This window comes from Paractinoplanes rishiriensis, from assembly GCF_016862375.1.
Classification (GTDB): domain Bacteria; phylum Actinomycetota; class Actinomycetes; order Mycobacteriales; family Micromonosporaceae; genus Actinoplanes; species Actinoplanes rishiriensis.
On sequence record NZ_BOMV01000106.1, the window covers coordinates 1 to 57,671 of the forward strand.

General features: G+C 67.8%; 45 protein-coding genes and 1 pseudogene (1 of these 46 running past the window's edge). 27 read left to right on the top strand and 19 right to left on the bottom strand.

The genetic code is table 11. The features are described 5' to 3' along the window. From Ari01nite_RS44815 to Ari01nite_RS44835, 5 genes are all read left to right on the top strand, one after another. Positions 1 to 1,332, top strand: a 1,332-nt coding sequence (locus tag Ari01nite_RS44815; protein ID WP_438872299.1) for a transketolase-like TK C-terminal-containing protein, incomplete at its 5' end; no start/stop codon positions are given. A gap of 178 nt (positions 1,333 to 1,510) precedes the next feature. Further along, positions 1,511 to 2,065 (top strand): cupin domain-containing protein, encoded by a 555-nt coding sequence (locus Ari01nite_RS50525; protein WP_239163554.1) that lies wholly within the window; start codon positions 1,511 to 1,513, stop codon positions 2,063 to 2,065. Continuing rightward, entirely contained in the window at positions 2,062 to 2,625 is a 564-nt protein-coding gene (locus Ari01nite_RS44825) for a hypothetical protein (protein WP_203790323.1), read from the top strand. Before Ari01nite_RS50525 ends, Ari01nite_RS44825 begins: the two co-directional genes overlap by 4 nt. Before the next feature lie 293 nt (positions 2,626 to 2,918). After that, complete coding sequence (locus Ari01nite_RS44830) at positions 2,919 to 3,743, top strand: universal stress protein (protein WP_203790324.1); 825 nt, start codon at positions 2,919 to 2,921, stop codon at positions 3,741 to 3,743. A 654-nt stretch (positions 3,744 to 4,397) separates the two neighbouring features. Beyond that, the gene (locus Ari01nite_RS44835) at positions 4,398 to 5,237 is read left to right on the top strand and encodes a universal stress protein (RefSeq protein WP_203790326.1); all 840 of its coding nucleotides are present in this window, start codon (positions 4,398 to 4,400) and stop codon (positions 5,235 to 5,237) included. 232 nt (positions 5,238 to 5,469) lie between these two features. On the opposite strand, the gene Ari01nite_RS44840 is transcribed toward Ari01nite_RS44835, so the two are convergent. Genes Ari01nite_RS44840 through Ari01nite_RS44855 form a run of 4 tightly spaced genes read right to left on the bottom strand, consistent with a single transcriptional unit; the run spans position 5,470 to position 11,241 of the window. Continuing rightward, a complete protein-coding gene (locus Ari01nite_RS44840) occupies positions 5,470 to 5,871 on the bottom strand; it encodes a hypothetical protein (RefSeq protein WP_203790327.1) in 402 nt (133 codons plus the stop codon). Continuing rightward, on the bottom strand, positions 5,868 to 8,003 hold the full coding sequence (locus tag Ari01nite_RS50530) for a site-specific integrase (RefSeq protein WP_239163555.1): 2,136 nt from the start codon (positions 8,001 to 8,003) through the stop codon (positions 5,868 to 5,870). The genes Ari01nite_RS44840 and Ari01nite_RS50530 overlap by 4 nt, the downstream gene beginning before the upstream one ends. Further along, complete coding sequence (locus tag Ari01nite_RS44850; RefSeq protein WP_203790328.1) at positions 8,000 to 9,742, bottom strand: hypothetical protein; 1,743 nt, start codon at positions 9,740 to 9,742, stop codon at positions 8,000 to 8,002. Before Ari01nite_RS44850 ends, Ari01nite_RS50530 begins: the two co-directional genes overlap by 4 nt. Then, positions 9,739 to 11,241, bottom strand: coding sequence for a site-specific integrase (locus Ari01nite_RS44855; protein ID WP_203790329.1), 1,503 nt, complete (start codon positions 11,239 to 11,241; stop codon positions 9,739 to 9,741). The genes Ari01nite_RS44850 and Ari01nite_RS44855 overlap by 4 nt, the downstream gene beginning before the upstream one ends. 14 nt (positions 11,242 to 11,255) lie before the next feature. Between Ari01nite_RS44855 and Ari01nite_RS44860 the strand changes: the two genes are divergently transcribed. From Ari01nite_RS44860 to Ari01nite_RS44895, 8 genes and pseudogenes are all read left to right on the top strand, one after another. Next, positions 11,256 to 11,585, top strand: a complete 330-nt coding sequence (locus tag Ari01nite_RS44860; RefSeq protein ID WP_203790330.1) for a methyltransferase domain-containing protein — start codon at positions 11,256 to 11,258, stop codon at positions 11,583 to 11,585. Positions 11,586 to 11,683: 98 nt separating this feature from the next. Next, positions 11,684 to 12,883, top strand: coding sequence for a tyrosine-type recombinase/integrase (locus Ari01nite_RS44865; protein WP_203790331.1), 1,200 nt, complete (start codon positions 11,684 to 11,686; stop codon positions 12,881 to 12,883). Further along, positions 12,880 to 15,345, top strand: a complete 2,466-nt coding sequence (locus Ari01nite_RS44870; RefSeq protein WP_203790332.1) for a tyrosine-type recombinase/integrase — start codon at positions 12,880 to 12,882, stop codon at positions 15,343 to 15,345. The genes Ari01nite_RS44865 and Ari01nite_RS44870 overlap by 4 nt, the downstream gene beginning before the upstream one ends. Continuing rightward, a complete protein-coding gene (locus tag Ari01nite_RS44875) occupies positions 15,342 to 15,893 on the top strand; it encodes a DUF6262 family protein (RefSeq protein WP_203790333.1) in 552 nt (183 codons plus the stop codon). Before Ari01nite_RS44870 ends, Ari01nite_RS44875 begins: the two co-directional genes overlap by 4 nt. 187 nt (positions 15,894 to 16,080) lie before the next feature. After that, the gene (locus Ari01nite_RS44880) at positions 16,081 to 16,329 is read left to right on the top strand and encodes a hypothetical protein (protein ID WP_203790334.1); all 249 of its coding nucleotides are present in this window, start codon (positions 16,081 to 16,083) and stop codon (positions 16,327 to 16,329) included. A gap of 889 nt (positions 16,330 to 17,218) precedes the next feature. Further along, positions 17,219 to 18,019 (top strand): hypothetical protein, encoded by an 801-nt coding sequence (locus tag Ari01nite_RS44885; RefSeq protein WP_203790336.1) that lies wholly within the window; start codon positions 17,219 to 17,221, stop codon positions 18,017 to 18,019. Positions 18,020 to 18,316: 297 nt separating this feature from the next. Beyond that, the gene (locus Ari01nite_RS44890) at positions 18,317 to 18,985 is read left to right on the top strand and encodes a class I SAM-dependent methyltransferase (protein WP_203790337.1); all 669 of its coding nucleotides are present in this window, start codon (positions 18,317 to 18,319) and stop codon (positions 18,983 to 18,985) included. Next, positions 18,982 to 19,603: pseudogene (locus tag Ari01nite_RS44895) on the top strand (AAA family ATPase). Before Ari01nite_RS44890 ends, Ari01nite_RS44895 begins: the two are co-directional and overlap by 4 nt. 164 nt (positions 19,604 to 19,767) lie before the next feature. Here Ari01nite_RS44895 and Ari01nite_RS44900 read toward each other — a convergent pair. Next, positions 19,768 to 20,118, bottom strand: coding sequence for an STAS domain-containing protein (locus tag Ari01nite_RS44900; RefSeq protein WP_203790338.1), 351 nt, complete (start codon positions 20,116 to 20,118; stop codon positions 19,768 to 19,770). A 174-nt stretch (positions 20,119 to 20,292) separates the two neighbouring features. On the opposite strand from Ari01nite_RS44900, the gene Ari01nite_RS44905 reads away from it, so the two are divergent. Both Ari01nite_RS44905 and Ari01nite_RS44910 read left to right on the top strand, forming a co-directional pair. Then, complete coding sequence (locus Ari01nite_RS44905; protein WP_203790339.1) at positions 20,293 to 20,850, top strand: GNAT family N-acetyltransferase; 558 nt, start codon at positions 20,293 to 20,295, stop codon at positions 20,848 to 20,850. Positions 20,851 to 20,891: 41 nt separating this feature from the next. Further along, a complete protein-coding gene (locus Ari01nite_RS44910; protein ID WP_203790340.1) occupies positions 20,892 to 21,944 on the top strand; it encodes a phosphotransferase enzyme family protein in 1,053 nt (350 codons plus the stop codon). 3 nt (positions 21,945 to 21,947) lie between these two features. Here the strand turns inward: Ari01nite_RS44910 and Ari01nite_RS44915 are convergent, their stop codons facing one another. Then, positions 21,948 to 23,342, bottom strand: a complete 1,395-nt coding sequence (locus Ari01nite_RS44915; RefSeq protein ID WP_203790341.1) for an NsdA family TPR-like regulatory protein — start codon at positions 23,340 to 23,342, stop codon at positions 21,948 to 21,950. Between the two features lie 175 nt (positions 23,343 to 23,517). On the opposite strand from Ari01nite_RS44915, the gene Ari01nite_RS44920 reads away from it, so the two are divergent. The 7 genes from Ari01nite_RS44920 (at position 23,518) to Ari01nite_RS44950 (ending at position 33,480) form a co-directional block, all read left to right on the top strand. Next, on the top strand, positions 23,518 to 24,912 hold the full coding sequence (locus Ari01nite_RS44920) for a B12-binding domain-containing radical SAM protein (RefSeq protein WP_203790343.1): 1,395 nt from the start codon (positions 23,518 to 23,520) through the stop codon (positions 24,910 to 24,912). A gap of 11 nt (positions 24,913 to 24,923) precedes the next feature. Further along, positions 24,924 to 26,033, top strand: a complete 1,110-nt coding sequence (locus tag Ari01nite_RS44925) for a radical SAM protein (protein WP_203790344.1) — start codon at positions 24,924 to 24,926, stop codon at positions 26,031 to 26,033. Next, positions 26,030 to 27,076 carry an aminotransferase class I/II-fold pyridoxal phosphate-dependent enzyme gene (locus tag Ari01nite_RS44930; RefSeq protein WP_203790345.1) on the top strand — a complete coding sequence of 349 codons (1,047 nt, stop codon included), beginning with the start codon at positions 26,030 to 26,032 and terminating at the stop codon, positions 27,074 to 27,076. Before Ari01nite_RS44925 ends, Ari01nite_RS44930 begins: the two co-directional genes overlap by 4 nt. After that, positions 27,073 to 28,059, top strand: coding sequence for a hypothetical protein (locus Ari01nite_RS44935; RefSeq protein ID WP_203790346.1), 987 nt, complete (start codon positions 27,073 to 27,075; stop codon positions 28,057 to 28,059). Before Ari01nite_RS44930 ends, Ari01nite_RS44935 begins: the two co-directional genes overlap by 4 nt. Further along, positions 28,056 to 28,937 carry a class I SAM-dependent methyltransferase gene (locus tag Ari01nite_RS44940; RefSeq protein WP_203790347.1) on the top strand — a complete coding sequence of 294 codons (882 nt, stop codon included), beginning with the start codon at positions 28,056 to 28,058 and terminating at the stop codon, positions 28,935 to 28,937. The genes Ari01nite_RS44935 and Ari01nite_RS44940 overlap by 4 nt, the downstream gene beginning before the upstream one ends. A 98-nt stretch (positions 28,938 to 29,035) precedes the next feature. Beyond that, positions 29,036 to 30,445 (top strand): amidophosphoribosyltransferase, encoded by a 1,410-nt coding sequence (gene purF / locus Ari01nite_RS44945; protein WP_239163557.1) that lies wholly within the window; start codon positions 29,036 to 29,038, stop codon positions 30,443 to 30,445. Positions 30,446 to 31,596: 1,151 nt separating this feature from the next. Then, on the top strand, positions 31,597 to 33,480 hold the full coding sequence (locus Ari01nite_RS44950; protein WP_203790348.1) for a hypothetical protein: 1,884 nt from the start codon (positions 31,597 to 31,599) through the stop codon (positions 33,478 to 33,480). Between the two features lie 162 nt (positions 33,481 to 33,642). On the opposite strand, the gene Ari01nite_RS44955 is transcribed toward Ari01nite_RS44950, so the two are convergent. From Ari01nite_RS44955 to Ari01nite_RS44985, 7 genes are all read right to left on the bottom strand, one after another. Then, positions 33,643 to 35,160 carry a hypothetical protein gene (locus Ari01nite_RS44955; RefSeq protein WP_203790349.1) on the bottom strand — a complete coding sequence of 506 codons (1,518 nt, stop codon included), beginning with the start codon at positions 35,158 to 35,160 and terminating at the stop codon, positions 33,643 to 33,645. Next, positions 35,076 to 35,633 (bottom strand): ATP-binding protein, encoded by a 558-nt coding sequence (locus tag Ari01nite_RS44960; RefSeq protein ID WP_203790350.1) that lies wholly within the window; start codon positions 35,631 to 35,633, stop codon positions 35,076 to 35,078. The genes Ari01nite_RS44955 and Ari01nite_RS44960 overlap by 85 nt, the downstream gene beginning before the upstream one ends. 1,270 nt (positions 35,634 to 36,903) lie before the next feature. Then, positions 36,904 to 37,257: a hypothetical protein gene (locus tag Ari01nite_RS44965; protein ID WP_203790352.1), complete on the bottom strand. Its 354-nt coding sequence runs from the start codon at positions 37,255 to 37,257 to the stop codon at positions 36,904 to 36,906. Positions 37,258 to 37,424: 167 nt separating this feature from the next. Beyond that, positions 37,425 to 43,607, bottom strand: a complete 6,183-nt coding sequence (locus Ari01nite_RS44970) for an RHS repeat-associated core domain-containing protein (protein WP_203790354.1) — start codon at positions 43,605 to 43,607, stop codon at positions 37,425 to 37,427. Between the two features lie 186 nt (positions 43,608 to 43,793). Continuing rightward, on the bottom strand, positions 43,794 to 44,099 hold the full coding sequence (locus tag Ari01nite_RS44975) for a hypothetical protein (RefSeq protein ID WP_203790356.1): 306 nt from the start codon (positions 44,097 to 44,099) through the stop codon (positions 43,794 to 43,796). A gap of 207 nt (positions 44,100 to 44,306) precedes the next feature. Next, positions 44,307 to 44,693 (bottom strand): hypothetical protein, encoded by a 387-nt coding sequence (locus tag Ari01nite_RS44980; protein WP_203790358.1) that lies wholly within the window; start codon positions 44,691 to 44,693, stop codon positions 44,307 to 44,309. 92 nt (positions 44,694 to 44,785) lie between these two features. Beyond that, on the bottom strand, positions 44,786 to 46,183 hold the full coding sequence (locus tag Ari01nite_RS44985) for a UDP-N-acetylmuramoyl-tripeptide--D-alanyl-D-alanine ligase (protein ID WP_203790360.1): 1,398 nt from the start codon (positions 46,181 to 46,183) through the stop codon (positions 44,786 to 44,788). A gap of 420 nt (positions 46,184 to 46,603) precedes the next feature. On the opposite strand from Ari01nite_RS44985, the gene Ari01nite_RS44990 reads away from it, so the two are divergent. After that, positions 46,604 to 47,281, top strand: a complete 678-nt coding sequence (locus Ari01nite_RS44990; protein WP_203790362.1) for a GNAT family N-acetyltransferase — start codon at positions 46,604 to 46,606, stop codon at positions 47,279 to 47,281. A gap of 645 nt (positions 47,282 to 47,926) precedes the next feature. After that, on the top strand, positions 47,927 to 50,590 hold the full coding sequence (locus Ari01nite_RS44995; protein ID WP_203790364.1) for a PHP domain-containing protein: 2,664 nt from the start codon (positions 47,927 to 47,929) through the stop codon (positions 50,588 to 50,590). A gap of 109 nt (positions 50,591 to 50,699) precedes the next feature. On the opposite strand, the gene Ari01nite_RS45000 is transcribed toward Ari01nite_RS44995, so the two are convergent. The 3 genes from Ari01nite_RS45000 to Ari01nite_RS45010 all read right to left on the bottom strand — a co-directional run bounded on the left by Ari01nite_RS45000 (position 50,700) and on the right by Ari01nite_RS45010 (position 53,241). After that, positions 50,700 to 51,995: a putative endonuclease domain-containing protein gene (locus Ari01nite_RS45000; RefSeq protein ID WP_203790366.1), complete on the bottom strand. Its 1,296-nt coding sequence runs from the start codon at positions 51,993 to 51,995 to the stop codon at positions 50,700 to 50,702. 133 nt (positions 51,996 to 52,128) lie between these two features. Next, the gene (locus Ari01nite_RS45005; protein WP_203790367.1) at positions 52,129 to 52,725 is read right to left on the bottom strand and encodes a hypothetical protein; all 597 of its coding nucleotides are present in this window, start codon (positions 52,723 to 52,725) and stop codon (positions 52,129 to 52,131) included. Positions 52,726 to 52,833: 108 nt separating this feature from the next. Next, on the bottom strand, positions 52,834 to 53,241 hold the full coding sequence (locus Ari01nite_RS45010) for a hypothetical protein (protein WP_203790369.1): 408 nt from the start codon (positions 53,239 to 53,241) through the stop codon (positions 52,834 to 52,836). Between the two features lie 92 nt (positions 53,242 to 53,333). On the opposite strand from Ari01nite_RS45010, the gene Ari01nite_RS45015 reads away from it, so the two are divergent. Continuing rightward, on the top strand, positions 53,334 to 53,564 hold the full coding sequence (locus Ari01nite_RS45015; RefSeq protein ID WP_203790371.1) for a hypothetical protein: 231 nt from the start codon (positions 53,334 to 53,336) through the stop codon (positions 53,562 to 53,564). A 9-nt stretch (positions 53,565 to 53,573) separates the two neighbouring features. On the opposite strand, the gene Ari01nite_RS45020 is transcribed toward Ari01nite_RS45015, so the two are convergent. Both Ari01nite_RS45020 and Ari01nite_RS45025 read right to left on the bottom strand, forming a co-directional pair. Further along, positions 53,574 to 54,548 (bottom strand): putative endonuclease domain-containing protein, encoded by a 975-nt coding sequence (locus Ari01nite_RS45020; protein ID WP_203790373.1) that lies wholly within the window; start codon positions 54,546 to 54,548, stop codon positions 53,574 to 53,576. Positions 54,549 to 54,920: 372 nt separating this feature from the next. Then, a complete protein-coding gene (locus Ari01nite_RS45025; RefSeq protein WP_203790375.1) occupies positions 54,921 to 55,217 on the bottom strand; it encodes a hypothetical protein in 297 nt (98 codons plus the stop codon). A gap of 249 nt (positions 55,218 to 55,466) precedes the next feature. On the opposite strand from Ari01nite_RS45025, the gene Ari01nite_RS45030 reads away from it, so the two are divergent. Further along, positions 55,467 to 56,477 (top strand): ATP-dependent DNA ligase, encoded by a 1,011-nt coding sequence (locus Ari01nite_RS45030; RefSeq protein ID WP_239163559.1) that lies wholly within the window; start codon positions 55,467 to 55,469, stop codon positions 56,475 to 56,477. A 722-nt stretch (positions 56,478 to 57,199) separates the two neighbouring features. Here Ari01nite_RS45030 and Ari01nite_RS45035 read toward each other — a convergent pair. Continuing rightward, positions 57,200 to 57,508: an NUDIX hydrolase gene (locus tag Ari01nite_RS45035; protein ID WP_203790376.1), complete on the bottom strand. Its 309-nt coding sequence runs from the start codon at positions 57,506 to 57,508 to the stop codon at positions 57,200 to 57,202. A gap of 146 nt (positions 57,509 to 57,654) precedes the next feature. Between Ari01nite_RS45035 and Ari01nite_RS45040 the strand changes: the two genes are divergently transcribed. Next, positions 57,655 to 57,671, top strand: partial view of an IS4 family transposase gene (locus Ari01nite_RS45040; RefSeq protein WP_239163560.1) — the 5' portion only. Its footprint extends 1,312 nt past the window's final position; the window shows 17 of its 1,329 coding nt (coding positions 1-17); it begins with the start codon at positions 57,655 to 57,657; its stop codon lies beyond the right edge, outside the window.

The following is a 57,671-nucleotide window of genomic DNA, read 5'->3' on the forward strand; positions in this document are numbered from 1 at the left end:
AAGTCCGACGAGATGCAGTACATGCTCCAGCGCCGCAACGAGCTCGGCGGCTTCGTGCCGAGTCGGGTCGTACGGAGCCGGCAGCTCAGCCTGCCCGGCGATGCCGCCTATGCAAGCGTTAAGCGCGGGTCGGGCGCTCAGCCGGTGGCCACCACTATGGCGTTGGTCCGCCTGATCAAGGACCTGATCAAGGATCCCGGAATCGGTCACCGGCTGGTGCCGATCATTCCCGATGAAGCCCGTACGTTCGGGCTGGACGCGTTGTTCCCTACCAAGAAGATCTACTCGCCGCACGGCCAGACCTACACGTCGGTCGACCGGGAGCTGTTCCTGTCGTACAAGGAGGCTAGAGACGGCCAGATCCTGCACGAGGGGATCACCGAGGCCGGAGCGACAGCCTCCTGGACTGCGGCCGGCACCTCGTACGCCACCCACGACGAGCCGATGATCCCGCTGTACATCTTCTACTCGATGTTCGGCTTCCAGCGCACCGGCGATGGACTTTGGGCGGCCGCGGACCAGATGGCCCGGGGGTTCCTGCTCGGTGCCACGGCCGGCCGCACCACGCTCAACGGCGAGGGTCTGCAGCATCAGGACGGCCATTCCCTGTTGCTCGCCGCCACCAACCCCGCCTGCCTGGCCTACGACGCGGCCTACGCCTACGAACTTGGGCACATCATCCGTGACGGTCTACGCCGGATGTATGGCGAACCGCAGGAGAACATCTTCTACTACCTGACCCTCTACAACGAGCCGATCCTGCAGCCGGCCGAACCGGACGACGTCGACATCGCCGGCATCGTGGCCGGCATGCATCGCCTCGGCGGCGCCGGCAACACCAACGGTCCGGCGGCTCACATCCTGGCATCGGGTATCGCCGTCCCGGCGGCGCTGGCCGCGCAACGCCTGCTACACGATGACTGGGGCGTGCACACCGACGTCTGGTCCGTCACGTCCTGGACCGAGCTGCGCCGCGAGGCCCTCGATGTCGAACGCTGGAATGTGCAGCATCCGGACGAGCCCGCCCGCATTGCGTACGTCACTCGTCGCCTGCAGGAACACGCCGCGCCGGTGCTGGCCGTGTCTGACTGGATGCGGGCGGTACCGGACCAGATCGCCCGGTTCGTGCCAGGCCGGTGGGCGTCACTGGGTACCGACGGCTTCGGCAGGAGCGACACCCGCACAGCGCTGCGCCGGCATTACGGGACCGACGAGACGTCGATCGCCCTGCGCGTGATCCAGGAGTTGGCGGCGACCGGGCTGCTGGACGGGGCCACGCTCGGCAAGGCACAAGCGGCGTACGACGGCGTGACCCTGGCCAGCACGGGATGACAGGAGCCGGACAATGTGCATTTCGCAGGCGGGCGACGCCGGCTTACAGTCCGCTGATTCCCGGCAAATGGCGGGTGCTCGCCGGAGCGATCACCGCCGATCTCGATCCTGGCGGCCAGGCATCTGCCGGCCGGGCGGCACTGGGAACGACATCAGGCCTCCAGGAACGCCGGAACTGGTGGGCATCCGAGCGAGCGACGGGCGCCAGGTCGGCCTGCGGCAGTGCCCGTTCCTCGATGTCGCGGTCAGTCGCTCGGGCGTGACGGGTCCGGTCCACTTGGGTTCGATGGAGGAAGCGGTGCAGGCGCAGGGCTCGCCGATCACGGTCGAGCGACCCGACCTTTGTCGAACCAGGCTTGTCTTTGGCTTATCTCGGCTCGGAAGGAGCATCGTGATGGATGTTGTGTCGTTGTCCGCCTTGGCGGCTGAGCAGGTTGCCGCGGCTCATGCCTCGTCGACGGGCCGGTGCGCGCGCACGATCCACGGCCGGCAGACGCATGCCCTGCGCCAGACGGTACTCGCGCTGGTGGCGGGCCGAACGCTCGGCGAGCACGAAAGCCCCGGTGAGGCAACCCTGCAGGTGCTGGCCGGGCGGGTGCGTCTGAGCGCCGGCGGCGAATCCTGGGAAGCGGCCACCGGCGACTATCTGGACATCCCGCCGGCTCGCCATGACCTTGCCGCCATCGAAGACTGCGCGGTGCTGCTGAGCGTTGTCTCGACGGCCCGGGGATGACCGGGTCGTCCGGACCGGCCGGGTTGGACGGCGCGGCGCACAACGGGAACGCGGCCTCGCGGCTCGGGCCGCTGCACGATCTACGTCCGGGACCGGCAGCCGTGCTGACCGCGACAGGCATCTGTTGCGTCGTGATCGGTGGCCTGGTCGCCGCGGTCACCGGGCCACTCGAATTGGCCCACGGCAGCTGGCTCGCGGCCTATCTGGTGCTGGTCGGTGGCGTGGCCCAGTGGGCCATGGGGCAGGCCCGGTCGCGGCGACCCGATGTGCTGCAGCCACGCCGCAGTTGGGCACAGATCGGATGCTGGAACGTGGGCAACCTCCTGGTGATCGCCGCGACCCTGACCGGTGCGCCCTGGGCGGTTGATCTCGGCTCGATCCTTCTGGTCATCGCGCTGGTGCTCGCGTGGCATGCCGCGCGACCAGGTACCGGTACGTCAGCTCGCTTGGCTACCGCCTGGGCGTCATTGCTCGTCGACCGTGCCTACCGGATGCTGCTACTCGTGCTGGCGGTGAGCGTCCCGGTCGGCATGGTGCTGTCCCACTCACGGCACTCCTGAGCAGCGTCGAGTACTGCTGACCGCCATCCGTTGGTGCCAACCGTCAAACCGACGCTTTGGGGGCAAGCAGCCTGCGGGATACGACGCGACAACCGGCACCGCCACGCGCTTGTTGCTGGCGCCCGGCAAGGTAGCAGGCCGAACAATGACCGCTGCGGCACCTGTCCGACCTTCGACCCGCGGGGCGACAGTAGATACAGCCCGTGCGTGACCTGATCCCGGAAGCCCGACTGTCGGCGTCGTCTTCCGGAATGCGCGGACAGCACCGAGCAACCTTCCGAAAGAGGTACGCGATGAACACCCCTGTGGCTGTCGGCTTTGACGGATCGGCCGCCGCCGACAAGGCCGTGCGGCACGGCGCCCGCCAAGCCGCGCTGCGTGGTAGCGAGCTGCGAATCGTGCACGCGTTCGGCTGGTCAGTTCTGCTGGCCCCGATGTACCCGCCGGACTTGGACGTCGACCGCGGCCCGCGGGAAGCGCTGCTCGACTTGCTTGGCCGGACTGCGGCTACCGTGCGCAACGAATTCCCGGATCTTGCGGTGACCACCCGGCTAGTCGACGGCTCACCGACTGCGGTACTGATCGATGCCTCACGTGAGGCGCAGCTGCTGGTGGTCGGCCACCGCGGCACCGGCGGATTCGCCGGTCTGCTCGCCGGGTCCACCGCCACACAGCTCGCCGGTCACGCAGCCTGCCCGGTCACCGTGGCACGAGACGCGAACACCGCCGATGACGCGGCGATCGTTCTCGGCATGGACGGCTCGCCACACGCGCTGGCTGCGGCCGACGTCGCGTTCGCCGAAGCCCGTCGACAGGACGCTGAACTGGTGATCATCTCCCATGGCCAGACACTGACAGAAGCCGAGCCGGATTCGGTCACGGCGCGAATCGAACAGCTTGCCCAACACTACGGCGACATCAAATACCGGCGCGAGGCCGCCGACGGCGCCACGCCCGCAGCCGCCTTGATCGACGCCGCGAACCGGCTGCACGCAGGCATGATCGTTGTCGGTTCCCGCGGCCATAGCGGCTTCCGCGGCCTGATCATGGGCTCCACCTCGCGTGCCCTTGTCGACCACGCGAGCTGCTCCGTCACGGTCGTGCCGTCCCCCGCATAGCCGGTGCAACGCGCCACCGGATCGACCCGAGCCGCGGTAGTGACCGATGTCGACACGTACCACGCCGCCGATCGGCGCACGGAGAAGCAACACGACCGCGAGACGCTGGGCTGGGGCCGTGCACCAACTGCACCATACGTTCGTCCGGTACGCGTTTCCCGACCCGGCTCAGCCCGCGGATTCCGGACGTTCCGGAGATCTCGCCCGAGTGCGGATGGCCGCGGCGCGGCACGCCGTTGACGACACCCCAGCGGCCCTGCGACGCATCGCGTCCGGGCACCTACACCATGTGCCAGCAGTACGGGTGCATGATCGAGACCGACCGCGTACGAGACCTACCCAGCACCCGTTGGGGCCAGCGTCTGCCAGGCATAACCCCAATCCCAGGTGCTTCTCTTCGCAGAGAACGGAGGAACAACAGTGGGAACTGACAAACCTCCCACGGGCGCCGAAGCGGTCGTCGTGACGACAGGACCGACACTACGCAAGCCGCCGCCCCACGACCCGCAGGCCGATGACGGCGACATCGTCGAAATCTGGGGGCGGGACTCCTTTCCCGCCAGCGACCCGCCTGCGAACTGGTGACCCCGGCTCCGAGTCCTGTCTGGCAGGACGCGAGACCGTCGAGCCATCTGTCGCCGTGAAGGAGTTCCAATGACCACAGGACAGATCGTCGTCGGCGTCAACGGATCGGCGAGCAGCAGCGCAGCTGTCCGCTGGGCAGTCACCGAGGCCCAACTGCGCCGCGTGGACCTGCACGTCGTCGTCGCGTATCAGTGGCGGATACCAGGCAGAAGCTTCACCTCCCGCAGTGAACTGGTGCATACGGCCGGCGAGCAGGTCACGGCGATTCTGGACGCCGCCGTAAGCCAGGCGCGCTCCATAGCCGCGGACATCCGCGTCTGGAGCTCCGCGGTGGTTGGCGAGCCGGTGCCGGTGCTGCTCGAGGCTGCCGCCCGCGCGGACCTGCTGGTCGTCGGGGGCCGCGGTCGCGGCGAGCGCGGCCGCATGCTCAGCGTCGTAACCAGCCAGGCCGCCGCGTACGCGCCGTGCCCGGTCGCCGTGGTGCGCCCCCACGACCGCGAGGACAAGAACATGATCGTGGTCGGGCTCGACGACACACCAGACGCATCGACAACCGCCGGTGCCGCGTTTGAGGAGGCGGCGCTGCGGCCGTCCTCAACACTGCTCGCGGTCACCGCTGTCACCATGCTGCCCGGCAGCGATCTGCGGACCATCAGGCGCGCACGACGGCACGACCTGATAGAACTGCTGGCACCGTGGCGAGAGAAATTCCCCGAGATACCCGTCGCCGTCGACGTAGTCCGCGCCGACGCCGGCGCTGTGCTGGTGGAGAAATCGCGGCGGGCCAGCCTACTCGTGGTCGGCGCCGGGGCCCGGACACACTTCGACGCGATGCGGCTAGGGCCGATCCGGCTGCACCTGCTACACCACGCCGACTGTCCCGTACTGATCGCTCAAACCCCTGACTGATCCAACAGCAGCACGCTCACCGCGCGGCCCGGCTGCAACCGCACATCGCACCTGCGAGCCACCCGCCGATGCCGCCATTGTGAGCCAGCGCCAACCGGCTACGGCGAACGCCGAGATGCAGGCCGCAGGTCGTTCCCTGCTGGGAAACGGCTAGCCGCTGAGTCGTTCGCGTTACGGACCCCGCGGATCTGTTGACTGGTGAGGACGTTGGGCCAGTGCCGCCCTCGCACAGTCAGCCGATCGGCCGAACGACCGCGGTTGAGACAGATCGCAGCTGGTCGCGGAACTGGGCGTTCTCGCTGGCGAGCACGTTCATGATGCGAGCGAGCATATTGTTGTCGTCTCGCAGAGTCTTGAGGCGCTCGTTGGCTTCGGCCAGCCGGCATTTGGTCGTTTCGAGTTCTTGTCGGAGTCGGCGCTCGCTGTCGGGAACTTGGCCCCGGGCGCGCACTTGGGCGTAGAACAAGTCTTTGAGGTCGGTGTGGCGATGCGTGAGAACGTGCCTTTTGACGCCGGCTTCCTCGGCGAGGGCGACAACGGTCAGCGCTCCGCTCGAGCGCAGTGGGCTCCCGGTCAGGAGCCGGGAGGCTGCGGCCTTGATCGCGTCGCGTTCGGCGGTGGGCTCAGTCTTCATGAAGTTGTCCTGTCGTTGATCCGGTCATCGAGATGCTGCTGGGCTTGGGCAGTGAGTGCTTCGGCTTCGGCGTTGAGCCGGTCGGCCAGCGGGGTCGGCACGGCACCCGCTTGCGCTTGTAGCCGGCCGGCGTGCTGAAGCATGCGAACGGCGTGGTGGTCGGTGCGGGCAATGTTGGCACAGAGGGGCTGGCAGCGGTCCAGGCTAGGGTTCTCGGCCTTGGCGCGGCCGGGGTGGCAGAGCGCTTTGTCGCGGGCGTAGTTGCAGAGCAGGAAGGCCCGTTGGTTCTCGAAGACGGTGAGCCCGGGGTCGTCGAGCAGGGCTCGGGCTTGGCGGTGGGTGGTGATGATGCCGCCGAAGCGGTGGTGTGCGCGGGCTGCCGCGTCGATGAGCCGCCGGGCGGCCGGCCCGGAGATTCCTTCGTTGTAGCCGATCGCCTCGTTCAGGTCGCTGAGGCGTTCGGCAATCTCGCGGGCGGTCTCGACATCGATGAGCTTATCGATGCCGTCGCGGGAGCGGTTGGAGTACCCCTCGCTGACGATCGTCCGCAGGTGGCCGTACTGGACGGCCAGGGCGGCCAGGCCACCGGGGCGTCGGGCGATGTGCCAGGCCAAGGTGCGACGGAACCGTGAGATCCCGGTCCCGCCGGATGGGTCGGGCGGGATTGCCTCGGCGGGCCGACCGTTCGTCTGCGCGTACTCGTTGACCCAGGTGATGAGCTTTTCGATGCGGTGGGCGGCGGTCGTGTGGGTCAGTGATCGTCCGGGATTCGGGGTGCGGGTCGAGTGGGGGGTGTCGCGTTCGAACAGCAGGTCGCCGTCGCCCACGATGCGCTCCATGACGCGGATGGCGCGGACAACCGGCGGGATGGCGACCCATGGGGTGTCGCGGTCCCGTCCGGCCGACAGGTGGACGCCGTCGTCGTCCCGGGCGTTCTTGAACACCTTGCCGTTGATCAGGTAGCGGCGCGGGCCGGCGTCGGATGTCGTGTCGTCGGGTTCAGGGCAGCATCCGGAGCGCAGGGCGAGGACCTCGGCCGGTCTCATGCCGGTCAGGTAGGCGATGACCACGAAGCATGCCGCGATCAGGTGCCGGTGGAGGGCGTCGATGGCGTAGAAGTCGAACCCCGGCTGCCATGGCGTGCCGGCGATCGTCGCGGTCGCCGGGGTGGTCAGCCAGCACGGTCCAGGGTTGGCTGCCGCGGCGGCGACCCAGTGTGGGCGTTTGAGGACAATCCTCGCCTGGCCCACCAGGGTTCCGGTGACGCTGGCGAGGAACAGCGCGGGGTGCGTCTGTTCGTGCCCGCCGTTGCGGCTGCGGGACGGGACGGGGTGTCCCCGCTGCTGGAGGTTCTCGAGGAACGCTTCGATCCTCGCGAACGCGTTGGGGCCGGCGTCGGCTTCGGTCCTGGCGTTGGTGGCGTGGCGCAGCTGCTGCTGTTCGGTGAAGGCGGTGAGGATGTCGTCGGCGAAGTCCTCGACGAAACGCAGAGCCCAAGTCAGCAGGGGGCCGATGGTGTCCGGGCTGATGGCGTCGGTGGCGTTCTCGCCGCCGGCGGATCCGGCCGGCAGATAGGCGTCGATGCCGTCGGTAAGCCAAGGCGGCGCGGCGAGCTGGTGCTCGGCAGGTAGGTGCAGGGTGGAGTAGTAGTGGAGTCGGCTCAGCGCGACCAGCGCGCCCTTGACGGTGTCGCGGGCCAGCCCGCGCTGAATGTTCTGGCGGACGTATTCGGTCATGTCGGCGGCCCGCACGTCGGGCAGAGCCTGGATGCCGCGTTGGTCGGCCCAGGTCGCGAGGTTCCGCCAGGCGGCGATGGTGTGGAAGGCGAGCGCGATGCTGGGTTTGGTCACCATCAGGTTGTTGTGTCGGGCGACCAGGGCATCCGGCAGCGACTGGCGGAACATGATCCAGGCGGCTGCGCGCATGCTGTCCCGGAACCGGGGTGGGACGCGATTCCAGATGATGTTCTGGCTGGCGACCGACGGGTTCTGCGACATCGGCGCGATCGGCCACTGCGGGTCACCGAAGCGCGGGATCAGGTGCCGCTGGGCCAGTGGGACGCTCTCGGGGTCGATCACCGGCGTGTCGGGGTGCGGCAGTTCCTGGGTGAGCTGGTGCGTGGCGGTGCTCACGCCTGCCATTCCTTCGTCATGAGGTTTTCGATGATCTGCCGGTCGTCGTCGGTCGCCGCGGTCAGGGCGTCGTCCCACTCGGCCGCGGTGAAATCCGGGGCTTGCTTGATGCTGGTCAGCCGCTGGTGGTGTACGTCCCAGTCCTGTGCCCATTGCTCGGCTGGCAGGACGGCGCGGAGGTCGTCCAGCGATCGGTGCAGGAGCGCCAGGCGGGGCAGGTGGCGTGGGGTGATTACGGCGTTGGGGCAGATGAAGCAGAGCAGGAACGAGGCGCGGCATCCGGTGCCGTGCTCGCTGAACGGGCTGTGGTGGTAGTCCCCGCAGGTGACCGTCGCGGTGTCGGCCGCGGGGTCCGTCGCGGCGCGGCGCAGCGCCGCACGGAACTGGACGCGGGCGAACTCGACCGCGTCGTTGACGCCGGCCTCGATCGCGTCCCGGGTCTCCTGTTTGGTGCGTGGATCGGGCAGCACATAGACGCGGTCACGGGTGTCGCGCCTGTGCTGCATCAGGTCGGGCTGGTTGGCCACCACGAACGTCTTGCGCAGTCGCCGCAGGTTCACCTCGATGCTGCCCTGGCCGAACGGCACCCGCCGATCGTCCCCGCGGGTCCTGCTGCCAGCGAGCTGCTCGAGGGTGGCCGCGAACTGGAGGCTCACTGACGCGGCCGGGTTGTCTCGGGTGTGCCAGACGATCAGCCGGCTGCTCGGGGTGCCGGCCAGCTCCAGCGCTGCCCGCCCGGGGCCGGTCGCCTCCACCGCCTCGCCGATCAGGCGGCCCGGCGAACGGGCTCCCCAGTCGGTGAGGTTGCGGCTCTCGTATCGATGCGGGGCGCGGCGGCGCCGCTTGTGCAGCTCGACGCGGTAGACCACCGGGCCGTCGGTCTCTGCGGACACGATCTGCGGGATGTCGAGCTCGGCGATCGAGCCCGCATTCCAGCCGTAGGTGCACAGCATCAGCGTCAGCAGCGCCCTGGCCTCGGCGGGCGTCAAGAACAGCCTGGCCCACGTGGTCTCAGCCCGAGACCCGCCCAGCACGACCGCGTCGGCATACCGGATCCGCTCCTGGCCATTGCGCGCCGTATAGGTCGGTGGTCGGCCTGTTCGGGCGATGTGATCCAGCAGCGCACCCAGGCGCCACTGCGGGCTCGACTCTTCGATCGCGCCGGTTCGCCACCGCTGCAGATGCTCGACGTTGGCGCGGATCCGCAGCAGGCCGGTACGGAACGTTCGCGCGGCGTGCCGTTTGATCGCGTCGAACTCCTGCGTGGTGTACGCGGTCTCGGTCACCGTCTCCGCGGGGAGTCGCCGCATGATCAGGTCTCGGGTGCCCTGTGGAAGTCGTGGATGCCCGCGGAGGAACCCGGCCGTGAACTTCAACAGTCGGCCCTGGCGTTCGCCGGTGGTCAGCCGCCACGCTGCCCACATCGCCGGCGTGATGTCGGGCAGGTCCTCCGGTGGGGGCTGCTGCTCAGCCAAGAACTGGGCGAACTGGCGCAGCATGTCGAACGCCCAGCGGCTGCTGTTCACCGACCGCCACGTTCCGCCCGGCCCCGCGAACTGCGCGAACCGCTCGGCCACGCTGCGGGCCATCGCCGGGCGCAACCGCAGCGCCGCGAGGTCGTACTCGACACGGCGCTGGTCGCTCTCATCGAGATGGCTGACCACGAGCCCGGACGGGTCAAGGAGCTGCGGCCTCCGGGCAGAGGCGTCCGGTCGCACCGCCGGCCGTCCGCGGCTCACGACGCGAGCTCCGTGTCCAGCACCCGGCCGGAAAGCCGGGCCAGCTGTGCCAGCGCTTCGGTGGTGTCCTCCGCTGGCTCCTCGAGTAGCAGGGACCTGATCTGCAGGTCGGCCACGGGAGCGGCGTATATGTTGCGGGTGGTCTCCTCGCTGGCGTGCCCGAGTAGGTCTCGGACCAGTCCCCAGACGTCGCCGTAGAGTTCACGCATTGCCCGGCGTTCCTCCGGGCTCAGACCGAACCGGCGGTCCAGAGCGTGCTGGAGCACCACCAGCATATGCAGGGAAAAACTGTGCCTGGCCATATGCGGTGTGAACCACGGCGGCTGCGCCACCCGACCGGCCAGCACCACCTGGCAGCGCTGCGACGCGGCGCGATAGACCGCCTCCCAGGAGTGCGGCCGAAACGGAGTTCCGTCCTCGGCCAGCCACAACCACAACGGCTCCAGCCCGTCCTTTCCGAGGACGTACAAGCGCAACCGGTCCTCGACACCGATCATGTCGAGGCTGCGTTGCACCGTCTGCCCGTCGTTGTCGAGCCAGTGCAGCGTCGTCCCACGCCACCCGGACCTGCGCACGACCAGTCGACGATCCGACATAGCCTTGTATCTGCCGGCGGTCTGGGCGCGGCGGACCGCCGCCCGGCGGGTCGTGCCGATGTACGCGTCGATGGCCCCGACAGCGTCGGCGGAGACGTAGAAGGTCCTCGCTCTTCTCGACTTGGTGACCTCGCGACCCAGCTGGCCGCGGGCGTACCGATGGGTCGCCTCGACGAGTGTCGGGACCTCGATCGTCAGCAACGAGGCACCCTCGGCGCGGCGCAGCCCGGAACTGAACAGCAGGTCGGCGTACGCGGCGTTGCGATCATCGTTGCGGCCATGCCACGACGGATCGCGCCGTGAATCGGCCGCGTAGCCACGCAGTCCCACATCGCGCCACAGCCGGTAGGCCCGCGGCGTGAGCCACTTGACGTTGCTGGAGCGCACCTCGCGCGCCCGACCCGCCGGCACCGAGACTGGCTCGCCTCCCCGTGTCACCCGGACCCGCTCGGTCACCGGGCTCTTCAATATTGCCCTGTCGGCGACCGCCCATCTGTAGAGCCTGTTCAACGCTGCCAGCTCACGGTTCCACTTGCTACCGCTGATCACCCGCGAGTTGCGTGGCGACCAGCGACGCCAGTGCTGGAAGTCCCATACGTCGTCTTCGCAGGCCTCGCTCCAGTTCTTGCCCCGCGACCACAGGAAGTCGAAGAACACGCAGCAGTCCGTCGCGTAGCTTCTGCGCGTCTCGGCCGCCAGCCACGCGAAGCTGCTGCGCGTCAGATACCGCGTCAGCCGAGGATCGATCCGGTAGTCCGGATCGGTGAAGAACAGTGATCCCGCTTCGATGCCGAGTGCCTGCTCGCGGCCCGCGAGCCCGTCCCACCCTGCCACTTTCGTGAGCCGCGACGGGACAACGAGCGGCGTACCTGTCACCCTGTGTATCTGCCAGTGCCTGTTCATGGAGGCCCTTCTACATGCAACGCACGGTCACGCAACACGTAGATCAAATAGGGAAGTGGTTGCAGGCGTACATGCTCGAAGCCGCCCGGTTGCGGCTGGGGTCACGGGTGCTGGAGATCGGTTCGGGCGGGTACAACGCGGCACTGCTCACCGAGGTCGTCGGTCCGACCGGCACGGTGGTCAGCGTCGACATCGACGAGGATGTCGTGGACAACGCCCGTCGGGCTTTGGCACAGGCCGGGTATCCGCAGGTCCGTGTAGAGCATGCGGACGGCGACAACGGGTACGCCGACGGTGGTCGGTACGACGCGGTGATCGTCACCGTCGAGACCAGCGTTCTCTAGGGTTCCAGCTCTGTTGTAGGACGTTGCGTGGGAGCGCATCTTTGCTGGTAGCGCAACACTTCTCTCGGCCTGTAGTGCATGTGGCTCGATATGATCTCATGATCATCTTTGAGCTGTGGAGGATCTTGAGGGTGCGTGCGTTTCGAGTCCAGATGCCCGGCGGTGCCGCCTACTGGACGGTGCTTGATGACGAGCTGGTCGTGGTACGGGAGGCCGACGAGTACCTGCGGCAGGTGAGATTCGGCGAGGACAATGCGGAGCTGACCTCGAAGGCTTACGCCGGAGCCATCGCGCTGTATCTGGCATGGTGCCGGCGAACGGGGCGAGACTGGAGGACCGCCGCAGGCTTCATGGGCATGTTCGTGACGTGGCTCAGGCACGTGCCGCGGAAGCTGGGGACCTCTGGTGGTGCGGAGGTGCTGGTGGGTCCCGGTGAGAAGTCTGTCCGGGGAGCGAGCCGCATCAACGTGGTGCTGGCCGGGGTTCGGGGTTTCCTTCTGCACGGCGTCGGCTCTGGTGCTGTCGCGGCGGACGTCGTGCCCGTGCTCTTCGACGTTTCGGAGAACCGGGACCTGCCCGTCGAGGCGCGGCCGGAAGACGGGACGATGTTTCACCGGCTCAAGGCCCGGCATCGTATGAAGGTGCCCAAGCATCAGGTGGACCGGGCGAGCGACGAGGAGATCGTCGCGTTGTTGCGGGCATGCCGCTCGGCCCGGGACCGACTGATCGTGCTGCTGATGGCCCGAGCCGGGCTTCGACGCAGTGAGGTTGTGGGGTTGCGCCGTGAGGACATCCACTTTCTTGTCGACTCGTCGCCACTGGGCTGCTTGATCGACCGCTCGCACCTGCACGTCGTGCGTCGGCAGAATGTCAACGGAGCCTGGGCGAAATCGATCCACAGCAAGCCGGTGCCGGTCGACTCGCTCGCGGTGCGGGCGTACGATCAGTACGTCTTCGAGCGGGCCACGGTCGAGCGGGCTGCGGACAGTGACTTCCTGATCGTCAATCTGTTCCGTGAGCCGATCGGCGCCCCGATGCCTCCCGGTGCGGTCAACGATCTTCTGGCTCGGCTGGAGAAACGGGCCGGGCTGGCACGGCATGTGACGCCGCATATGTGTCGACATGCCTACGGGAGCAACCTCGTGGACGCTGGCGCGACCTTGGACGAGGTGCAGGAGCTCCTGCGGCACGCACAGGCGTCGTCATCATTGGTCTATTTGCACCCGTCGACGCAGCGGCTTCGCGCGGCCGTCGAGCGGGTGCCGTCTCCCCGCCTGTCCGAGGAAGGTCAGCGATGACCACGCAGTTGGCCGTCATGCCGGGGGCTGACTCGCCGATGCCGAACGCAGCGCACCAGTTCGCGCGGCTGCTGGACCCTGCGTTTCTGGCCGACGCCGGGTGGGATGCAGAACAACTACTGCTTCGTCCTCCGGCGGAGCATCCCCAGTTGGGTCGGCGGCCGTGCGTGGTCAGCGAGTGCGGGGCGCCGTCCTCACGCGCGGGACAGCTGTGCACACCCTGCTCCGTGCGGCACCGAGCCAGCGGTCTGGCGATGGAGGAGTTCACGGCCATTCCGCACAGGCACCGCCGTGCCGGAGTGGGGCGATGCGTGGTTGCTGACTGCCCTCGCCCGTGGAAGACCTCGGGCGATCCGCTCTGCAACACCCACAGCAACCAGCGCGCGTACTCGCTGCGGATACCGCTCGAGGAGTTCGTCCAGCATCCCCGTGTGGCCGCGCTGCCGTCCTTCGGGCCATGCCTGGTCGCGTCCTGCCTGCGGGACGCGATGGGCGCCTACGGGTACTGCCAGGCGCACGCTACCCGCTTTCGGCTGGTCCGCGCCGGGTCAGGCTTCGACGAGCAGCGGTGGCGGGCCACCGAACCGTCGGTCGCCGAGGCGAACATGGTCAGCTTCCGTGGACTGGCGCCGCTCGTGATCCCCGAGCTTTTGTTCGGTCTCCAGCAGCGCGTTCGAAGCGGAGCTCGGACCAAGCAGGACGAACTCAAGCAGGTCTGTGACGGTCTGCGCGCCGACCAGGTCTGGTCCGTGCTCGACTACACAGGGTCGTGGCCGGCCAGTCCGTCGCGGACGCTGTTTGACCATTTCGTCAAGCACATCCGCCGTGCGCGGCTGAGTCCGGAGCGCGAGGTCGCAAAGGATGTGTGGGACATGTTCGTGTTCGGACATGGCGGGCGGCTGGATTTCCGGGGCCTCTCCCAGCCGTGGCTGCGGGCTGCAACGAAGCGGTGGGCGGCCGACGACATCCCGCACCGCCGCGGCAGCAACGTGACTGGTGTCGTTCAGGCGAAGATTCGGCAGCTGGAGCGGGTGTCGGAGAGCCTTCGGGCGCACCGCGACGACAGCGGGGCGCACCCGGCTGCTCTGGGCCGTATCGATATCGAGCACCATCTGCACCGATTGGCGTTCCTGAACAGCCAAGGCGAGCTGAGCGACTTCAGCCGAATCAGGGCCTGCCGAGAGCTGAAGTGGGTGCTGCAGCAGATGCGCTCGCTCGGTCTGACCCGCCCCGGACAACCTCTGACCGGACTACCGGAGCAGTTCGCCCTGACCAGCCGCGACATGCCCGATGAGCTGCAGGGCGACGAGGCCGGACGCGACCTACCGGCCGACGTCATGGGGACACTGTGCTCGAGCCTGGAGATCGTTGGCGCGATGCGCCCGGAGGCGCGCACTGCGATCGAACTGATCATCGACACCGGACGCCGACCCGATGAGATCTGCGAACTGCCCTGGGACTGCCTGAGCCGCGACCCCGGTGGCAAGCACGTGCTGACCTACCACAACTCCAAGAACCACCGTCAGCGTCGCCTACCGATCCCCGACGCCACCGCCGCTCTGATCGCCGAACAGCAGACGACCGTGCGCATGAAGTTCTCCGACACGCCGCTGGCGAAGCTCAAGCTCCTGCCCAGCCCACGGTCCAACCCGTACGGGCGCAAGGCGATCTCATCAAGCGCGCTGGGCGACCTGCACCGCGAATGGGTCGCCGCACTGCCTGCGATCCAGACGGTGACCACCGTCGTCATTGACGGCGAACGCACCACGCAGACCGTGGAGTTCGACAAGACCAGAATTTTTCTCTACGCGTATCGGCACACCTACGCCCAGCGTCACGCAGACGCCGGGGTCGGCATCGACGTGCTCTGCGAGCTAATGGATCATGAAAATATGGACACGACTCGCGGCTACTACCAAGTCGGCCACGAGCGGCGACGAGAGGCGGTCGACAAGGTCGCTCGTATGCAGTTCGACCGACACGGCAATCGTATCTGGCGCGAGACCGAACAGATCCTAGACTCCGAACGCCTGCGCCACGGCCTCGGGGAGGTCGCGGTCCCCTACGGACGATGCAGCGAGCCGACCAACGTCCAAGCTGGCGGCGGCCACTGCCCGATCCGCTTCCGCTGTCTGGGCTGCGAGCACTTCAGCAGCGACATCTCCTACCTTCCGGACCTGGAGGCATACCTCGCCGACCTGCTGCGCAACCGCGAAAGGATCGCTTCGATGACCACCGCGGACGAATGGGCGAAAGTCGAGGCCATGCCCTCGCAGAAGGAAATCGACCGGGTCCGCCGCCTGATTCGCAGCATCAAACAGGACCTGGCCTCCTTAACTGAAGTGGAGCACACCCAGATCCGGGACGCGATCACAGTCGTGCGCCGGACCCGGCAGGTCGTGCTCGGCATTCCGGGCATCCGGCGACCGCTGCCCGACCTGCGACCGGAGCGATCCGCATGAGCACCTCTAACAACCGCAGCGCAGCGATGGCAGCCGGAAGACGAGCGGATTCCCAGCGGCGCCGCCAGCGCGTCGCCAAAGCCCTCCAGACCACCATCGCCAGTGGCACCGAGATCAGCATCTCGGCAATCGCCCGGACGGCCGGCGTCGACCGCTCGTTCCTCTACCGTCCGCAGCACCGCGACCTGCTCGAAGCCGTCCAGGCCGCGGCCGTCGAACCACGGGGCGGCGTCGGGCCGTCGGTAAGCCGGGCCTCGCTCCAAGCCGATCTTGCCAACACCCAGAACCGGTGCAAACGCCTGGCCGACCAGGTCTCTCTGTTGGAGAAGCGGCTGTCCGAAGCGATCGGAGAGGAGATCTGGAGCCGATCAGGGCTGGGCTCGGCCGTTGACGTTGATGACCTCCGCCGGCAGATCGTCAAGTTGCAGGAGACCAACGCGGACTTGCGGTTGAAGATGGAAGATGTCGAGGAGGAGTTGGCTGCGGCCCGGGCTACCAACCGTGAACTCATAACGCAGCTCAACGCCACGAGCCGAGCGCCCAGGTGAGTACCTGAAGTTGCCGAAAGCGCCCAGCAGTCACCGCAGCGGTGTCCAGATTGCCCGCTGTGAGCGCGTAGCGCGTATCTCGCCGAGGTCCTCATAGCTCGATTTTTCCTTCCTTGAAGCCTTTGCCACATTCGTTGCATGCCGGTGGCGGGTGGCGATCGACTCTCTGAGCCGCACAGAATCGGGCATGGGACGCGTCATCCTTTTGCTCACCGGTGTTGCCGCGGCCGCCGCCGCGACTGTCTTCCTAGTCGTCGGGCCGACCGACGGCGACAAGCTCGCCAGCATTCTCGCGGCGGTCGTCGCCGTTCTCGGGCTTGGCCTGACCGTCTACCAACTCGCAGCCGGCGGTCGCTCTCAGCCCACGTCGGCGGGGAGCAAATACAACGTGCATGTGACCCGTTCGTGGTTCGTCAGAGTCGGCGATGGGGAGTAGGCCGGTGGCGGCGCGTGGATACGTCCCGTTCGTCGTGCTGGCGCCGCTCGCCGTCTCCGTGACGGTTTGGGCCGCGACCGACTCGACGTGGCGGGCGTATGTTGTGCCGGTGCTTGCGGTGGCCGGTCTCGTCGCCGCATGGCCGGGCGGCGGCCGCCGGGAGCGGGTGGCCTTTGTCCTGTCATTCGTCGGCTTGGTGGCGGTCTGGCTCGGGGCGGGCGCGCCCGGACTCCGGCGTGCCGTGGTGGTGGCCGTCGGGGCGGTCCTGGCGGCGAGCGTCGTCTGGTGTGTGGACCGAGTCGAGCGGACGACGTCGGACCGCCTGAACGCCGCGCACCACGAGCAGATGCGGCGCCTCACGGCGGAGCATCGAGACCTCGTGGCCGGGCTGCGCCGAGAGCACCGGGCGACGATCATCGAGCTCGAGCGAAGCCTGCGGGCAGCGACCGCGCGACCGACGGCCGGGGACGCGCCGGCCGTCTCGGCGGGTAGGCGGAGCGAGCCGTCCGGCGACGCGGCGACCGACTCTGATTCTCGGCGGCCACAACTCTGGACAGGATTCCCAACTCCCAGAGGACGGTCGATGGGCAGGGCACCCGAGGCTCGCGGAGAGGAAAGCGGATTGCGCTCTCCTAGCGCCGCCCGGCCGAGCCGTCGTGCCTCTAACGGGTTCGACAGCGGAGCCCCGGCGCACCGGCGTGGGGACCGGGACGTGTCTCTCCCGACGGACCGCGAGGAGGGGCCGCATCGTCCCCGACGCCGCCCCGGCAACGTCGGCCTCGCGGCGGCGATCCGTCGCTCGTCAACTCCGCGAAGCGGACGTCGTTACACCCGCGACACGGCGGAGGGCGATAGGCACCCGGTCATCCGGATCGTCCGGTCGCGGGGTGTGCTGATCGGTGACCACGGCAAGCAGGTCAACGAATACACCATCCGCATGCGCCTACCGGAGCTGAGTTTCGCCCAAGTCTTGCGGCTGACGCGGGTCCGCTACGCGCTGAAGCTGCTAGCGCGGATGCCGCGGGACGCCGATGCCCGGGCTCGCGCCGTTAAGGCGATCCGGCTGCACGCGGTAAGCCGGGGACCGGCCCTACGTTACCGGGTGCCGCACGCCAAGGTCCGTTTCATCCGCGCCCGATCATCGGAACCAGGGCACATCGTCATCGATCGCAGCAGCCGGGTCGTCATAGGCGATCGCCGCCGCCAGCACAATCGCTTCACGCTGCGTGCTGACCGGGTGGAGGCGGACGTCGGTGCCCTGCTTCGCGATTGCCGTGCCATTGCGGAGGCGCTGGTCGACGCAGTGGTCAGTGGCCGCACCGGCCGTCTGGAACGAAGCGTGCAGGCACGTTTCGGCCACATGATGCGCGCAGCCCCCGACGATCGGCTGTCGGTACGCGTCGCACCGTCCGAATCTCGATCCATCGAGATCAGTGAGGCACGCGGCGCCGTGTCGGGCGTCGACGTCGAGGTCCAAGAGAAGGTTCACCCGAGGATCGGCCGCACAAGAAGGTTTCGCGTGCCGAGCCTGGACGAGGTCGCGCGATCCGACGGCAGAGAGGACAGACGGCCCGGCTCCGGCGGCCGAGCCGAGGATATGCGTAACGACCGCTGGTTGGACGAATCGCTCGAGCCGCGGGGCCGGACAGACCCAACCCTCGGCCGAGGGCTGGACGACTTCGGGATGTAGCAACGCCCACCGGCTCGCTCGCCGAAGGAACACTGGCGCTCCATCGCCGTGGCACAACTGCACGTCGAAGTCGACAGGTTGGCGGTGCGCACTCGAAGCCATCCCCCGGCAAAAATGGCTAGCGCCTGCCACCATGATCAGCGGACACTTGCAGCACACCTGTTGCGTTCGATAGGCTCGACCACGAAGCCACTTGAGCTGCGGGAATGCGGAAGCCGACGTCCCATAGTCGAGCGAGAGCCCAAGAGAACCTGGGACATCCCGCCGGCCTGGACCCAGCAGCTCGCCCCCGGTGGTGTGCTGGTCGTGCCGTTGCGGATGCGCGGCAACACCCGCTGCCTCACCCTGCAGCGCGAGGATGATCATCTTGTCGCGGTGTCGCTGCAATGTGGCTTCGTGGAGATGCAGGGGCACGGGCGTGATCCAGTGCGCCGGGTGCCGGTGCGCGGCGACGATGCCGTCCTGGTCCTGGACGATCCGACGACCGAGGTCGACGCCGACGCGCTGTCGGCGGCGCTCGATGGGCCGCGGGTGGAGGTGTGGTCGCCGATCACCATGGCCATGGACGATTCGTTCGAAGGGTTGCACCTGTTCCTGGCCAGCCAGCCGCGCCCGTACGGGGTCCTCAACGTCAATCGGGAAGCCACCGGCGGGCTCCTGGATCCGCAGGACAGGTTCTTCTGCCCGACCCTGCTCACCGGCGATAGCCTCGCCTATCTGAGCATCCGCCAGCACGGCACGGCGTGGCAGCTCGGGGCACACGGCTTCGGCCCCGACGCCACCACGCTGGTCCACGACCTGATCGACCTGGTCGGTGCCTGGAGGCAAAGGGATCGCTGCGGTGATCGCCCGGAGATCACGGTGTACCCGGCCGGCACCGAGCTGGCGGACACCGAGCTGCTTCGCCTGCTTGTGCCCCGTCGCCACAGGTTGACCGTGATCACCTGGCCCGAGGTCGCCCGATGACCGCCACTACATTGGTCGTGATCCGCGGCAACTCCGGCAGCGGAAAATCGAGCGCGGCGCGGGAAGTGCGGCGACGTTACGGCCGCGGTTGTGCCCTGCGAACAGGACTATCTACGCCGGGTCGTGCTGCGCGAGCACGGCAGCAACAGCATGCCGACGGTTGCGCCGGGCTTCATCATGACGGCGGCGCGGGCAGCGCTGGAGGCCGGCTATCACGTGGTGCTGGAAGGGATCCTGCACACCGGCCAGTACGGCGGGCCGCTGCGTGATTTGATCGCCGAGCACGCGGGCCTGTCGTTCACGTACTGGCTGGACGTGTCGTTCGACGAGACCGTGCGCCGCCACCGGAGGCGGCCGGAGCCGATCCCGGTGACCGCCGAGGACATGCGTGCCTGGTATACCCCGCTCGATTTGCTCGGCGTAGCCGGAGAGCAGGTCATCGACGAGGCTTCGGGTTTCGAGGACACCGTGTCGACGATCCTGCATCACAGCCGCCTGGCCGAGGCCGCCGCGCTGACACCGTGCCCGCGACTGTGCTTGCGCTGCGCCGAGAAGCGTTCGCCAGGGACCGCCCCGGCAGGCGGTGCCGCCCCCGAGAACGCAGGGCGGGCAGGATGAGCGCTGGCTGACGCGACATCGTCGCGCTGGCCTGCCTGCCGAGCGACGAGGAATGCGCAGATCGGGAAGAGGTGGCCGGGCCATCAAGCTTGCTGCAGTCGCGATCCCGTCCGTGCGGCTGGTGTGGTCCGCGCTCGGCTGCGCTGTCGTGTTGACCGCGAGGGTTAGGCCACGGTGGTGCCGGGATGGGAAGTTGGGCCGCTGCCGGCGGCCGGCGTGGGCGGTTGGAGCCCGAAGGTGGCGGCGAGGCCGACGAGACTGATCACTTTGCGGACCACGGGCGCTGCCCGGGTAACGGTGAGCCGGCCTTCTTGGGCTTGGCGCGCTTCGTGCAGGCTGGTCACCGCTTCGCAGCAGAAGAATGTCGCATCTCCCAGATCAACCTCGATACTGTGCCGGCCGTGCGCGACAGCGTCCTCGAGGGCGCGGCGGAAGGCGAGGACGCCGACTTGGTCGATGTCACCGCTGACCACGATCCGGCAGACGTCCGCAGCCGGCTCCACCACGACGTCCACCGGAACCGGTTCTGTGTTCATCTCATCACCTGCGGTGACGATACGGTTTGTCGCTGGTCGACCCCAACATCTTCAAGGATGGTTCCGAGCTCCGACCGGACGACCCCGTTGCGGGTGGTACCTGATCGGGGTCCGCCGTGACGACGAACGCTCGGGCGGTCGTAGAGGCGCTCGTTGTCGGGCGCGCTGAACGGTTTACCGCTCAAGCCGTGTCTGGTCTGGGACGCTCGACAGGTGACGGTTTGGTTGGATCCGCCGTTGGTCGGCGAGCGGGTTGTGGTTCGGCAGCCGGCGGTGGGTGACGAGGCGGGCCTGGTGGAGATGGCCACGGACGAGCGTGTGCGCCGTTTCCTCGGCGGCGCGGCGGATCCGGTCGCTGCGGCGGCGAAAGCCTCGGCGCGGGTCGCCGGCGGGGTGTGGGGCCAGTTCGTTGTTGTGCACCGTGGTAGCGGTGATCTGATCGGTAGCGGTGATCTTGCTCGTAAGCGGGGACCGTGGGAGGTGTCGTATCAGTTGCGGCATCGGTACTGGGGCCGCGGGCTGGCGGCTGAGGCGGTCGCGCTGGTCCGCGGATGGTTCTTCGCGCATACCGAGCACGATCTGCTGATCGCGACGACGCAGCAGGCCAACGACCGGTCACGGCGGCTGCTGGAGCGACTCGGCGCGGTCAACGTCGGCGCTTTCGAGCAGTACGGCCTGGTGCAGCAGCGTTACGAGTTCTACCGGTCGTGACCAGAGCGCTGGCCGGCGGTGTCGTGGGTAGAGTGCCTGCGGTGGGCGTCACGCAGTTGACGAAACAGGCACTGGTGGATGCGTACGGTCTGCATGTTCTGGAGTTGCGGCGGATCCACGCCGGTCTGGCAACGATCAACATGGTCGCCACCGTGGCGGGTGGGGACCGGTTGTTCGTCAAGGTGTACCGGCGGGGCGCGGATCTGGACGCTGCCCGCGCGGCGATCGAGTTGACCCGGTACGCGAACGCGGGTGGTGTCCCGACAGCTCTGCCGCTGTGCGACGCTCGGGGTGCGACGGTGCACGCCGGCTTGGGGTTTGGGCTGTCGGCGTGGACGTTCGTCGACGGGGACTGCGGGGACACCGTTGGGCTCGACGCGGCCCGGATGAGGTCGCTGGGGGAGGTGCTCGGGCACCTGCATGATCGGCTGGCCACCTATCGGCGGGCGGAGCCTGGCGTGAGGTGGTGCGATCTCGTCCGGTCCCGTGCCTCGATCACGGCGATGATCGACCAGGTGCTGCAGGCACCGCATCTGGATCGGGCGACCCGGGTGTGGGGTGCGGGAGTCTTGCGGTGGCGGTTGGCGAGGCTGCCGCAGGTGGACGAGATCGTGGCGGGGCTGCCGGAGCCGGCGGTGCAGGTGGTCCATGGGGATCTGCACCCCGGCAACGTCATTTTCCGGGGGGAGCGGGTGGCGGCTCTGATCGACTTCGAGCCGCCTGCGGTTCGTCAGGTGCTGTGGGAGATCGCCCGGGCAGCGTGTTCGCAGTACGCGGTCCTGCATGACGGTCGCTGGCCGCAACGGTTGGGTTGCCTGTTGCGGGCCTATCGCAGCTGCAATAGTCGCGTGCCGGCCGGTGTGCTGGCCGCGGTGCCGTGGCTGGCCCGGTGTGTGATGACCGCGTCGGTCACCCCTTTCGACGACCTCGTCGAGGGGCGGGCTGCGCATCTGGCAGCCGGGGACCCGCTGTCGGTGCCGGCGCTGGTGCGATACGCGCATGCCAGGCAGGAGGCGGTGGCGCGGTTGTGGGAGTACTCGGACGACGACGACCAAGCGCTGCGGCAGGTGCTCGGCTGCCGGGCTTCGCGCTGAAGCTTAGGGCAGGGCCGCGCGCAGTTCGCGCAGCACCGCGCGGGCGGCCGGTGATCGGCGGGCGGCGGGCACGAGTGCGTCGGCGACCCTGGTGAGCAGGGCGATGCTGCGCGTCGAGCTGACCGCGGGCAGGCGGGTCAGCGCCAGCCGGGTGGAGGCGAGGGCATGGTCGAGGTCGTCGGCGGCGAGGTGGGCCAGGGTGAGCCACGCGCCGTGCCGTAGAGCGGAACGTTGCGGTGTGGCGGTTGGCGGGGTGTGGGCGCGGGCGTGCAGCAGCTGGGTGGCCTGGCGCAGCAGCCGGGGTTGTTGCCGGGGCAGCTGGTGGGCGAGTACGACCAGGCCGCGCCCGGTGATCGCGTCGAGTTCCACCCGGTCGATGTAGGAAGCCCACGGCGGTGAAGGCCGGTCGGCGGGCAGGTCGAGCAGTTCGAGGGTGTGTTCGCGCATCCGGGAGAAGCCGGTGAGGTCCCCGGCGGCGGCGTAGGCGAGGCTGCTGCGGGTGGCCACCAGCGACCTGACCACCGGTGCGGTGTCACGGGCGGCTTGCTGTGCGGCGGAGGCGAGTTGCAGGGCGTCGAGGGGATAGCCGCGGTCGGCGGCCTGATTGGACATCAGGGCGAGGATGCTGGCGGTCAGCGCCGCGTCGCCGGCGGCGTGCGCCGCGCGCAGGGCGGTCAGGTACCAGTGCTGGGCGTGACCGTCGTCGGCGGCGTCGAAGGCCATGAAGCCGCTGGTCTGGGCGAGCTGCGCCAGATCGGCGGCCAGCCGGACCCCGGTGCCGGCGTCGTAGGAACTGCGGCGCAGCAGCCGCGCCACGGTGCCGAATTGGTCGGCGACGTAGCCGCGGGCGGCGCCGCCCTGCTGGTCGTCGAGGTGCTGCGCCTGGGCGACGATCCCGTCGATCATGGCGAGCAGTGGTGGGGTGACGCGACCGGATTCGTCGGTGAGCGAGCGCAGGGTGGGGGTGGGGTGGTCGAGGGCGGCCCAGGCGGGGCCGGTGATCGCAGCGCCGGCCGCGGCGAGGACGGTGCGGCGTGTGGGCACGGGTTCCCCCAGAAGGCTGAGCAGGCCGTTCTGGTCCCAGGGTAGATCGTTGCCGTGGTCGGCGCGTAGCGGCGGCCGGGCCCGGGTGCGGGGCCGCGCCCACACCTGCTCATAGGCGATCTCGGCGCCGAGGGCACCGGCCAGGACCTGCACGACCAGGTCGGGTACCTCACCGTGCGGGAGTTCGCCGCGGCTGATCCACCGGTAGGGCGTCTTCTCGTGGACCCGGCGGTCGGCGCCGCTGCGGGCCAGGGCCGCGTTGACCCGCCGGGCCAGGGTCTCCGGCCGCCAGCCGGCCTGCCGCAACAGGTCGGCAAGACCGTGGTTCGCGGGCGGCGGCTGGTCCCCGGCCACGGCGCTTCTCCTTCTCGCGGTGTCGGCTCGGCGCGGTGTGTCCAGGGCCGACGGTAGCGGTTCACGGACTGCGGTGGCGTGAACCGCACCATCCGCACCAACGCCGGGCCGGCACGCACCAGCAGCACCACCGCGGCCCCTGCCACCATCCGGTGTGCTGCGCCAGGGTCGGAGGATGCGCGTGACAGCACAGAACCCGGTAGTCACGGACGTGTGGTTCTTCCAACCCCGGACGCTGGCCAAGGCCAACTACGCCAACAGCGGTGGCCGGGAGCAGACGTGGACGCCGTGGTGGGCGTGCTACCTCGCGCCGGCCGCGACAGCTGCGGGGCTGCGGACCCATCTGATCGACGCGCGCACCGACCCCGCCTGGCAGCAACAGGTCGCCCGGCTCGGACCGGGCGACGTGCTGGCGGTGACCACGATGACCGGGGCGGCGCTGCGCGACGCGCTCGCCGCCTCGCAGATGGCCCGGGCAGCGGGCAGCTACGTGGTCTGGGGTGGCCCGCACGCCACGCTGTTCCCCACGCAGTGCCTGGCCGAGTCACCGGCGAACGCGGTCGTGCCCGGGTTCGGCCACGCCGGTTTCGCCCTGTTGATGCGACGGCTGACCGGCACCGCCGAGCCGGTCACCGCCGGCCCGGCCGCCGCCCTCGGCCCGCGGATCCTGACCGAGGGCGGCGACCCGGTGCCGCTGCAGGCCAGTCGCACTGCCCGGCCGGCGTCCGGCGCTCTGGTCGCCGCGGACGATCCGCTGCCCAGCCTCGGCCTGATCAGGTGTTGGGAGAACTACGTCAACCCGGACGTGGCGATCGCCGACCGGACGGTCAACTACGTCACCTCGGAAGGCTGCCTGCGCCGGTGCACGTTCTGCTCCGAGCCGCAGACCTCCGGTCACGCCTGGTACGTGCGGCCGGTCACCGCCGCGGTGGACACCATCGCCGAAATGGTGAACCTGTGCGGGGCGACCGGGATCAAGCTGCACGACCCGAACTTCTTCCACGACCTCGACCGCGCCGGCGAGTTCGGCCGCCGCCTCGCGCAGACGGTGGGGGTGCCGTGGGCGGCCAGCCTGCACCCGGCCGACCTGCAAGCCATGACCGACGAGCAGCTGCACGCCGCCGCGGCGGCCGGGCTGTGCCGGGTCCTGGTCGGGTTGGAAACCCCCGTCCCCGAGCTGATCAAGCTGTCGAACAAGCGGTACGACCCGGCCGGGATCCCGGCGATGGCGCGGCGGCTGACCGCCGCCGGCATCCGCGGCATGTTCACCTTCATCGTGGGCTGGCCTGGCGCCGATCCCGGCCACTACCAGCAGACCATCGACTGCGCGTTCGCCATCCGCGACCTCGACCCCCGCCACCAATGCAAGATCCACTTTTTGGAGCCGTGGCCCGGCACCCCGATCTCCACGCTGCTGCAACGCCACGGGTACGGGCCGATGCCGACCACCCTCGCCGGCTGGGCCGACGTCGACTACTACCAGGCCCAGATCGCCGGGCTGCACGACCCGGCCTACACGCAGATCGTGCGCGACGCCAACCGTGCCCTGTCCCCGTACGTCGACGCCTGAAGGCCTTGATCATGAGCACAGCTTCGCTTTCCCACCGGGCCGCCGATCCGCGGCCGGACGAAACGCTGCGGTTCCTGCGCGCCTCGGTCACCGCGGTGTGCAACCTCAACTGTGTCTACTGCCCCAAGGACGCCGGCATGGAAAACCACGTCCCGGCTGGTCTGCGCGGTCAGCGGCTGCCGACCGCGGCGTACCTGCGGGCGATGGCGGCGATCGCGCAGACTGGGGTGGTCGGCGGGATCGCCTTCACCGGCGGCGAACCGACCCTCAACCCCGACCTGCCGATGCTGGTGGCGGCGGCCCGCGGCTGGTACCGGCGGGTGGAGCTGACCACCAACGGCCGCATGCTGCCCGAGCGGCTGCCGGAGATCGCCGAGCACCTGGACGTGATCAAGGTGTCTTTGGACGCCGCCGACCGGGGCCTGTCGCATGCGATCATGCGCGGCCAGCGCGCCGATCACGACCGGGCCTTGGACGCGATCCGGCTCGCCCTGCGGGCCGGGCTGACCGTCGGCGTCAACGTCGTGGTCATGCGCCGCAACCTGCCGCAGATCGCCGCCGTCATCCGCACCGTCGCCGATCTGCACGCCGAGGCCGACACCGGCACCGCGTACGTGTCGCTGCTCGACCTGTACTACACGCCGTCGACAAGGCGGCTTTGGTTGCAGGAGTTCGTGCCCCTGGACGCGCTCGCCGGCCGGCTGGCCGACGAACTCGGCGACGGCGTCGAGCAGCACCGCAAGGGGTGCGTGATCCGCTGGTTCAGCTACGGCGGCGTGCAGATACGTGTCAAGGACAGCCACGAGAGCACCTACCGCGGCGAACGCTGCCGCACCTGCACCCGGTATTGCCAGGAAGGCTTCTACGGCCTGAAACTGTCGGTCGAGGGCTGGCTGACGCCGTGTCCCACTGGGGCCGAACACCTCGGCGTGCACCTGGCTGCCGGCCTCGACGACGCTGGCCTAGCGGAACGGATTGCGCCGCTGGCCAAGGAGCTGACCGCCACCACCGCGACCCCGGACTCGTTCCAGCGGTTCCTGACCAGCAACGACATCACCCTCGACGAGTCCGGCCGGCGAACGCTGTTGCCGTTGACCGTGCTACCGGGGATCGCCTCATGATCGCTGTGTCCACCCGTCACGCCCCGGGTCCGTCGCCGGCTGCCGTGGAAGCCGTCCGCGCCGTCGGCGACCTCGGCGCGGCGCCCGCCCCGGACGCCGGGCCGCTGCGCCAGGCCATCGCCGCCCACTACGGCATCCCCGAGGCCGCGGTCCGGGTCGGCGGCGGTACTGCAGCCCTGCTGCACGGCTGCATCGCCCGGCAGGCCACCTCCACCGACCGGCAGACCAGCTCAGACGACCGGCAGGCCAACGTAGGCGATCGGGAGGCCACGTTAGGCCGGTTGATCTGTTCCACGCCGTCCTGGCCGCCGTACGCGCAGATCGCCACCGCGTACGGCATGCGGCCGCACCAGATACCGCTGGCTGGCTACGACCACAACCTGCCCGCCATCGCCGGCGCCGCCGGCCCGGGCACCCGGCTGGTGATGCTCGACAGCCCGCACCACCTCACCGGCACGACCGTCGACCTCGACCTGGCCCGGGAATTGGCCGCCGACCTGCCGCCGGGCGCGGCGGTCGTCTACGACAACGTCTACGGCGAGTACCAGGACGACCACCTCGACGCCGGTATCCGCGACACCATCGCGTCCGGCGCGCGGGTGCTGATCTGCCGCACCTTCTCCAAAGCACACCAGCTGTTCGGCCTGCGCGTCGGCTACCTGCTCGCGCACCCGCAGGTCATGGCCGGCTTCGGGCCGCTGGTGCTGCGCTACGACGTCAACCAGATCGCCCAGGCCGCAGCCCTGGCCAGCCTCGCCGACCCCGGCCACCTGGCCGGCAACCGGCTCATCGTGCACCGCAACCGTCGCCTGGTCACCGCCCTGCTTGACGCCGCCGGCATCGCCTGTGCGCCCAGCCAGGGCCACGGCGTCTTCTTCGTCCCGGAAGACTGCGCGCGGGCCGCCGACCTGCTGCGAGCGGCCGGCGCCACCGTGCGCACACCGGACGATCACGGCGTCGACGGCCATCTGCATCTGCGGGTCGACGACCTGCCCACCGACGCGCTGTGCGACACCGTCATCCACCTGCTGGAGCTCTCGTGATCCCCACTGTCAACGTCCTCTACATCCGCGGCGTCGTCACCGCCCTCGCCCGGTTCGCCCCCCTGCTGGTAGAGCACACCGGGTGGCGATACCGGCTGGTCGCCAACGGCTGCACCCCCGACGAAGTCGCCCTGCTCCAGCACATCGCCGCCACCAGCGACCGGCTCACCGTCCACGACCTGCACGCCCCTGAGGTCCTGCCGCACGGCACGGCCCTGTGCCGGCTCGCCGACACCTTCACCGGCGAACCGTTCTTCGCCTTCATGGACTCCGACATCGCCGTGACCGGCGACATCACCGCCACCCTCGGCCCCGCACTCGAGACCCACGAGGCAGTCTTCACCGGCACCCCGATCTGGGCGCTGCCGCACGACCTCATCCTCACCGACGCCCACACCGAGGTCTGCGGACCACACCACTACAGCGGCGACGGCCTGCTGCTCGGCAACTCCTACATGGCGATCTACCACCGGGCCGCCTTCGACGCCGTCGCCCGCCACTGCGAGGCCACCGTCGACAAGTACACCCGGGCCGGCCTCGACGGCCTCGACCCCGGCTTCCGCGCCTTCCTCACCGAGCATCACCTCGTCCGCAAGGACTACACCCCACCGAAGATCCTCACCCTCGGCTTCGCCTACACCGGCCGACCCACCACCGCCATCGACTGCCCCGACCTGCACCACATCGGCGGGTTCTCCCTGGCCACCTACCAGCAACAGGTCACCGACGGCACCACCCGAGCGACCCCGGCGGCGGCCGCGGAGATCCTCGGCTTCACCGACGCCCGCGACCACATGGACCGCAAACTCGCCGTCTGCCAGCGCGTCACCCGCTCGTTCGCCGCCATCGACGCCACCGGCCAGCCCTGCCGCGAGATCACCCTGCCCGGCCAGGTCGAGCACCGGGTCCGGCTCCTGGAAGAGCTCTACGCCACCCACGCCCCCGTCGTCGCCCGCCCGCTGAACAAGGTCCAGCAGCCATGACCACGCCCAGCATCCCCGCCCCCAGCACCCCCGCACCTGGCCTCTCCACCGGCGGCCGCGACTGGTGGGACGACAGTGCCGACGCCTACGACCAGCACACCCGCCGCTACGACACCCACAAACGCATCGCCGGCATGCTCACCTTGCTTGCCCCGCACCCGCCCGCAGCGGTACTCGACTTCGGCTGCGGACCCGGCAACTCCACCCGCCTGCTGCGCCGTGCCATGCCCGACGCGACGATCAGTGGCCTCGACTCCTCCCCGGCGATGATCAAACTCGCCCGGCGGAACACCAGCGACCCGACCATCGCCTACCACTGCGGCGATCCCACCACCGGCCACCCGCCCGCCCCGCTCGGCCGCGGCTGCTACGACCTGGTCGTAGCCGCGAACTCCCTGTTCCACGTCGCCGACAAACCGGCCCTGCTACGCGGGCTGCTGCCCCTGCTCGCCCCCGACGCCACCATAGTGTTCAGCCTCTACGACACCGTGTTCCAGCCCAACCACGTCCTGCGCTGGCCCCTGCACCGGCAGCACGACGACCTGCTCATGACCATGCTGATCGAGCGGCTCCGCAGCCACGGACACACCATCAGCGCGCGCGACGAAGACCGCGAGATCCTCACCGAGACCACCCTCACCGACCTGTTCACCACGGCCGGTTTCACCCTGCGATGCCAGGCCCTGCTGCGGCTGCACCGCACCGCCGCGGAACGGCTGTCGTTCTTCTCCATCCCGGCCACCGCCGCCGAAGTGTTCCCCGGCATCCCCACCAGCCAGGTCCAGACCGCCGCCGCCAGCCTGCTGCCCGTCACCCGCGAGCTACCCGACCAGGAACGCAGTGTCTTCGCCTTCACCGCCACCCGGAGCGACCAATGATCAATAACAGACCACCGGTGGGACGAACGGCGGGCAACCACCCGGACGTGGGACCGCGCAGCTCGCCTCCCAGTACGGCTGACCGTATAGTCGGCGCAGTGGCAGATGGCAGTGACAGCCCCAAAGAAGCCTGCGGTGTCTTCGGTGTCCGCGACCAGCACCAACCCGTGGCCCACCTGACCTATCTCGGACTCTACGCCTTGCAACACCGCGGCCAGGAATCCGCCGGCATCGCCGTCAGCGACGGCACCAAGGTCACCGTCGACAAAGACATGGGCCTGGTCTCCACGATCTTCAGCTCCCACCGGCTGCAGGCGCTGCCCGGCACCATGGCCATCGGCCACGTCCGCTACGCCACCACCGGCGCCAGCGCCTGGAACAACGCGCAACCCATCTCCCGCTACGCCGGCGGCGTCTACTTCGCCCTCGGCCACAACGGCAACCTCGTCAACACCCGCGAACTGACCGCGCACACCGGCGAGGGCGAAGCGGGCAGCGACAGCGACGTCGTCGCCGCCCTGCTCGCCCAACACATGACCCACCACAACAGCGACCTGGCCGACGCGACGCTGCACGTGCTGCCCCGGCTACACGGCGCCTACTCGTTCGTGATCATGGACGAGGCCCGGCTCATCGGCGCCCGCGACCCCCACGGATTCCGGCCCCTGTTCCTGGGCTCGCTCGACACCGGCGGCTGGGTCCTGGCCTCCGAAACCCCAGCCCTCGACGTCGTCGGCGCCCGCACCGTCCGCGAAATCGACCCGGGCGAAATGGTGATCATCGATGATGACGGCGTCCGCAGCGTCCAATTCGCCACTGGGCAGCCGCGCGCCCTGTGCTCCTTCGAGTTCGTCTACATCGCCCGCCCCGACGGGCACCTCGCCGGCATCGGCGTGCACGCCGCCCGCCGCCGCATGGGCATCGCGCTCGCCCAGCAGGCACCCGCCGACGCCGACATGGTCATGCCCATCCCGGACTCGTCCATCCCCGGCGCGCAAGGCTACGCGCAGGCCGCCGGGATCGCGTACGGCGACGGCCTGATCAAAAACCGCTACATCGGCCGCACCTTCATCGCCCCCAGCCAGCAACTGCGCGACAGCGCCGTACGGCTGAAATTCAACGCGATCGGCGACAACGTCACCGGCAAACGCCTGGTCGTCGTCGAAGACTCCATCGTGCGGGCTACAACCCTGCGCGCCACCATGCGCCTGCTCCGCGACGCCGGTGCCGCCGAGATCCACCTACGGGTGCTGTCCCCGCCTTACCGGTGGCCCTGCTACTACGGCCTCGACACCCACGACCGCCACACCCTCGTCGCCGCCACCATGACCGTCGACGAGATCCGCGACCACCTCGGTGCCGACTCCCTCGCCTACCTCGACATCGACACGATGCTCACCGCCATCACCACCGACCAGAGCGGCTTCTGCACCGCCTGCCTCACCGGCGACTACCCCACTCCCATTCCCGGCGCGAGTGAAGCCCGGATTGGCACGGGCACCCGATAAATTGCACGGATCTGCAGACGAAGCTCGATGACGACCGGTCAGTTCCCGGCCACAGCAGCATGGGCACCGTCCCGCCGGTCGCTTCCTACGACCCCCACGAGCGGATCTGGAATCCCCCGATGCCCCTGCTGTTCCAATGGCAGTATGGAGGCCAGCTCAGGACGATCACCAGCAGCGCACTCCGCAAGGCCATCAACGAGAACCTGCTGGCGGCCGGCATCGCCGACACGGCCGGGCACCCCCTGCGCGGCATGAGCCCGGCTAGCTGGGGGTGGATTTGGCTGCTCAGCATGGCCGCGCACGTCGAACAGCAAGTCCACGCCGCTGATCCCGCGTTCGCTGTGCGCCGTGACCCACGACTTCGCCGCCGGCTACTGCGCTGCGGCCACGTACATTTTGACCCTCCGTGCTCAGCTGATCCAATAACCACCGGAAGTCAATCTGGAGCCGTCGCTGCGGCGCCCGACCGGCAGGCAACAAGAGGAAGGTGACACGTGCAGCAGATTCCGACCGGCGGCGCTGGAGCAACCGGCGTGAACCAGGTCCGTTGCCGTGCCATCGTCCAGCTGATCAGTCAGGTCGGCGTCCACCGTGGAGCAGACCGGCCATGACGGACACCATCCGGTACCTCAGCGACCCGGCGTTCGCGAACACCGGTTTCGTTATCACCAGTTGTCAAGCACTTTCCCCTGGTCAGGGGATTTTCGTCGTGTTAGACACGTACGGCGCGTGTCCCAGTGCCGACCAGCGGTCGCGTCGTCGGGCGGAGTGTCCTCGACCCCGTTGTTGACGGGTATCGGGCGTACCTGTTCTGGTACAGCTGCTCTGGCGAAGCACGTTTCGCTCTTACGATGAGTAGTCGGTCGACGTTGGTTACCGCGCGGATCGCGCAGTCAGTACGTTCACCTGTGCATGTGTGCGCATCGATGGCGGTGTTGCGTCGGCTTGCACACCACTGGCCACGGCAGCTACAAGGCGCATCGCGCGGTGCAACGGCCGGTGCTGCCGACCACTCGTTCGTGTTATGGCGCAGCGTAAATGCAGCTGGTGCTGATAGACCATGAGCGCGCCGAGGGCGTGGTGGTCTTTGCCAAGAGCGCCATTGGCTCGGGGTGTTGAGGCCAGGTCGTAGTTGTTGAGGAGATCCGTTCATGTCCAGAGGCAGCGATGGTGAGTGGTTCTTCGGAGACGACGTGTTCCGCGAGTTGGGCCAGTGCCTCACGTCGCCTGAGGTCTTCTGGAGCCAGGATCGACAGATTGACATCGTGTTGGCCTTGGACGAGTTGGCCGCGTGGTGTGCGGACTCCCGACGCTACGACGAGAGGTTGCACAAGTCGGGCTGGGCGTCGGCGGTCAGGGATTTCAGAACCGCCTACGAGGCGCTCGGGCCGAAACTCACGTCTGTGGTGGAGGTCAGCGCGCGACGAGTCCTCGTGCTGTGTAAAGGCGAACTTGCTCAGAACGACAGCGAGGTCCGAGCGCTAGGTGAGCTATTAGCGAAGCTCCGGGCGGTCCTCGCTTCGTCGGAGGCGTTGGCGTTGGCTTGGGAGGACATGGTGGCGACGTGTAACAAGCTGGAGCCGCCGATCGAAACGTTGGACTGTCGGCGCGATGCGTTCTGGGCGATCGCCCGCGCCGGCGACCGCAACATCAAGGAGCTGGCGGACCGTCTCCGCGGTGTTGTGGGCGGCGATCCCCTGGGTTTCTTCCGCGCTGAACGGCACCTCGGTGAAGTGTCTGTCGAGCCGACGACGTTCGAGGAGATTCGGCAGCGTCCCATCGCGGACCCGGCCACGAGGTTGGATCTCGCTCGCCGGCTCCTGCGATTCGAGCCCCCGGCTCGGCATCACGTGGTGTGGGTCGGGTTCCGTGAGGCCAGCCTGCACCCCGAGCTTGTCGTCGAAGGGGAAATTGGTCTCTACGACATCTCCTACTTCCATGCACTTTTGACCGCTCGGCCCGAGGATGTCGAGCGCGTCCCTCAAGAGCTTCGAGATCTGCATGGGTATGTCATCGCAGAGGACGAACATGACGTCGTCATGGCGCGGATCGACCTCGGCGTCGGGCGGTTTCACGATCCGATCCGCTCAGCCCGCAACCATGCGGCGGCGCTGGTCGCCATTGCGGCCGTCAGAGGGGGCGGGAAGCCGTGGAGGCCAATGTTCGGCTATCTGCACGCGGAAGACGGCCGCATCACCGCGCATCGCGGCTTCACCCGCGAGGAGTTCCCGGTTCAGTACGCGGTGGAACGAGATGGGACCGCGCTCACCATCGTCAAGGTCGCGACGGATCTGGCCGGGAAGCTAACCCTGGCGAGAACCGAGCTGAAAGAGATCGTTGACGCCCTGCACTGGTGGCAGGCATCCGCCGAGGATGGAGACGCCAAATCCGTTTTGCTGAACGTGCGACTCATTGAACTCGTGGCAGCACGGACGGGCGAGACAGACTGGACCACGTTCCTCGGAAAGTATCTCAAGTACGCCTGGATCCAGCACACCATGCGGCGGTCACTGCACGAAGTCTTCAACGACGCCCTTCACACCCCGCAGATCATCCACGGTGCTGAAGAGGCCCGGAACTCCATTCGTGATGAGGTGATCAGCCACGACCACGACGGGTACTCCAGCTTCAATGTGTCCACGGCGCTTCATGCGGTCGAGCGCATCGAGTCGCTTATGCGACCCAAGACCACTACGGCCAGAGCCGTGCGCACCGTCCGTCGCAATGTCTCCGACCCGAGGAACATGGTGCTCTGGGCCGCCAGCCTCGAGACTGAGTGGTCGGCTGCGGTGCATCGGCTCGAACGCATTCGCAACTCCATCATGCACGGCGGCCCGTTCACCGACACCGCAGTTTCCCGGGTGCACCGCTTCAGCCATCAGCTTTCGGCTTGGGCAGTCGTCGAGTCCATGGACGCCGTCCTCGAGCAGGTCACGGTCCGCGACAGGTACATGGCGACCGCTCAACGGATGGACAGCTGGCGGCAAGCCCTCGGACGAGAGGATCCCTATCGCGCAGTCTTCGCCGGGTCCTGACTGGTAAAGGTTAGCGAGCCGGGCGGCTGGTGACCGCTGTTGTACGAGCCTGAATCGGGATACAGGGGACTGCCGCTAGGGAGGGCCGAACTGGTTCTCCGGTCACGGCGAGCGGCCGAAAGACTGCCGTTGTAGCGGTGACCGCAACAGCACGCGCGTGGATCAGGACACGTTTGCCTCGTCGGTGGCCTGCTGGGGGCGCGGACCGGGGACGAGGATGTCTGGGATGCGGCCGTTGTGGTGGGCGTGCAGGTATTCCATCGCGTGGTCGACCGTGGGGTCATGGGCGAATTGCTCGGTAAAGTAGGTGAGCCGTTCTCGGCAGTCGTCGATGACTTGCGACCATGACCGTAGCCAGACCCGGGCGGTGGCGGTCTCGGACTGGAACACTTCGATGCATCCAGGTGGGCGGTCAGGGCTTCGGGTCTTAGCCTTAGCGAAGTCGGTCATCGTGGTGGTGATGAGCCAGAAGTCCCAGTCGACACGGACGTCGGCGAACTGCGGGTCGTTGAGGACAGCGAGCGCGTAATCCTGGATCTGGTTGATCTCTTTGTGGCCCACGGTGACGCCGGGAGCTTTGAGCTCGACGATGAGGTGCTGGTGGCGGTCGTGGTCCTTGCGGGCGCGGGAGAGCATCAGGTCGACGATGCCTGTTCTGCCGTCGAGTCGCCGTACGGGGTCGGGGTTTCGGTTGGGCCGGCCGAGGTGCTCCAGGTGCCGGTCGAGTACGGCATCCAGGGAGCGGTCACTGACGAGCAGGTTGAATCGTTCTCCGAAGACCCAGACCTCGTTCTCCAGGATCTTGTGGAGCTGGCTGCGCTCTTTGACCAGCTTGCGGACCTCGGGGTCGAACACCATGTGGCCGAGGGCGGTGAGGAAGGTCAGCCGGTCGGATACGCTGGTCGAGGCTTTGATCACCGCGGCGAGGCTGGTCCGGTCGAGAAGGCTTTTAAGGTTGGCTTTCTCGTCGCCGGTGAGCCGGAACAGTTCGTCGAGCAACTCGTGCATGGTGTCGGGCTGATGCCGCACGGCCTCGCGGAGCAGGGTGAGCGTGCTCCTCAGCTGTTTCTTGCCGCGCGGGATTTGGCGGTGCACGGTGGCGGCGACCAGGTCGAAGGTTTCGCGTTCGAGTTTGTCGGTATCGGTCTCCGGCTCGCCGGCGTAGGGGTAAACGCCGGTGGTCTTCCATTGCTGGACGACTTCGTGGCGTTGTTCGACGGCGCGGCCCTTGAAGTGTTCGCGGAGTTTGTCGCGCGCGACGGTGATGAGCGCGCCGACGTGAGAGTCCAGTCGTCCTTCACCGAGCAGGAAGTCTGCGTGGTGCTCGGGCATGTGTTCCCAGAGCACGTAGGCGGTGAACTGGAAGCCGGGGGCCTGGATACCGACGTCCGTGATGTCCACCGTGATGCCGTCCGCGTCGCACAGGTGCAGTTCCCGGTCGGTCCTCATCGACCACTCCAGGACTCGCAGGGTGGCTGCCTGGGCGGGGGCGCCTTCCGGCGTGAACTCGACGTCGTACTCATCGCGGCGCTCGATCGAGGCGTCAGGGTCGATCGTCTGGCCGTCGTAGACGACCTGAACGTCCCGGTAGACGGTCAGGTAGGTCGCAAGCTCGGTGGTGAGTTGAGCGACGGCCTTAGGGCTCTTGAGCTGGTCGAGGCGTTTCGACTGGAGCCCCACGCCTCGAATGTGGTCCCGGGTTCCTCCGTGGTGGGCTGTGGCGTGGAAATCTCGAAGTCATTGCGGGTGGTCGCGGACGCCCGGATGATCGAGCGTTGCCGGCCATCGATGCCGTCGGCGACGGTGGTCCACCGGATGTGCGCGCCGAGCGCGTAGCCGCGGAGCCGGCCCTGGCCGGTGTGCCCATGTAGCAACCGGTTCAGATTCGGAGTGCGTCGTGTCCTCTTCTTCCAGGAACCGCCGATGCGTTCGAACGCTGCCACGCACGCCTCGGGCGTGATCCCGCTGCCGTTGTCGACGATCGTGACGCTCTCGACGCCTCCGAAGTCGTTGCAGGTGAGAGTCACCTCGACGTGTGTGGCTTCGGCGTCGAGGGCGTTCCAGATCAGCTCTTTGACCGCGCCGATCGGGTTGTTAACCTGGGCCAGACGTTCGACGTGATCTTCTGCTGCTTCGAGATGCACCCGCCGCATAGGACACAGCATGTCACATCACGGTTACTCGATGTTGGGTGCTTTCTGGCTGGCTTCCGTCGTGACCGGCTGGCCGTCCGGCTTGCCCCAGATCCGCTTGCGCCATCCGCATACGGGCTATTGACAGAGCCAGTCGAAGCCGTACGCGACACCGGGTCAACCCTCCGTAACTGATCATTACGGACCTGCTGAGTGCCCGAGCTCAGAGGCGCGCCGCCGCTGTTGTTGGTGATGGCCGGGAACAGATACGGCGTGCTGCGACTAGGAACCGGCAGGGCGAGCCGTTGCTCGCGCCAGGCCAGCACCGCCTCCGCGGTCGCGGCGGTGATCGGCAGCCGGCGCCGAAGCCGACGACCCTTGTGGTTGTCCCAGATCAGGTTGTACTCGCCGCTGGTGTGCTCGATGCAGTCCAGCCGCAGCCCGCACACCTCGCGCGGGCGCCGACCGGTGTCGCGCAGCACGATGTAGGCGGTCGTGAACATCGCCGCCACCGCCTCCGGCGGCAGGCTCTTGTAGACGAAACCGACCCCCAGCAGGTGCACCTGTGCGTCCAGCTGAGCGATAACCGATTCCGGATCGCTTTGCCGGCCTCCTCGTCGTCGCTGTGCTCGACGGCGATGCGGTGCGAGGCGTGCCGGGTGAAGCTGCCGGACAGCCGATCGAGCAGGCCGGCACTGCGGCCGTAGTCGAGAACGTCGCCGCTACGCCCACGCCTGTCCGACCCTGGCTGCTGCTGCCGTCCTGGACACCGTCCGGCTGGCCCGCGCCTGTCACCCGGGCCTGCCCTCCTACGCGCTCGACAGCCTGCTGACCCACCTGGACATCCCGAGCCCCGCGGGCCGGCACCGCGCACTGGCCCATGCCCAGGTCACCAGCAAGGTGTTCGTCCGGCTGCTCGCCGACGGGTGCGCCCGTCACGGTTGGGCACAGCTGGCCCAATGCGTCAGCTCGCCGGCACCGGTCCGCCCACCAACGGCGTGCAGCAAGGGCACCTCTTCTAACCTCCCGCGACGCGTCAACCTACGAAGGAATCCGATGGCCAGCGTCGATGCCCTCGGTCTTCTTGGCCTGGCCCGCCGAGGAGGATGAGTATTAGCGTCACGGGTCACCTGCAACCGTGAAGAGCACATCGCAGCAGTGCCGAATGGCCGCCCGGGAGACGCGCAGAGCCTCCCGGGTACACCAGCGAATGGTGGTTAATCCTCCACATCGAGCGCGACCACACGACATAACAACCGTCAGCAGCCGGCTCCTTGCTCGAAATGGCTACTTAGTACTCGCACATTCTTGAGTTCGTGTCGACTCGGGTCAACTCTACAAGTAGGAACGGTGGCGGTGGCACGTTAGACTCATTCGGCGTCGTCCCAGAGACAAGTTGCAGGAACAGATTCTGGTCAGACTTCTTCGAGTGATAGCAAATGGCAGAGTCTCCACCTGATCCGGGCGCGGCAGAAGCTAATCTGGTAACCTCGACCCATTCTTTCTCGTCCAGCATTTCGACGCCAACGCTCTGTAATTGTTCCACCGTCAAGGGTGTGCTGATGGTGAATTCTTTACCGGCGTTGATGCCTTCGCCGTCGTGTCCTTCCTTGCACGGATAGCTTTGGTAGGCCTCCACTCTCACGTGATCCACCTTGACCGCTGCTAGGGCTGGATCCTGGGATAGTTCATTCGCAATCTTGACTTGCTCGTCGCAGGACCAAGTGGCTTCGGCGGAACTGCATGCAGGTGTTGTTCCAAGTAGAAGGGGTGCAATTGCGGCAGACGTTATGGCGCGGCTCCATGTTCCTGTCATCCGTTGCCTTTCAGGTTGAGGTGCCCGCTACGGATGAGTTCCATGCAGCGTCCGCATATATAGGATTTTGCCAAACCTGGGAAGTTTCGGTAGCGGATACGTGCCCAGTCTCCGACTCCGAGGCCCCAGTAATTGTTGTGTTGATCAATCTTGCTTTGAACCCGGTCGTCCCCGTACTCGTGAGCCGTGCCCCAGGCTGCAGCAGAGTTACGGCCAAGCTGGAAATTCAACAAGCCTTGCCAGATGCAGTGCCGGTAAGCATTCCTTTTTCCCTTATTCAAGGGGAAAGCTGTTTTGGCGGAGGCCAACGCCCAAGCGCTCGTGAGGACGTACGTGGCGCACTCGATTTTGTGGGTCGAGCAGCGAGATCTTTCCCTGCGGTTCATGGGGAAGCTGATCTGTCCGCTGAGGTCGGTGCAGTTGACGGGGTCGGCGTTGCAGTATTCGTAGGGATTGGCGTTTCCGCCGTGGATCGGATCGACGGTGAGGAATCGTCCGGCTGCGGCGTTGTACAGGCGTACGCCCATGAGGGAGATTCCGGCGGGGTTGTCGGTGGACCGCTGGTGCTGGCCGAGGTAGCCGTACCGTACGTCGCCGATGTCTGCCGGGTCGCGGGGTACACCGTACTCATCGGTTTCGTACATCGCGTCGATGACCGGCTCGGTGCTGCCAGTCACGATGCCGATGACGTCACCCTTCAAGGTCGTTAGATGGGTTTTCAGCTCGTCGTCGAAGGTGTCGTACGTCATCACCAGTAGTCCGTCCGGGCCAGCGATGTGGCGCGCGTACTCGGTGTCGTATGCCGTCCACGACGGCGCATCTCCGTCATTGGCGTAGTGTTCGGTGATATTCGACGCCGGAGTGGTCCGGGACCGGACTCGGTTGGAAATCACGTCGAGGGTGTACGTTGTCGTTGACCCGGCCTGGGTGATGCTGCGTACCAGGTCGTTGGTGTAGTACCCGACGGTGAGGTTCCCGGCGCCGTTCGACGTGTCCGCCGATGGGACGGTGGTCGTGCGACCAAGTGCGTCGTAGGCATACCCGCTGGTTGTAGCCCGGTCCGCAGTGTCGTATGTCAAGGTGCGGGTCACCGTCGCAGTGCTGGTCTGGCATCCGCCGCCGGGCGCGGGCGCATAGCGGGAGTACCCGGTCCGGTTGCTGGCAGTGTCGAACCCGTACACGCGGGTCGTGCATCCGGAGTACCCGGAGAACGGCTGCAGGTAGTCGAGGGTGTCGGTGAGCCGACCGGCTTTGTCGTAGGTGAATTGTTGTCCCGACAGGTCGCTCGAGTGGGTGGCCCACTGTCCGTGCGCGGTCGTGGTGACCTGCTCGTCGACGTCGATGCAGTCGGTCTCGGGTGTGCACCCTGGCGTGTTCGTTGACTGCGATACCGCGGCTCCGGTTTCGTCGTACACCGTTGAGACGGTCAAGGTGTTCGGCAGGCCTTTCGAGATCAGGAGCCCGTCCGGGTCGTACGCGGCGGTGATCGTGCCGGCTTGCGAGTCAGTGAGTTGCGATACCAGGCCTTGGTCGTTGTAGCTGCGGGTCTGTGTCGCCTTGCCGTCATTGACGGTTGCGACCCGTGACATGACGTCATATGTGGTGGTGGTTGTGACGTTGTCGGCGTCGGTGTATGAGGTGATGCGGCCCAAGGTGTCATGTACCCGGGCGATCGATGCGGTGACCGTTGTTCCGGACAGCGACTGGGTCTGGGTGAGCAGACCGGTGGCCGTGTCATAGATGTTCTTAGTCGTCGGCAGCGCGGTTCCGATGCTGCCTGTGGTTGCCACCGTCAGGGTACGTCCTGCCGCGTCGTAGGTGTTTGCAGTTGTACGAAGGACCGTGCCCGAGGGCGTCTTCTCGGTAATCACGGCGGGCTGATTGTATAGATCGTAGGTGGTGAATTTGTCCGGGATCGGGTCTCCGGCCGATGGGTTTCCGCCCGCTCGGACAAGGCACACCAGGTTGGCCCATTCGGCGTGGTTGCCACACGTGCTGTAGGTGCTGTTGGCGGTGGCCGTGTAGTAGACGGTTTGGGTGGTGCGTGGTGTGTTGGTCGTCGTGCCGCCGGCCGGTGCTGTTGTCGACGTAGGCAGTCCGGTCGTCGTGTCGTACGTGGTGCGGGCCGTCAGATTCAGGCCGGTCGGGTCGGTGGTGACCGAGGTTGGGGCTCGCAGCGTCCAGTTGTATGCGGTGGTGGTCGTGCGGATGTCCGAGTCGGTGCCGTCTGATAGTCGGGCCCCGGTGATCGAAGTGGTGGCAAGGTCGTAGGGTCCGCCGGTGGGGGCGCCTTCGTCATAGGTGAGGACCGTGTGCGTGCGGGCCCGCTGCTCGACCCAGCCGCCGGAACCGTTCGGAACGGCTGTGTCGTGCTCGGGCCCGAACGTCTCTTTCAGCCGGCGGCCGGCCGCCTCGTACCGGTAGGTGGTGGAGTACCGGCCGGCCAGTGCCGCCTCCTCGGCGGTTGTGTCGGTGGTGCTGGCATTGAGGGCCCGGTCCAGGTTCGTGGCGGTGAGAGACCGTACGACGTTACCTGTCGCGTCGTACCAGTTGGTGTTGGTGAAGCCGCCCGGCCCGATGGTGTTGACGACTTGCCCGGAGGTGTCCATGTAGGTGATGTGCGCGCGGGTCCAGGACGATGGCATGGTGCCGGTGCTCTGTGAGCCGTTCGGTACCTGGTCGGGGCCGAACACCGCGGTGGCTTGTACCGGAGTCTCGGCCTGCCCCCATCGGCTCGTCTGCGTGGCGGACAGGTCGTAGGGGGCGCCGCTACCCGCGATGGGTACCTGGTACACGGCGGTCGCGGTGGCCGTTCCCGCGGTCAGGGCGGAGCGGCTGACCTGCTTGAGGCGCCCCGTGCCGGTGTCGCCGGGGATGGTGGTGAAGCTGAGTTGCCACGGCTGCTGCGCGATGGGAGTGATGGTGCTGAGGATGCCGTTGCTGTCGTATCCGTAAGTGACGGCCAGGTGCTGACCGCCGCCGTGGTCCAGCCGCGGATCCCACTGCGAGACCAGCCGCCCGTTGTTGTCGTAGGCGTACTTCGCGACCACCACGGTCCGCATCGCCGGGGTGGCGAGATCAGGATCCCAGGCGACGAAACTGATCTGGGAGACCCGGCCGGTGTAGTCGCCGGAAACGGTTGCTGTCGCAGTGGTCGTGCTCGCGTACGTGATGCTCAGTGCCCGGCATCCCTTGACCAGGCCGGCTGTGCCGCTACCGCAGCTCACGCCAGCCGGGACCGGGGCGAGGATGCGGGTCGGCCGGGTCACCGTGGCCGAGCCGATGGTCACCGTCTCCCACGACGTCGTGGTCGTCTGGGCAAGTCCGGGAGTGTCGATCGCGGTGGGTTTGAACAGCGACGAGCCGCTGGGAACGGTGAACGTGGTGACATTGCCGTCCGGGTCCGCCAATAGGTAGGTGGCGGAGTTGGGATGGGACAAGGTCAGGTCTTCATAACCGAGTGGCGAGCTGAATCCTCCGCCGCTCTTGGCGGTGAACCCGATTAAGGACCCGTCTTCCGTACCGACCTGTACCACCGATCCGGTGACGGTCAATCCGGTGTAATCAGACTGGGCCTGTGCCACTGCGGCCGTGCTGATCCACCCAGCGCCGAACATGCCTGACGGATCGGCTACAGCTGCCGACCGGGTATTGAAGGTACGGCCGATGCTCAGATCCGAGCCGTACGAGCTGACGTTCACATCGGTGGCAGAGACCGCGAGGTTGCCGGTGATCAGGTTGAGCGAGCCCGGGCCGACGTCCGCGGTACCCGCCTGCTCGGCGGCTTGGTCCAGGATGAACGGCAGCGGTGTCGACGTAGCCCCCGAACCGGCGGCCAGCACACGCGCCTGGACCGGCCCGTCGAGGGCCGTCGCGCCGGCCTCCGCGTCGTTGAACGTCTTCGCCACGTTCCACGTTAGCTTCGGGAACGCGCCCGAGACTCGTGACTGTGGCCAGGACACCGCCCCGCCACCAACGGCAAGCGCTACGTCGCTGGTCGGCACGGTCGTCCAACTGTCTGTGTCCGCGCGCCTCCATTGCAGCGTGTACCCGGTGGCAGCCGCCGGCGCGACGGCTTGCACCCCGGTTGTACTAATGACCGCCTGTCCCTTACCCGGCAGGATGAGCGCGGCCTGCCCGACCATGAACACGTACGAGGTCACCGGGCCCAAATTACCGGCCGCGTCCCGCGAGCGTACGTACAGCGTGTGCGGCCCGTCGACCTCCGGTGTCAAGGAAATGGTGGCCGCGCCGGAGGTGGCCTGGACCGGTGTGATCGGCGGGTTCTCGTCCAGTCCATAGACGAAGCCAGCGAAATCGGTGTTCGTGCCGAAGGTGAACGAGCCAGCCTGGTCCGCGCCGCCGGACCAGACTCCGGACGGGTAGGCGGTACTGGTCACCGTGGCCGCTGCAGGCACGGTGGTATCCACGCTGAAGGTCGTGTCCGCAGACCAACCCGAGTAATCAACACCGTCATAGCCGCGAACTCGCACGGTGTACGACTGGCCATTGGTCAGCGCGGCCGACGGGGTCCAATGAACCCAGGAGCCACCCGTGCCCGAGTTCGACAGCGCGCTGGCGATTACGGTGCTGCCTTGCCGGATCTGGAACTCGGCCTGAACTCGCTGGCCGCTGTCGCCATCGGTGACGATCGCGGAGAACTGTGGTTTGTTAGACGAGACCTTCCAAGGGCTCGCACAACTCGTATAGCAGTTCGACAAAGTCAGCCCGGACGGTGTCGCCGGTTTCGTGTTGTACGTGACATCTAGCACCGGGTTGTTGTCGAACTGCTTGTAGTACTCGCTGTTTGCCTCGTATGCCGAGTTCACCCGGATTCCCAGCCACGTGTTCGCGGCGCCGGCGTCCGCAGCCGCCTGCACAGTGGAGGTGATCGGGAAGGAAACATCCGCGGCAGGGCAGGCGTCACCGCCGGCGCCCGACGACTGGGTGCCCAACAGCGAGTTCCAGACTGGCGGGTTATTCCAGGTTGTCGCCGAAGAGATCGCGGAGGTGGACCAGAGCTCGAACGGCATGGAGTCACAGTCCCACGCGTTGACCTGATGGATCCGGAATGACGCTGACAAGATGTGAGTGCCGTTCAGCGGCTGCGACGCCATGCCGAACACCGAACGAAACTTATCCGTGCCCGAGTTGTAAGTGCCGATGTTCGCCAGCGACGACGTGTTGTAGTACGCCGTGTTGGGATCGGCGGACTCCAGCAATGACCACGCCGCAGAGCTCACCGTGACGCCGGGATCGATGTACAGCGGGTAGACGGCGCGAGCATCGTTGAGCAAGGCACGATCCGGCGTGACGCTAATTGACTGCGCGGTGACGCTGGTGGCCAGCGTCGCGCGTCGTCCGCCCGCTTGTGCACCCGGACCGGCAGCCGAGGAGTCCCACATGCTCGGAGCTGCACCCACCATGACCGGTTTCTTCGTTTTCTGGCTAACGACCCGCAGATTGCCGTGAGTATCAGTGCTCAGTTCACCCCCGGTCACCGTCACCGGGAACGTGATCTTAGCCAGCCGTTCGTCCGTAGCGGCTTTGCTGTCGTTGACGACGAGCACCTCCGAGAAGCCCTGACCGTCGGCGGTCAATCGGAGGTCGACTCCCGGCAGCACCTGCGGATAGGTAGCGGTAACACCGTCGATGACCGGCGGGCGCAGCGCGCCGAACACGGCCGGAGGCTCAACGTCCAGCCGTGTACCGCCGTACCCGACGCTCACCAGAGGCCCCGATCCGCCGGCGGAGAAAGTCAGATCCACCGTCGTAGCCACCGGCCTGATGCTGTCGCCAGAAGCCACAAGCGTCGCGTCGATCGCCGCCCACGAACCGTCGGGGCGCTTGACCCTCGCCGGACGAGCCGACGAGGTCATCGTCAGCGATCCGTCAGGATTCGCGAAAATCTGAGTCACCTCAGTGCGTTCCCGCAGAACCTCAACCTTCTTACCACTGCTGCGCGCAGCAAGCCGGGCCGCGACCCGGTCGTCGCGGACCAACATCCCACCTGCAGCCGCAGACGCCGCCGGGGGCTCAGCTGCCGCTGCACGTGGGGCGACCGCACCGTACGCCACCACGGTCAGAACGGAGACGACCAGCACCACGGCCCGACACCACTGCAGGCGCACCGCCATCGCGGACAGCACCACCGTCAGCAATCCCGGCGAGCCGGTCAACGATCCGGACCTTGAGCAAGGGCGAAAGCGGCCGCTCCGCCCGGGAAGAACAACCCGTGACCCGCCCGGTATGCGATACATCGACAACCGCCCCTCAACCGAGATCTCAAGCGGGACGGAACGCTACGCCCAGCTCACTCAGAGCAATAGGCTCTTGACCCGGCGGCAGAAGTCATGCCTATCGATTCACGACAGAGAGAAGCACCGATAGGGACCACTCTGCCGGAGCTGAATCTGGCCGATCATCCGGTGAAGCATCATCCGCGCAGGCGACCCTGAAAGATACTCAAACGTCGTCCAGGGAGCTGTCGCGCGTAAGCGATTGTGCGCAATGTTGAACTTCTGCTGGACGAGCGGCAGGCCGCCGTTTTGCGGCTTCTTGAACGCGGCGGTGACGGTGCCGGCTGCCCCTTCGTAGCCCAAGTCGCCGCGGGTACGCAGGTCGGCGCCGGCCACGGTGAGAGCGGGCAGGCCATTGTTCGCGAATAACATTCCAAGAGGCAACCGGGTCCGGATCGAACCACCATGGCCAGCCGTGTAGGCGTTGGTGGGGTCTCAGGCCGTCCGCGCCGCATCCAAGATCATTAAAATCCAGAGAATGCGCCTGGCCGGGGCGTCGGGCAACGCGCGCCAGAACGGCTTGGAAGAATGCCTGCTGCGGTTTCCGGCATCCGCGTTCGTGCGACATCAGAATGCCGGTTATCCCGGGGCGAGTCGCGTAGACCTGTCTGATCCGGCTGCCGCGCGCCGCACTTCTTGATTGGTGATCAGAAAGATCTGCGTGACGTTCAGACGAGGCAGCAGATCGAGCAATTCGTGGTTGGGTTCGATGCGCTCGGCCAGCCAGCGATCGAGGAACTGCCGCGGCGTCACACCGGTGACGTGACCGGCGAGCACACGTGCCACGACGTCGAGCAGATCACCATCGCCAACCAGGGCCCGGGCTTCGCCAGGATCGTGCAGCAGCTCCTGCTCGAACGCGAGGTAACCGGCGCGCCAGCGATAGTCGCGCTCGATGTCCGCGACGAACTGCGCCCGCGGAAACTGCACCACCCCCTCCACGTCGAGCAGCAGCGTATCGATCATCGGCTGTCACTCTGGCGACTCGGGCGCCGTCTCGCCCACTCGTTGTCCGCCAGCTGCTCACGCGATGGGACCGTACGGGAAGCCTGACTCGTTCATCGGCGTGCCGATAGGTTGCCGCCGCTGCTGGCCGCCGCATCGGTGAGCGCCGCCGCCACGGCTTGCAGACCGACCCCGTTCGATCCTTTGATCAAGGCTACGTCGCCGGGCCGGAGAACCTCGCACACCGCAGGCATGGCGGCGTCCCGGTCTGGTACGTGGACGACCTCGATGCCACGGGCTACGGCGGCATCGGCGATCCGGCGCGCGTTGTTGCCACCGACCGCGATCAGCGCCTGAACGCCGGCACGGGCGGCCAGCTCGCCGACCGTCGTGTGCTCGGCACCGGCCGCTTCGCCGAGCTCGTACATCTCGCCGAGCACCGCGACCGCGCGGCGTCCGGTGGCCATCGAACGCAACGCCAGCAACGCGGCCGCCATCGCCGGCGGGCTCGCGTTGTATGAGTCGTCGACGATGGTGATGCCGTCACAGCGGTGAGTGACGCGCATCCGCCCGGCCGACACCGGCACAGCCGCGCTCAGCCCGGCAGCGACCGCGTCGACGTCGTCGGTGACGTGAAAGGTCGCGGCCGCTGCGGCGAGCGCGTTGGGGATCAGATGCTCGCCGTGCAGCTGGAGCCGGACCGGGGCGCTCCCGGACTGTGTGCGCAGCTGAAATGACGGCTCGCCGGCGCTGTTCATCTCGATCGTGTCGGCGGTGATGTCAGCCGCCGCGGTGAGGCCGAAGGTGACAGTGGCGGCTGCGGTGCGGCCGGCCATGGCGGCTACCAGCGGGTCGTCGCCGTTCAGCACGGCCAGGCCGTTGCTCGGCAGGGCCTCGACGAGTTCGCCCTTGGTATGGGCGATGGCCTCCCTGCTGCCGAACTCGCCGAGGTGCGCCGTACCGACATTGAGCACGATCCCGACTCGGGGACGGACCAGTGCGCACAGGTGCGCGATGTCGCCGCGGTGGCGCGCGCCCATCTCGGCGACCAGGAACCGTGAGCCGCTGGTCAGCCGGCAGACGGTTTCCGGGACGCCGATCTCGTTGTTCCGGTTTCCCGCCGGCGCGACCGTCGGCCCGCACCCCGTGAGCAGCTGGCCGAGCAGGTCTTTGGTGGTGGTCTTGCCCACCGAGCCGGTCACCCCGAACGCCACCAGACCCGGAACCTGGTCGACCACCGCCGCGGCGAGCCGGCCGAACGCGAGAAGCACGTCGTCGACAACGATCGCTGGGACGCCCACCGGTCGGACGGTCAACGCTGCAGCCCCACCCGCGGCTGCTGCGGCCGCCGCGAAATCGTGTCCGTCGGTGCGGGAACCGGCCAAAGCGACGAACAGGCCGCCTGGCTCGATCGTGCGGGAGTCGACGGTGGCGGCGCCGTCGACGCGGGCGTTGGGGTCACCGTCGTGGACCGTCCCGCCGACAGCGCGGGCGATTTGGTCGAGCGTCATCGGCACCACCCAGGCAGGCTACCGCCGGCGCTACTGCGCTTGGCCCGTACCCGATGCGGGTCGCGGCGTGTCGCTTCGTCCGAACCGGTGGTACCGCCAGCTGAAAGGGAGGGGGTGACGGGCCGCCTCGGCGCGACATCGGTTATCGCCGAGTGGTTCGCCGAGGGCGGCGCCCAGCGGACGACGCTGACCCGCCTGCGTCGCAGCACCGGGTCGTAGACCACGATGCCGCACAGAACCGGTGCAGTGTCGGTATTTCAAGCTTGCGGTATTCCTCGGGTCCGTTGTAACTCGCAGTAGACAAAGAGTGACGTGAAGGTAACTATAGGTGCATGTCGATTCGATCGCTGCAGTGACCGCGCAATGCCGAAGAGCAAGCGGCGACCGCCACGCCGCCGACAGTCGCCAAGCCGGCCACCGGTGACCGAGCGGGATCTACGCACTGGCTGGCCCGGACCCGATGGCCATCGCATCCAGCTGGCCGGTCCCGGTGACGCGACCGCCGCCGGCCGACTGCTGACGCTGGCCGAGCATGGGCTGGATCAGGAGGCCGAGATGCTCGCCCGGGACCCCCGGCTCGCTCTCGGGCTGCAGCGAGGGTTATCCGGCGGACCCGACTCGCTGCTACGGGAGACCGTAGAGGCACTGTCGATCAGCGGCACCCTGCGAGAGCCGTGCGTCGGGCTGTCCACCGTGCTGGTCGTCGCGCCGCGCGGTGGCCCGCCGAAGGGAGCGTTGATGGCCTTCCCCCCGGTGCGGGTCCTGCACGGCGCGCTCGACGCCGGCGTCGGGGTCTTGCAGGTAATGTCCGCGGCGCTGGCCGTCGTGAAGCTCAAGGGCGTAGCGGTCGCTAGCGAGGCGCGTGGGATCGGCCTGGGAGCGGCACTGATCAGACGCTGCGCGCAGCTGTACGAGCAATTGGGCTGGCACGTCCTCTACGGGCAGTTCAACCAGGACAGCGGACTGGACGGCTACTACAGCCGGCTGGGCTTCGACGTCCTCGGCGCAGGCGAGCCGCTGCACCTAGCCGGGCTGTTGGGCTTCCCGCTGAGCATTCACCCGATGCCTGGCGAAAGGCTTTTCGTCCGGTGGAGGTGACAGATCGAGGGTTCTGGTTCCGACCAGCGAGCAGTATCTCGCAGCCTATTTGATCGGTGCAGGTGCAGAATTCGGATGCTGCGGTATTCCCTGCCGCAGAGGAGTGACCGCCGAGGGCGGGCGTCGAGCCCAGAGGCGTACGGCACCGCCCGCGACCTCGCCGGACCGCTCTTCCGCGGCGGGCACCGAGGAGAAGCTGTGGTCGTGTTCGTGACGGCCGTCTGCATCGCGGCTGACGCCGTCAGATACGTCGGGAGCGCGCTCCGGCGGGGCCTGGCTGGCGTGAACGACCCGTAATCAAGAGCATGTACGAAACCGGTCTGGCCGCACGCCTGGACCCGCCTGATGGTGGTGCCGGTGATCCCGGATACCGAGGCGAGTCTCGTTTCGCCAGATCGAAGGACGCATAGGAGCGGTGCTGCGGCAGGTGGACACGAGCGTCCTTGACCGGTGCGGCCGACCACCCCGCCAAGCCGGAACGTCTCGGGGGATCGGACGCCTGGTCGAACTGATGGTCAGGTGAGGCAACATCAGGTTGGCACCCGTTCGGATGAATGGGCGAGTGTCGTCTCTTCTTCGGGTCACTGCGCGTTAAGGTGTCGAGCCGGACGCTCAGCCGACGGCGAATGATCACGGAGAGACTGCTTGACGTCAGCAACGGCAACAACGGAGAGTGGCAGGGCGGCATCGTCGGCGGGCGTCAAGCATGGGCCCGCGCGGTTCTGGGCTGTCGACCTCCATGTCCACACGCCGGCCTCGGGTGATGTCGACGTGCACACCTACGGCGCGAGTGAACCCCGAGAGATCGTCGACGCGGCGATCACCGCTGGCCTTCACGCGATCGCCGTCACCGACCACAACACGGCCGGCTGGTGCGACAGGATGGCCGAGGCCGCGCGCGACACGACCCTCGTGGTGCTGCCAGGTCTGGAGCTTAGTACGGCCGAAGGGCATCTTCTCGCGGTCTGGGAGGAGGGCACCCCAGCTCAGCATCTCGAGGACGTGCTCGTCGAACTCGGCGTTGTCCGCGCCGACCACGGCGACCTGCACAAGGCCCTGGACAAGGGCTTCGCCGACACCGCGAAGATCATTGCTGCCCGGGGCGGCCTGGCGATCCCGGCGCACGCCGACCGGGAGAAAGGCCTGCTCCGCCTCGCCGTCGCCGACCGGATCAACCAGACCCTGCTCGACGACGCGATCGGCGCGGTCGAGATCGTCGACCTCGCCGAGGCCGAGAAGCTCAAGGTACGGGTCAAGGGTCGCCGCGAACTCGCGGTCGTCCGCAGCTCCGACACCACTGCCTCAGGCGCGAGCTGTCATGTCCTGCACGGAATCGGCCACCGCCGGACCTGGATCAAGGCGTCACGGCCCGACTTGTGTGGCCTGCGGCATGCGCTGGCGGATCCGGCCCTGCGGGTCCGCCTGGACAAGCCCGGAGTGCCGGAGCACACGGTGATCGAGTCGGTGACCGTGACCGGCGGGTTTCTCGACGGGCAGCAGTTCCAGTTCTCGTGCGACCTCAACTGCCTGCTCGGCGGGACCGGCGCCGGGAAGTCGCTGCTGATCGAACTGGTGCGGTTCGCCCTCGACCAGCAGACCGACGTCGGCGACTTCCCGCAGGTCCGCAACGAGGTCGACTCCCGGCTCAAGTACGCACTCACCTCCGGCTCAACGGTCGAGGTCGTGCTCACCCGTGGCCACGCGCGGTGCCTCGTACGCCGGGCGTATTTCGAGGACGGCTCCACCCAGCCGGAGTTCATCGGCGACACCGAACAGCTGACCGGACTGTCCGGCCGGATCGCGATCACCGGATTCTCGCAGGGTGAGGTGATCGAGTATGCCCGGACGCCCGTCGGACGCATGGCGCTCATCGACGCCGCGCTCGACCTGACCGAGTTCGAAATCCGGGAAGCAGACGCAGCCGACCGGCTCGACGACAACGGCCGGCTCATCGGCTCGCTCGAGTCCAAGATCGCACAGGTCCGCGCCAGGCTAGAGACCCTTCCGGACGTCGAGAACCGGTTGGCGGAACTGTCCGGCCTGTTCGACGGCGAAACCATCAAGATGCAGGCGAAGTGGAGCGCGGAGAAGGCCCTCTTCGAGCCGGTCGTCGGCATCCCTGAGCTGAAGGTCACCGCCCGGACGGACAGCGGGGACAAGTTCCGGCGCTCGTCGGCTATCGCCGACAACCGGGATCTCTACCAGCGGGCGCAGGCGGCGTACTCGCAATTGCGCGAGGCGATCGAGGCCGCCAACGCGCAGTTGGCCCAGGTCCTGCTGGTGGTGAACAAGGAGCTGGTGGCCATCCGACAGGAGTGGCTCGAGCGGTACCAGACGTTCGACCGGGAACTCGCCGAAGCGGTCAGCCGCATCGACGTCGACAACAAGGGCCTCGCCGCGCTGCGCACCCGGCTCGTCGAACTCCAGACCGAGAAGGCGAAGCTCGACGCGCAGCAGACCCAGCTCAACGACGAGCTCCTTCCGAACCTGACCACGGCCACGTCGTACCGGGAAGAGTTGCTCGCCGAGCTCATCGATGCGCGCAAGGCGCGCCGGAAGCGGCGCGAGGACCGGATCAAGGCGCTCAACAAGCTGATGGGCGGCATCGTCCGGATCAAGATGCTCTCCGAGAACGACGACTCGGCCTACCTGGCCGAACTCACGGCCATCGCCAAGGGCTCCCACCTACGTGCCCCCGTTCTGCGGGTGATCTGCGAGAAGACCCTGCCGGTGAAACTGGTCCGCTCGTTCCTCGCCGATGATGTCGACGGCGTGTGCACCGCCACCGGTGCCGAGCGCAAGCACGTCGAGACCCTGTTCGAACACGTTCGGGAGAAGGGCGCCATTGAGGACTTCCTGCGGGTGCAGACCCTCGACCTGCATGACGGTCTCTCGGTCGAATTCCGCAAGCACGCCAACGACGGCTATGTGCCGATCGAGCGCCTCGCCCACGGCCAAAAGTGCACCGCGATCCTCATCATCGCCCTCGCCGACGGCACCGACCCGCTGATCATCGACCAGCCCGAGGACGCGCTCCACGCACCATGGATCGAGGAATACCTCGTGGCGAAACTTCGCGACCTACGCGGCGGCCGACAGTACATCTTCGCCACCCGTAGCCCCGGCCTCGTCGTTTCCGCCGACGCCGAAATGATCATCACCCTCACTTCGGACGCGAAGAACGGCGTCGTCGAGGCCACCGGCTCGCTGGAACGTCACGACCTCAACGCGCTGACGCTGTATCACCTCGAGGGCGGCCCAGTGCCCTTCAAACGCCGGACCGTCAAGCTCGGCTCGTCGATGAACTAGCGTTCCGCGATCCTGCTCGGGCGTCCATCCGGCGCAGATTTGCGTTTAAGCGCCCGCCGCGAGGAAAGCTGCCAGCGGGCCACTACGCGTGTGACCTCTGGGCACCGGTTCACGGGGCTGGCAGATACCCGTGCGTGCGCAGGACGCTCTCGAGGAAGTCGCGCACCATGGTGTTGGCCTGCGCGGCGTCGCAGAAGTCGTAGCCGCCGAACCGGAAGACCTCATAGCCGTCGAGCCGCAGGGCACGGTCCTCGCGCATCATCTCCGCGTACAGCCGGGGACTTGCGCGGTCACCATCGGCGTAGTGGTGCTTGCCGTCGATCTCGATGACCAGACGACGGCGTCCGCGCAGCAGCATGAGGTAGTCCATGCGTTGGCGGGCTAGCGGACCGGCCGCGGTCGCCCGGTGGCCCCGGGTGTACGGGTCGTAGTGCAGGTAGACCTGCGGAATCAGCGCCGGCAGGCCGAACCCGTGTTCCGTCAGCAACTCGCGGTAGGCCCGGAACATCTGCCGCTCGGGTCCGGGTTCCGGAGACGGGTCCCGGCCGGCGTCGAGGGAGCGGGCCAGGCGGCGGTAAAGCTGGGTGGCGGCATCGCGTTCGCTAAGACCGGGCTCGGCGTGCCGGTCGGCCCACCAGGCGACCAGGTCCGCCCAGCTGAGCCCGCCTTCGCTCAGCGGGCGGTCGTACACGAGGCAGAACTGCGCGTTCTTCACGATCTCGATGGTGTTGCTGACGGCGTCGGCGAGTACCAGCTCGGGTTTAGGGCCGTCGGCGGCGAAGATGAGGTTCTTGAACGGGGTACGCACGCCACCCTGGCGGGCGCCGACGACCTGCAGCAGTCCCCACAGCTGCGGAAGGTAGTGCTGCTCGACGACCAGGTTGCCGAGCTCGGTCAGCTGGTCCTCGGTGTAGTCCGAGATCCGGCTACGCACGTAGCCGCGCTTGCTGGCATGCGCCTCTTCGCCGTCGCCGTCGGCGAGCCCGAAGGCCCGGCACACCTCCGGCAGGTCGTACGACCGCACCGGATGCAGCGCGTCTGCGATCGCCTCGCGCAGCTGGATGGCGGTGGTGCCCGCACCCCCGAGGTCGGCCCGGTCGAATGGATCGGCCAGCATCGGCTCCACCGTGACCCGGTGCCCGGTGCTGGTGTCCCAACTGCGGAGCTGATTCATCTGCTCGGCGATAGCCTCCAGGTCCGCCGGCCGGAAAAGATCCAGAAAGGCCGGCCGGACCCGCAGCACCACCTGGACCGGATCCCACGGGTCGCCGTCGCGTAGTTCGGCGGCAGGCGCCAGCGACAGCAGCCGGGCCGCCCGTTGGTTACCGGCGCGCACCAGCAATTGGGACAGTGTGGTCTGCTGCTGGCTCCAGAAGCCGGCGGCGGCCGGCCCGGCGATAGACATGGCCGTAACTCTATGAGACCGCGCCGACACCGTATTGGTGGCCGGACACCCTTGCGGTGCGGATCTAGCGCAGGACCGTTCCCTCGCCGTAGCCGGACTCCGACGGGCCAGGAGCGAACGCCGAGCCGGTCTATTACTGGGGCGACCGGTTGGGTTGGTCGGTTGCGTTGCGGTCGGCGGCAAGCGTGGGCCCTGGCTGTTGGGTTTGGGTCACCAGTGCGCGCAGCTCGGTGCGGGCCTTGCTGAGGTCCGCAGCCTTCCACAGATGCCGCTGGTAGAAGATCCGGCTGCTGATGCCGGTCAACTCGGCGATGAGCTGGGCCTGGCGGTGCCGGCTGCGGGCCGACATAAGGATGCCGTGCATCGTGGTGCCGACCAGCAGCATGTCGTTGCGCCAGGGCGCGAGCGGATAGGAGCTGGCGAACTTGCCTAAGTTGTCGAACAGTTCGGTGACCAGGTGCTGCATGCGGTCGTACTGGCGGGCGCGCTCGGCCTGCAGCTTGCCGCGGACGACGGCATTGCCGTCGGCGGTGGTGTCGTCGGTGATGTATACCCCGGCGGCCAGCGCCAGGTCGACCAGGAGCGCCTCGAACCGGCGCTGGGTGCGCAGCGCCTCCAGATGCCGTTCCTTGCGCGCCTCCAACTGAGGCTTGACCGCGTACTCGATGACCAGGGTGACCAGCAGCGCGGTCGCAGCCGCCGTCTGCACCGTGTTCCACGCGATCGACATGCCGAAATCATCCCAACAGGACCCGGCCCGGGCGCCGGGCACCACGGGACTGGCCTGCGCGAGGCGAGCAAGACTCCAGGGCGCCTTGGACCGAGATTCCAGGATGGGTCAGAACGGCGGCTCGTCGTCGAAGTTGCCCGCCTGCCGGCGGGCGCGCGGGTCGGGTGCGCCGGGGTCCTCTTCGATCGCTTCCGACCATGCCCGCCGGAGCGCTTCCATGTTGCTGAAGGAGTCGCCCATGTTTTCGGAGTAGCGTTCCTCATCAGCCTGCAGGTCCGACATGGCGAAGAACGCCAGCGCGATCGCCTCGACGGTGTGCCACCGCGGCGGCACGTGTCCGCGCAGGATTCGCCGGATGGTCTCGGTGCTCGCCGTTCCCTTCAGCTCGTCGTTGCCGCGGATCCACTCCTCGATTTCCCGCAGCGGAGGACTACCGGCCGCGCGGTAGAGCCGGAATATCTCCTCCACGAACTCCCGCCGCTTGGTGCGCGGGGGTACAACGTCGGGGCTCGGCATCCGGATGATCCTCGGCACGGGCGCGCTTCCTTGCGACTCGGGGGCCGGTGACACACAAAACCACCGGCGCCGGCCTGGCAGAGGGGAAGATCATGCAGTCACCATTCACTTTGGCCCGAGTCACCGCCGCGGCGTTCGGGCCCGCGGCCATGCCGGGGTGGGTGTGGGCTCTGCTCGTGGCGGCCGCGCTGGCGGCGGCGGTGACCGGCAAGGTGCTGGACTACCGCTTGCGGCGCCGCGCGATCGAGAAGGTGCCGGCGCAACGCGTGGTGGACGTCCTCAGCGCGGCCCCGGCTACCCGCCGTGGTTCCCGCGCCCGATGACCGAGACGCTCATGCCGCCGGCGCGTAGCGCCGGTCGAGGTCGTCGAAGAACTGGTCGAGGCGCTGCTCGATGCCGGGCTCGGCCAGTTCGTGGCCGCCGAACCGGTAGACCTCGTAGCCGCGCAGCCGCAGCGCCCGATCCTCGGCCATCATCTCGGCGTAGCGGCGCGGGCTGGCGTGCCGGCGACCGTGGGCGAGCACCGTATCGTCGGCGTAGTGCTGCGCACCGTCCCACTCGATCACCACCCGGATCCGGTTTGGCAGCAACAGCAGGAAGTCCATCCGCTGGCGGGTCAGCGGCGGCGCGCTGGTGCCGTAGCGGGCCTGGTGGTATGGGTCGTAGTGCAGGTAGACCTGCGGGATCAGAGCCGGGATGTCGGGCCCGAGTCGCCGGTAGCGTCTCTTGTAGGCGTCCGAGATCTGGCGTTCGCCGGGGTTGTCACCAAGGGAGCGTTCCAGCCGGTCGTGCAGGTTGTTCCAGACCTGCTTCTCGGGCAGGTGGGCCAGGCCGGCTCGCTCGGTCCACCAGTCGCCGAGCTGGCGCCAGGTGAGGCCGTCGGGGCCTAGCGGCCGGTCGTAGATGAGGCAGTATTCGGCGTTCTTGATCGCTTTGAGGTCGTTGTTGAGGGCGTCGCGGAACACGAACTCGGGCTTCGGGCCGTCGGCGGCGAAGATAAGGTTTTTCATCTCTCCAGCCACCCCGGAGCCCCCGGCCAGCAGGTCCGCGAGCTTGGTCGCGGCTTCCTTGCCCTCCTCGCATTCGTCGAGGACCTGCAGCGCGAGCCGGACCAGTTCCGGCCGGGTCTTGCCTCCCAGACGGCGCTCGACGTACGCGGCCTTGCTGGTCATGGCGACGTCGTCCGGCGGGTTGGGCGGGGCGAGGCCGATGCCGGTGCAGAACTGCTCGACCTTCGGCGCGCTCATCGCCTCGCGCAACGCCTGACCGATCGCTTCGCGCAACTTGCGCGGCGTCGCCGTTCCCATCGCTCGACTTTACGGCTCGGGCTGAGAACCCTCTGCAGCCCAGGCTCGGACCAATGTCGGCCGGGGGCCGGCCATCCTGCTCAGTAGAGTTCGCGGTGAAGCCCTTCGCTGTACACCGGCGAGTCGGAGGCCGATGATCACCGTTGCGGAGCACGGCGGGCTACCAAGGTGCTGTTCGGCGGTGCTTCGGCGCGCGGGTGACTTTGTCCCGGGTGGCCGTACGCGAGACGGAGTGCCGGATGGCGGCGCGGGGCAGCCGTACCCCGGCGCAGGTCCGGCCACAAGTCGGCTGTTCAGCATCGTGACGTCAGCGGTTGTCCGGGTTCGGCGGCGGCGGCCTGGCGGTGAGTTCCCGCCAGCCGTCCTCGTCGCTCAGCAGATCGTCGACGAGCAGCAGCGCTTCCTCCCCACCTGGCGCATCTTCTTCTCGGTCCGGTACGGCTGGGTGTCGCGCGGGGTCAGTAACGAATGACCCTGCGGGCAGCGCTCGATCCGTTCACCTACCAGCTCGTAGGTCACCCGGTAGCTGCACTTCTCCACGCGGGGGTTGCGCCTTGCCCACTCCACGACCGCCCGCAGTTTCGCCGGGCTGTCCACCACCCGTGAGCGTACGCCGTTGTGCCCGGCAGTCCACCGCAGCTCGTATGTCCAGCCGCGCTTCCATTGCACCCGGCACATGATATCGAACACTTGTTCGAGCTTGGTGGCGGTGGGTTGCTGCCCCTGTTGCTCCGAGATTCGTCATCGAGACGCTCGGCCCAAGGGGCCAAACACCGGGCACCTGTCGCGAATGACCGGGGCGTCCGTGCTCTCCGCGTAGGGCCAGTGAACTCCTGGTCGGCGTACGCCAGACGAGTGTCATTTGCCGATTTATCCCTGCGGCCGGCCAGCTGCTTCTTAACGTCGGCCTGTCGCGCGGTGACGGGGGACGAGGTGCTGCGGCCACCGATTGAGCTGACGCGTGCCGCTGGCGTGCCGGAACTGCCGCCGCCACGCATGTGCCGGGGCGGCTGCGCCTACGAGCCGAAATGGGACGGTTGGCGCTGCGCTGCCGTGGTCACCTCGGGCAGCGTGATGCTGCAGTCCCGCTCCTTCAAGCCGCTCGCCGCGTATTTCCCCGACCTGGTGGTCCACCTGTCCGCTCTTCCCGGCGGAACGGTGCTCGACGGGGAAGTGATCCGCTTCGACCCCACCGCCGGCAGGACTTCGTTCGCCGCGCTGCAGCGGCGGGTGACTGCCGGACGGGCGCTGCCGCGGGAGGCGCGGGCACGGCCGGCTTCGTTCGTCGCCTTCGACCTGCTGCATGACGCGAATGCTGACCTGCGCGATCTGCCTTTGGTCCAGCGACGTGCCCGGCTCGAGGCCGTGTTGGCCGGAGCGCCGACCGCGTTGCAGATCTGCCCGCAGACCACCGACTACGATGAGGCGCTGCTGTGGCTGGAGGCGTACGCCCCGCTGGGTTGCGAGGGCTTGGTCGTCAAAGACCTGGCTGGGAGGTACCGGCGCACCGGCTGGTGGAAGTACAAGATCAGAACCACCGATGAAGCCATCATCGGCGGCCTCGTCGGCACCCTCGCCTCGCCATCGGCAGTGCTGCTCGGACGCCTGGATTACCAGCACCGGCTCCGCTACGTCGGCCATACCGGGCCGTTGACCGTCCCCCAGCAGCAGGAGATCGCCGAGCTCGCCACGCTGGTCGAGTCGCAGGGATACCACCCGTGGCCGCAGCCCCTACCGGCAGCCTGGCTCGGCCGGTTCGACCGCGCGGATCCCGTGCCGTACGTGCCGGTCGCACCCCTGCTCGTCGCAGAGATCGTCGTTGACCAGGCGTATGAATCGGGTCGGTGGCGCCACCAGGCCCGCCACCTCCGCGTTCGGACCGACATGCATCCGTCAGAGGTGACTCCCTGGTCGCCCGACGAGCCCTAACAGGCAGGCCGCCACAGCGCGTGTTTTCTGCCCTCGGCGAACGGATGGCAGCGGTCCCTCTTCCGGAGGGTTCGCCAGGGCCGGCCGCCCCTCGGCTGGGCGGGTACTCAGTCCACGACCAGCAGGCGGCCTGGCTCCCGATCGAGGCCGAGTTCTTTCTGGCGCACCCGAGCCGGCCTGCTCGACCACGGCGCCGTCGTGAAGATAGGCAACCCCTCCTGACGCCCGAGCGGCCAACGCGGCCTCCACCCGGTCCGCCGTGTTCGCTGTCAACCTCTCCCGCAACGCCGGCCCGCTGAGGAACTCGAAGGCGTCCAGTTCGTCAGGCTGCAGTCGGATCCGTGACGGATCATCAAGGACGCCTCCGTCGAAGACGTAGCCGATCCACGCTTTACGCAGCTCCATCGGTGGCACCCAATCAACCACGAGGAGCCGGCCAACGCTCAGCTCGAGTCCCAGTTCTTCAGCGAGCTCACGGGGCAGCACACGTGCGGCGGCTCGCCAGCTTCCATGATCCCGGGTATGTTCCACCACGGCCGATAGTTCGGCTTGACGGCGAGAACAGCCATCCCCGAACGATCGGTGATTAGCGCGCTCGCCGATGCCAGAAACTTGGCAGGCCGGCATACCACTTCGCCGGCTCCAACTGCTCACCCGCTCGCGATACGCCGCCGCCGCCGCTCGCGGTCGGCTGGCTGGGAAGGGCGGTGCCGGGCAATTCGTCAGCCGGATTCGTCGGGGCACTGGCCGTGGTGCAGGTAGGCGGTGGTGCCGGTGGCCAGCGCTTCCGCGCAGGCCCGGAGCCGCCGCATCATGTGCGGCGCCAGCAGCTGGGGCCATGAGTCAGGGGCAGCCAAACGCCAGGCGAGCAGTTCGTCGGCCGCCAGCCGCACGCTGCGGTCGGCCTCGGTCTCGCTGAGGTGGCCGCCGTCGAAGAGGAAGTTCGCCAGGGCCGGCCGCCCGTCGGGCTGGGCAGGTACCCAGTCAACAACCAGCAGCCGGCCCGGCTCGCGATCCAGCCCTAGTTCCAACGCCGCTCAGTTAGGCGATTCGGGTGGCGGTCAAGGTGTGTTGATCGGGAGGTAGGAAGCGGAGTTCCGATATCAAGGCTTGTCACTCCAAGACAACCCAGAACCAGGAACTCCGCTTGGCCGATCAGATTGCCATAGCTCGGGTAGTGACGGTAGCTGCGGG

Coding starts and splice junctions, on each gene's coding strand:
- Ari01nite_RS44840 (WP_203790327.1), bottom strand. CDS start 5,871: ATGAAGACTGAGCCCACCGCCGAACGCGACGCGATCAAGGCCGCAGCC.
- Ari01nite_RS44835 (WP_203790326.1), top strand. CDS start 4,398: ATGACCACAGGACAGATCGTCGTCGGCGTCAACGGATCGGCGAGCAGC.
- Ari01nite_RS44855 (WP_203790329.1), bottom strand. CDS start 11,241: ATGAACAGGCACTGGCAGATACACAGGGTGACAGGTACGCCGCTCGTT.
- Ari01nite_RS44940 (WP_203790347.1), top strand. CDS start 28,056: ATGACCACGCCCAGCATCCCCGCCCCCAGCACCCCCGCACCTGGCCTC.
- Ari01nite_RS44930 (WP_203790345.1), top strand. CDS start 26,030: ATGATCGCTGTGTCCACCCGTCACGCCCCGGGTCCGTCGCCGGCTGCC.
- Ari01nite_RS44980 (WP_203790358.1), bottom strand. CDS start 44,693: ATGATCGATACGCTGCTGCTCGACGTGGAGGGGGTGGTGCAGTTTCCG.
- Ari01nite_RS44925 (WP_203790344.1), top strand. CDS start 24,924: ATGAGCACAGCTTCGCTTTCCCACCGGGCCGCCGATCCGCGGCCGGAC.
- Ari01nite_RS44865 (WP_203790331.1), top strand. CDS start 11,684: ATGATCATCTTTGAGCTGTGGAGGATCTTGAGGGTGCGTGCGTTTCGA.
- Ari01nite_RS44830 (WP_203790324.1), top strand. CDS start 2,919: ATGAACACCCCTGTGGCTGTCGGCTTTGACGGATCGGCCGCCGCCGAC.
- Ari01nite_RS44880 (WP_203790334.1), top strand. CDS start 16,081: ATGGGACGCGTCATCCTTTTGCTCACCGGTGTTGCCGCGGCCGCCGCC.
- Ari01nite_RS45005 (WP_203790367.1), bottom strand. CDS start 52,725: ATGTCGATCGCGTGGAACACGGTGCAGACGGCGGCTGCGACCGCGCTG.
- Ari01nite_RS44860 (WP_203790330.1), top strand. CDS start 11,256: ATGCAACGCACGGTCACGCAACACGTAGATCAAATAGGGAAGTGGTTG.
- Ari01nite_RS44870 (WP_203790332.1), top strand. CDS start 12,880: ATGACCACGCAGTTGGCCGTCATGCCGGGGGCTGACTCGCCGATGCCG.
- Ari01nite_RS45015 (WP_203790371.1), top strand. CDS start 53,334: ATGCAGTCACCATTCACTTTGGCCCGAGTCACCGCCGCGGCGTTCGGG.
- Ari01nite_RS44960 (WP_203790350.1), bottom strand. CDS start 35,633: ATGCGGCGGGTGCATCTCGAAGCAGCAGAAGATCACGTCGAACGTCTG.
- Ari01nite_RS44950 (WP_203790348.1), top strand. CDS start 31,597: ATGTCCAGAGGCAGCGATGGTGAGTGGTTCTTCGGAGACGACGTGTTC.
- Ari01nite_RS44825 (WP_203790323.1), top strand. CDS start 2,062: ATGACCGGGTCGTCCGGACCGGCCGGGTTGGACGGCGCGGCGCACAAC.
- Ari01nite_RS45010 (WP_203790369.1), bottom strand. CDS start 53,241: ATGCCGAGCCCCGACGTTGTACCCCCGCGCACCAAGCGGCGGGAGTTC.
- Ari01nite_RS45020 (WP_203790373.1), bottom strand. CDS start 54,548: ATGGGAACGGCGACGCCGCGCAAGTTGCGCGAAGCGATCGGTCAGGCG.
- Ari01nite_RS44875 (WP_203790333.1), top strand. CDS start 15,342: ATGAGCACCTCTAACAACCGCAGCGCAGCGATGGCAGCCGGAAGACGA.
- Ari01nite_RS45000 (WP_203790366.1), bottom strand. CDS start 51,995: ATGTCTATCGCCGGGCCGGCCGCCGCCGGCTTCTGGAGCCAGCAGCAG.
- Ari01nite_RS44920 (WP_203790343.1), top strand. CDS start 23,518: ATGCGCGTGACAGCACAGAACCCGGTAGTCACGGACGTGTGGTTCTTC.
- Ari01nite_RS44985 (WP_203790360.1), bottom strand. CDS start 46,183: ATGACGCTCGACCAAATCGCCCGCGCTGTCGGCGGGACGGTCCACGAC.
- Ari01nite_RS44975 (WP_203790356.1), bottom strand. CDS start 44,099: ATGTTATTCGCGAACAATGGCCTGCCCGCTCTCACCGTGGCCGGCGCC.